Below are 57501 nucleotides of genomic sequence, written 5' to 3'. Positions count from 1 at the left end.
ACGGTCTCCGATCCCTGAGATCCGCGCTACCCCGCCTGGGCACGGCCGGTTCTCGGTCGGCGTTGCTGCACACCAGCGACGAGCCGGAGGCCCGCGCCGAGCGCACTGCAGGCGGCGAAAGAGGCTCCCGCTTCGACCTCCTGCCGGTCGATCCCGCGGGGGGTAGTCGGGGGCGATATTCCGTCAACCATCTGCGCGGCTTTTTCGTTCTGCGGTGGATGGGCACCGTCGGCGCGCTCCTCATCGCCTTCGGCGGCCTGGGCGCGGGTGCGGTGCCCGTGGTGGGCAACCCCTACGACAACGTCCCCTTCGGCTCCTTGATGTCCCGCATGCTCCAGACCGCCTCCGCCCTGGTCTTTCTGGGAGTGGCCCTCTTGGTGCTCGCCTGGGTGCTGATGGCGCCTTACGTGGGCGCGCCCCTGCGCCGGGCACAGCGGCAACACCCGGCCGTGGCCCCGCACCTTATCTGGCGCACCTTCGCCGGCTGGGTCATCCCGCTTATCCTGACCGCTCCCCTGTTCACCCAGGACATCTATTCCTACTTGGCGAACGGCTCCATCGTCGTCGCCGGCCTGGACCCCTATTCCGCAGGCCCGGTCCAGCTGCTGGGCCCGGAAAACGAGCTCGCCCGGTCGGTGCCGTTCATCTGGGCCAACTCGCCCTCCCCGTACGGGCCGGTCGCCCTGGGGCTGGCGGGCGCGGTCAGCTGGCTGACCCAGGACTCCATCCTCCTGGGCGTTATCGCCCACCGCCTGCTGTCCATCCTCGGCGTGGGCGCGGCCGGCTGGGCGCTGACCCGGCTGGCGCTGCGCTGCCGGGTCAAGGTGGCCACGGCCCTGTGGTTGGGGATCCTCAACCCGCTGACGGTGCTCCACCTCATCGGCGGCATCCACAACGAGTCGATCATGCTGGGGCTCATCCTTCTCGGCGTCGAATTCGGCCTGCGCGCCGCCGACCGAGTGGCGGATCTCCCGGCTGGCGCGCGGCTTAATAGCCCCGCCGGGCGCGCGATCGCCGGCTACCTGGCCGTGTCCGTCGCGCTCATCTCCTGCGCCGGCATGGTCAAGGTCACCGGCTTTATCGCCCTGGGGTTCGTGGGCATGACCCTGGCGCGCACGCTGGTCCGCCACCGGGGTGCCAGCCCGCTGCGGGCCATCGCCTGCTCGGCCGCGCTCCACCTGGCCCTGCTCATTGCGACCATCGCCGTGGTCACTGTGCTCACAGGCATCGGCCTGGGCTGGATCACCGGCCAGGGCGGCGCGGCCACCATCCGGTCCTGGATGTCGGCGACCACCTCCGTGGGCGTGGGCGCTGGCTTTATCGGCATGCAGCTGGGGCTCGGCGATCACACCGACGCCATCCTCTCGGTCACCCGCACCCTGGGCGTCCTGGTCGCCGGGGTGTTCATGGTGCGCATGCTTTTCGCCACCTTCCGCGGCTCCATCCACCCCGTCGGCGGGCTCGGGGTCTCCACGCTGGTGCTGGTCGTCTTCTTCCCGGTGGTCCACCCCTGGTACATCCTGTGGGCGGTCTTTCCCCTGGCTGCGTGGGCCAACCGCTTGGTCTTCCGCGCCGCGGTGGTCGGCTACTCGGCCATCGTCAGCTTCTTCGTCCTGCCCCGCGGCCTGGGCCTGCCGCCGATGACCATCCTGCTCATCTACCTCGCCGCGGCGGTAATGTTCGTCATAGTCGGCGGAATCTGGTGGGTGCTATTACGCCGATCGCGGGTTGATCTCCTAAGGTAGAGCGGTGTGACTAAAACTTTCGATGGATCTTTAGCTTTAGAGCTCCGCGGGGTGCACAAGACCTACAGCGGCAAGCCCGCCGTCAACGGGCTCGACCTGCGGGTTCCCCGCGGGCAGATGCTCTGCCTGCTCGGCCCCAACGGCGCCGGCAAGACCACCACCATTGAAATGTGCGAGGGCTTCATCGCCCCGACCTCCGGGTCCATCCGGGTCCTCGGCCTGGATCCCACGTCCCAGGCTGACCAGGTGCGCGCCCGGATCGGCATCATGCTCCAGGGAGGCGGCTCCTATTCCGGCATCCGCGTGCGCGAGATGCTGCACCTGGCCGCCAGCTACAACCAGAACCCCCACGACCCGGACTGGCTGATGGAGCTGCTCGGCCTCGAGGGCGTGGCCCGCAACACCTACCGGCGACTCTCCGGCGGCCAGAAACAACGCCTCTCCCTGGCGCTGGCGATTATCTCCCGGCCCGAGCTGGTCTTCCTCGACGAGCCGACCGCCGGCATGGACGCGCAATCCCGGCTGGCGGTCTGGCGGCTCATCGATGCCCTCAAGCGCGACGGCACCACCATCGTGCTGACCACCCACCTCATGGACGAGGCCGAAGCCCTGGCGGACTATATCGCGATTATCGACCGCGGCGAGCTGATAGCGGAGGGCACGCCTAGCGAGTTGATGACGCGCACCGCTAACCCGCAGGTAACGGTGTCCACGGACGAGGCCATCGACCTGGATCGCTTTGCCCGCGACTGCGGCATCGGGCTCGATCTGGTCCGCCCCCTGCACTACCGCGTCCACGCCGCCGGCACGCCGGAGCTGCTCGCCCGGCTGACCCAGGCGCTGGCCAACCAGGGGGTCCTCGCCCACCGCATCGACACCGCCCACCGCAACCTCGAGGATGTCTTCCTCGATCTCACCGGCCGCGAACTACGCAGTTAAGGGGAAAAGCCATGGATACACCCACCACACCTGCTGATTCCGCCCGGGCTGTCGGGCGCGCTGCGGACTTCCCGCCGGGCACCTTCCGCCCGGCACCGCAGCGGGCATCGGCAGCCAAACTAGCCTGGGCCCAGGGTCTCATCGAATCCAAGCTCATGCTCCGCCACGGCGAGCAGCTGCTGCTCAGCATCATCATCCCGGCGCTGCTGCTCTTCGGCGCGGCCCGGATGCCGTTGCTGGCGGACGAGATTCACCTCGACCAGATCTTCCCGATGGTGCTGGCCGTAGCCGCCACCAGCGCGGGCTTTACTGGCCAGGCCATCTCCCTGGCCTTCGACCGCCGCTACGGCGCCCTCAAGCGCACCGGCGCCTCCGGCGTGCCCGCCTGGACTATCGTGACCGGCAAGATCATGGCGGTGCTCTCCATGGTCACCGTCCAGGTGATCGTCCTGGGAGTCATCGCCGTGGCCCTGGGCTTTAGGGCCAGCTGGGTGGGCGTGCTGCTCGCCCTGATCATCCTGCTGTTCGGCGTGGCGACCTTCACCGCACTCGGCCTCATCCTGGGCGGGACGCTGTCGTCCGAGATCGTCCTGGCGCTGGCCAACCTCATCTGGTTCCTGCTGCTGGGCGTCGTCGGCTGGGCGATGTACAGCCAGGGGCTCGGCTCGAACGGGCTCCTCAACGTGGTGCCCACGGTGGCACTGGCGGGCGGACTGGCCGACGCGTTCGCCGGTCACCTACCCTGGGTGCAGATGCTGGTCTTGGCCGTCTGGGCAGGCGCGGCGTCGTTGGCGGCGGCCAAATGGTTCCGATTCGAGGGCTAAGTGTGAGTTATTTCTAAAAACCCAGCTTGACCCCTACTTTTCTTTTTAGTTCGACCCCCAAACGGAGTACCCTAATGACCGTGAGTGACAACGTGACAACCTCTGCTTCCCCCGCCTCGGGCGATACCCGCCCCGGGTTCTTTTCCCGCCTGGGCAATTTCGTCCGGAACGGCGTGCCCAGCCTGCGCCAGCAGCGCATCATCGCGTTCATCCTGCTGCTGTGCCAGGGCGGCATCACGGTCTCCGGTTCCATCGTCCGCGTGACCGGCTCCGGGCTGGGCTGCGTGACGTGGCCCAATTGCCACCCCGGTTCGCTGGTGCCGCTGGAGGGCACGGCCCCGCTGATCCACCAGTTCATCGAGTTCGGTAACCGCCTGCTGACCTTCGTGGTGCTGGCCGCCGCCCTAGCCGCGGCCTTCGCCATGCACCGCGCGCGCCGCCGCAAGGAGCTCAAGGTCTACGCCTGGATTTCGGTCGCCGGCATCTTCGTCCAGGCGCTTATCGGCGCCCTGTCGGTCTTCCTGAAGCTGAAGTGGTGGGCGGTGGCCATGCACTTCCTGCCGTCGATGGTCCTGGTCTGGATCGCCGCGCTGCTGTATACCCGCCTGCGCCAGCCGGATGACGGCACCCCGACCCAGGCCTTCCCGCGTACCATCCGCAACCTGGCCGCCGTCGCCGCGGCCGCCCTGGCCGTCGTGCTGATTACCGGCACCTTCGTCACCGGCTCGGGCCGGCACGCGGGCGACGCCGAGGAAGGCATGCTGGGCCGCCTCCACCTAGACACCGAGTCCATGGCCGTGGTCCACGCGATGTGCATGTACGTCTACCTAGCCCTGACCCTGGTCGTCATCATCCTGCTCTACCGCAACCGGGTCGCGGCCCGCCCGCGCAACATCGGCTGGTACCTGGTGGTCGCTATTTTGATTCAGTGGGCCATCGGTGTCATCCAGTTCCGCCTGGGCATCCCCCGCTGGACCATCCCGGTGCACATCGGGATGTCCTCCCTCGTCACCGCCCTGACCGCGGCTCTGTATGCCTACGGCTTCGTCCGCACCGGCGGCACCGAGGGCCTCAAAACGGGCTCGATCGAGGGTGATAAGCACTACGCGGATCGCCAAGCTGCCCTCGCCGCGCGCTAAAAACAGTTAACGTGGGTGTATGCATGCTATTCAAGTAAAGCGCACCGGCGGCCCGGAAGTACTGGAGTACGTGTCCGTGGATGCCCCCGTCCCCAGCGACAACGAGGTTCTCGTGGATGTCGAGCGGGCGGGGGTTAACTATATCGACACCTACTACCGCGAGGGCATCTACAACGCCAACGTCCCGTTCATCCTCGGCCTGGAAGGCGTCGGCCGCGTCAGCCACGATCCGCGCGCCGAGATCGCCGAGGGCACCCTGGTGGCCTGGCACCACGCCTTCGGCTCCTACGCCGAGCAGGTCTGCGTGGACCGCAACCGCATGGCCCAGGTACCGGACGATTTCCCGCTGAATATCGCCGCCTCCATGATGCTGCAGGGCATGACGGCGCACTACCTCACCCACGGCGTCTACCAGCTGGAGGAAGGCTCCACCTGCCTGATTACCGCCGGCGCCGGCGGCGTGGGCCTGCTGGCCACCCAGATGGCCAAGTACCTAGGCGCCACGGTCTACTCCGTGGTCTCCTCCGACGAGAAGGAGCAGCTGGCCTACGAGGCGGGCGCGGACCAGGTCTTCCGCTACTCCGACGTGCTGGCCGAGCAGGTCCGCCGTTTCAACGGCGGCCAGGGCGTCGACGTGGTCTACGACGGCGTCGGCCAGGCCACCTTCCAGGAGTCCCTCGAGGTCGTCCGCCCGCGCGGCACCGTCTGCCTGTTCGGCGCGGCCTCCGGCCCGGTCGACCCCATCGATCCCCAGGTGCTCAACACCCACGGCGCGATCTTCCTGACCCGCCCGTCGCTGGCCGCCTACACGGCTACCGATGCCGAGTTCCAGAAGCGCTCCCAGGCCGTCGTCGAGATGATTCGCAGCGGCCACCTCACCCTGCGCGTGAGCAACGAGTACCCGCTCGAGCAGGCCGAGCAGGCCCACCGCGATCTGCAGGCCCGCAAGACCACCGGCTCCATCGTCTTGAACCCCCGCGCCTAGCACCCTAAGCGCCTAAAACCCAGCCCGCCTACCGCCCCGTGGAGTTATCCACGGGAGGTGAGGCGGGCTGGGTTTTCTTATGCGTTAAGCCGGTTCGGCGGGCCTATTAGAAGCCGAGAGCCTCGCCGACGGTCTGCCAGCCCAGGATGGCGTCGATAGACAGGCCGATAAAGAGCACGGACAGGTAGTTGTTCGAGTAGATGAACAAGCGCATGGGCTTGACCGTCTGGCCGCCCTTGACGCCCTGGTGCAGGCGGATGGCCATCCACAGGAAAGCCGCACCGGAGAGCACTGCGACCACCAGGTAGATCCAGGAGGTGGCCGGGACGATGAGCCAGGACACGATGACGGTGCCGATGGTGTACCAGACGATCTGGCGGGTCACCTCCTGATCGGAGGCCACCACGGGCAGCATCGGGACGCCGGCGCGGCGGTAGTCTTCCTTGTACTTCATGGCCAGCGCCCAGGTGTGCGGCGGGGTCCAGAAGAAGATGATGAGGAAGAGCACGATGGCCTGCCACCACTGGCCCGGCTCGCCGGCCGGGGCGTTGTCCTTGATGACCGCCCAGCCGACCATCGCCGGCATGCAGCCGGCCAGCCCGCCCCAAACGATGTTCTGGGCGTTGCGCATCTTCAAAAACTTCGTGTAGACGAAGACGTAGAACAAGTTCGTCAGGATGACGAAGAAGGCGGCCAGCCAGGAGTTGGCCATGACCCCGAGCCAGAAGATGGACAGCGCCAGCATGATCCAGGCGAAGATGGCGGCGTTGCGCTTGCTGATCTTGGCGCGGACCAGCGGGCGGGCGCGGGTGCGCTGCATCTTCTGGTCGAGGTCGTAGTCGACCACGTTGTTGAACGTGTGGGCGGCCGCCGCGCCCATCCAGCCGCCGAAGAGGGTGGAGAGGATGAGCCAGATATTGTCGCTGACGGCCTCGAGACCGCGCTGCGCCTGGAGCATCGCCGGAATTGCTGCGACGAGGAGGAGCTCAATGATCCTCGGTTTAGTCAGCGCAATATAGGCCTTGATGGTCTCCAAGGAATCATCCTCCAGCGTCCTGGGCACGAGCGGGTTGGTGGTCAAAAGGCGGCCGCTAAAGGCCGCAGTTAAGTGGTCGCCCCTTCGCGGGCGATAGTTCCGCGCACGCCGTGATTCGTTACCAACTTCACAACGCCGGCGGGTGGGAAGGCTCCTACGGGGCTTTAGTCGGACTAGGCGCGCCGCGAAAAAGTGCGCGCTGGTCCAGCCCCAGCCTTTCCTATCCCTGCCAGCCTACAACGTTTGGCTGATAAACCTTAAATTCTCTCCGCTGCCGTGTCGAGACACCTCGACACCGGCCCAGTACGGCCCGGCTGGCGCCTGAGTTGGCGACGGCCGGTCGCTGCTCGGCCCCAGCTCAGAACGAATGCGGGCCGAGCGAGTTGGGCGCCCCACCGCCGGGCCGGCTGGTGTGTCCGCCGGACAATTCTCCCCCGGCTTCGGTAGTTGCGCCCGGAGGTGCTCCCTTGGGGCCGCAAAGTTCACTAGACTGAGGGAGGAATTTTTCTATGTCGAAAACACCGAGCTAGTAAGGACCATTTACCGTGTCGGAAATTACCTTGTCGCCTGAGCTGCAGGCCATGACCGAGCGCCGCTACCCCGAGGATTGGACCGACCGGGACACCCGGGCAGTCGATACCATCCGCGTGCTGGCCGCCGACGCCGTGCAGAACTGTGGTTCTGGGCACCCGGGTACCGCGATGTCGCTCGCGCCGCTGGCCTACACGCTGTACCAGCGGATCCTCAACCACGATCCGCAGGATAAGGACTGGGCCGGCCGCGACCGCTTCGTTTTGTCCGTGGGCCACTCTTCGCTTACCCAGTACATCCAGCTCTTCCTGGGCGGTTTCGGCCTGGAGATGGACGATCTGAAGGCCCTGCGCACCTGGGGCTCGCGCACCCCGGGCCACCCGGAGGTCCACCACACCGACGGTGTGGAAATCACCACCGGCCCGCTGGGCCAGGGTCTGGCGTCCTCGGTGGGCATGGCCATGGCCGCTCGCAAGGAGCGCGGTCTGTTCGACCCGGAGGCACCGGCTGGCGAGTCCCCCTTCGATCACTTCGTCTACGTCATCGCTTCCGACGGCGACCTGCAGGAGGGCGTGACCTCCGAGGCCTCTTCCCTGGCGGGCACGCAGCAGCTGGGCAACCTGATCGTCTTCTGGGACGACAACCGCATCTCCATCGAGGACGACACCAACATCGCCTTCAACGAGGACGTCGTCGCCCGCTACGAGGCTTACGGCTGGCACGTCCAGACCGTCGAGTCCGGCGAGGACGTCGTGGCCATCGAGAAGGCGGCGCGCGAAGCCCAGAAGGTCACCGACAAGCCCTCCTTCATCCGCATCAAGACCGTCATCGGCTACCCGGCGCCGAACAAGATGAACACCGGTGGCGCCCACGGCGCCGCCCTGGGCGACGAGGAAGTCGCCGCCACCAAGGAGATCCTGGGCTTCGACCCGCAGGAGACCTTCCACATCGACGCCGACGTGCTCGAGCACACCCGCGGGCTGGTCGAGCGCGGCGCGCAGGCCCACGCGGACTGGCAGCAGCGCTTCGACGCCTGGGCGGAAAAGAACCCGGAGGCCAAGCAGCTCTTCGACCGGATGCAGGCCCGCCAGCTGCCGGAGGACTTCGCGGCCGAACTGCCGACCTGGTCCACCGAGGACAAGCCGCTGGCTACCCGCAAGGCCTCGGAGGCGACCATCCAGGCGCTGGCCGCTGCCCTGCCGGAGATGTGGGGCGGCTCGGCCGACCTGGCCGGTTCCAACAACACCGTGATTAAGGGCGCGGATTCCTTCGGCCCGACCACCATCACCACCGACGCTTGGTCCGCCCAGCCCTACGGCCGCAACCTTCACTTCGGCATCCGCGAGCACGCGATGTCGGCGATCATGAACGGCATCGCCCTGCACGGCAACACGCGCGTCTACGGCGGCACCTTCCTGATCTTCTCCGAGTACCAGTTCCCGGCCATCCGCCTGGGCGCCCTGATGTCCACGGATACCTACTACGTCTGGACCCACGACTCCATCGGCCTGGGCGAGGATGGCCCGACCCACCAGCCGGTCGAGACCCTGGCCGCCCTGCGCGCGGTGCCGAACCTGGCGGTGATCCGCCCGGCGGACGCCAACGAGACCGCCCAGGCCTGGACCGCCGCCCTGGAGCGCCCGGCCGCCCCGAAGGGCCTGTCGCTGACCCGCCAGAACCTGCCCATCCTGGACGGCACCGCGGAAAAGGCCGCCGAGGGCGTGCGCCGCGGCGCCTACACCCTGGTCGAGGCCACCGGCGGCGAGCCTGAGGTCATCCTGATTGCCACCGGCTCCGAGGTCCAGTACGCCGTCGAGGCCGCCAAGGTGCTCGAGGAGCAGTCCGTGCCCACCCGCGTGGTCTCCGCCCCGTGCCTCGAGTGGTTCGAGGAGCAGGACGCCGAGTACCGCGAGCAGGTGCTGCCGGCCAAGGTCCGGGCCCGCGTGTCCGTCGAGGCCGCGGTGGCCCAGCCGTGGCACAAGTACACCGGCACCTTCGGCCGCAACATCTCCCTCGAGCACTACGGCGCCTCCGCCCCGGCGGAGGAGCTCTTCAAGAAGTTCGGCTTCACCGCCCAGGCCGTCGTCGAGGCTGCCCAGGAGTCCCTGGCCGCCGCCCGCGCGTAGTTTTTTCACCCGCCCGACCGAGCTACCTAACCCGAGATTTTCCTTAAGGAGAACGCACATGAACAACGTTGACAAGCTCGCCCAGATGGGCACCTCGACGTGGCTGGATGATCTGTCCCGCCAGCGTCTGCAGTCCGGCAACCTCCGCGAACTCATCGACACCAAGAGCGTGGTCGGGGTGACCACCAACCCGACCATCTTCGCCAAGGCCATGTCCCAGGGCACGGCCTACGATGCCGACATCGCTAAGCTCAAGGAGCAGGGCGCGGCCGTGGACGAGGCCGTCTACAGCCTGGCCATCGACGACGTGCGCGCCGCCTGCGACGAGCTGCACGACGTCTTCGTCGACAGCAACGGCGAGGACGGCCGCGTGTCCATCGAGGTCGACCCGCGCATCTCCGACGACGCCGAGGCCACCTTGAACCAGGCCCGCGACCTGTGGAAGAAAGTCGATCGCCCCAACGCGATGATTAAGATCCCGGCGACCGACGGCTCGCTGCAGGCCATCGAGGACGCGCTGGCGGAAGGCATTTGCGTCAACGTGACCCTGATCTTCTCCCTGAAGCGCTACGTCAAGGTCGTTGACCGCTACAAGGAGGGCATCCGCCGCGCGGAGGCCGCCGGCTTGGACGTGACCAAGATCTTCTCGGTCGCCTCCATCTTCATCTCCCGCATCGACACCGAGGTCGACAAGCGCCTGGAGGAAATCGGCACACCTGAGGCGCTCAAGCTGCGCGGCCAGGTCGGCCTGGCCGAAGCCAATCTCTGCTACGGCTTCTTCGAGTCCGCCTTCCTCCACCCGGAGCGGCTGCTCGCCCCGGATCCGCTGCCGGCCGGCGCGAACTTCCAGCGCCCGCTGTGGGCTTCTACCGGCGTGAAGAACCCAGAGTACCCCGCCACCCTGTACGTAACCGAGCTGGCCGGCCCGGAGACCGTCAACACCATGCCGGAGGCCACCCTGGACGCGTTCCTGGACGCGGACGTGCGCCTGGGCGATGCCCTGACCGGCATGCTGGAGACCGCCAACAGCACCTGCGGGCGCGCGGCCCAGCTGGTTTCCCTCGAGGAGGTCTACGAGCAACTCGAGCAGGAGGGCGTCGACAAGTTCGTGGCCTCCTGGAACGAGCTGCTCGAGACCATGTCCGCGAAGCTCTAGGGCCGCTCCTCCGTCCGCCTGAAGGTGGGCGTTGTGTCCCTCCCTCAGGCCGCGATTCGCAGCGCACCGCCGAAGTAAACCGGCGGTGCGCTCCTCGCTACAATGGGTAACCGCAACCTTAAAATAAATATTGTCTTCTTAATCTCCGGCGAAAGGATTTCCCGTGTCAGACCCCAGTTCCTGGGACAACCCGTTAAGGGATGAAAGAGACAAACGCCTACCCCGCATTGCTAGCCCCTCCGGCATGGTTATCTTCGGCGTTACCGGCGATCTGGCACGGAAAAAGCTCCTGCCGGCCATCTACGACTTGGCCAACCGCGGCCTCCTGCCGGCCGGCTTCACCCTGGTCGGCTACGGCCGCCGCGACTGGGACAAGCAGGCGTTCGCCGACTACGTCCTCAAGGCCGTCCAGGCCGGGGCCCGCACCGAGTTCCGCGAGCACGTCTGGCAGTACCTGGCTCAGGGCGTCGAGTTCGTCACGGGCGGTTTCGACGACGCCGGCTTTGACAAGCTCTCGGCCCGCCTGAGCGAGCTGGATACCGCCCGCGGTACCGGTGGAAACTGGGCCTATTACCTGTCCGTCCCGCCGGAGTTTTTCTCTAGCATCTGCCACCAGCTCGAGCGCGTCGGCATGGCTAACAGCTCCGACAACACGTGGCGCCGCGTCATCATCGAAAAGCCCTTCGGCCACGACCAGAAGTCGGCCCGGGAGCTCAACGAGGTCGTCAACGCGGTCTTCCCGGAGCAGTCGGTCTTCCGCATCGACCACTACCTGGGCAAGGAGACGGTGCAGAACATCATGGCGCTGCGCTTTGCCAACCAGATCTTCGAGCCGATGTGGAACGCCCACTACATCGACCACGTGCAGATCACCATGGCCGAGGACATCGGCTTGGGCGGGCGCGCCGGCTACTACGACGGCATCGGCGCAGCCCGCGACGTCATCCAGAACCACCTGCTGCAGCTGCTGGCGCTGGTGGCCATGGAGGAGCCTTCCTCCTTCGAGCCGGAGGCCCTGCAGGCCGAAAAGACGAAGGTGCTGCGCGCCACGACGCCGGTGCACCCGCTGAACAAGACCACCGCCCGCGGCCAGTACACCGCCGGCTGGCAGGGCTCGGAATACGTCAAGGGCCTGCGCGAGGAGGACGGCTTCGATCCGGAGTCGACGACGGAGACCTACGCGGCCTGCACGCTGGAGGTCAACTCCCGCCGCTGGGGCGGCGTGCCGTTCTACCTGCGCACCGGCAAGCGCCTGGGGCGCCGCGTGACCGAGATTGCCTTGGTCTTCAAGCACGCCCCGCACCAGCCCTTCCAAAACGGCCAGGCCGACGCTCTGGGCCAGAACGCCGTGGTTATCCGCGTCCAGCCGGACGAGGGCGTGACCATGCGTTTCGGTTCCAAGGTGCCGGGCTCGACCATGGAGGTCCGCGACGTGAACATGGACTTCGCCTACGCCGAGGCCTTCACCGAGGAATCCCCGGAGGCCTACGAGCGGCTCATCCTCGACGCCCTGCTGGACGAGTCCTCGCTCTTCCCCACCAACGAGGAAGTCGAGCTGTCCTGGGCGATCCTGGACCCGATCCTCGATTACTGGGCCGAGGCCGGCCAGCCGGACGAATACCCGGCCGGGACCTGGGGCCCGGAGTCCGCCGACAAGATGCTGCGCCGCCGGGGCCACTCCTGGCGCCGCCCTTAAGAGCTCGAGCGAAAAGAGAGATTTGCCATGATTATCCCCTTGCCAGATACCACCACGCGCGACATCTCCAAGAAGCTGGTCGAGGCCCAAGAGCACTACACGCTGACCACCGGCCGCGTGCTGACCCTGATTGTCTCCGCGTACCAGGGCGATGACATCAACGTCATCCTCGACTCCATCCGGGATGCCTCCCACGAGCACCCGGCCCGCGTGCTGGTCGTCATCTCCGAGGACCCGGAAGCCGACACCAGCCTGGACGCGGAGCTGCGCGTCGGCGGCGAGGCCGGTGCCTCCGAGATCGTGATTATGCGCCTGCACGGCGAGCTCGCCCACCAGGCCGAGGCCGTCGTCACCCCGCTGCTGCTGCCCGACACGCCGATTGTGGCGTGGTGGCCTACCCGTTACCCGGATTCGCCGGCGGAAGCCCCCATCGGCAGCCTGGCCCAGCGCCGCATCACCGATATCGCCCATTCCGAGGGCCCGACCCCGCAAATGCTCCAGCAGCTCTCCGACGACTACCAGCCGGGTGATTCCGACATGTCCTGGGCGATGATCACCCTGTGGCGCGGCATCGTCGCCTCCGCCCTGGACCGCCTGCCGCACGAACCGGTCGGATCGGTGACCATCTCCGGTCCCAAGTCGCACCCGGCCGTGGACCTGGCCGCCGGCTGGCTGGCCGATCGCCTGGGCGTGGCGGTGCGCCGCGCCGCGGACGACCCGAGCCTGCACCACCACTTCCCTATCTCCAAGCTCATCTTCCACCGCGATTCCGGCGACATCAGCCTCACGGTCGTCGACCACGGCAGCGTCGAGCTGGCCGTGCCGAACTCGCCCACCTCGCTGGTGGCGCTCAGCGTGCGCTCCCAGGCCGAGGTGCTCGCCGAGGAACTGCGCCACTTGGACACCGATCAGATTTTCGCCAACGCTCTGCGCGCCCTGCCGCGCGTAAGCTACGTCTAATCAGAAAGGCACTCCCACATGGTCGATATTCGCCGCGTCAAGGACAAGGCCGCCCTCACCGAGCAGGCCGCACTCGACTTCATCGATCTGATCGCCGCCTGCCAGGCACCCGGCGGCGGCCGCCACGGCGACGGGGTCGCCCGGGTGGTGCTCACCGGCGGCAGCGCGGGCATCGGCATGCTCGAGCAGCTGCGCCGTTTTGCCGACGCCGCCCAGGCCCAGGGTGAGGATTTCCCGGCCCTGCAGGTGGATTGGTCCCGCGTGCACGTCTTCTTCGGCGACGAGCGCAACGTGGCCGTGGACGATCCCGAGTCCAACGAGGGGCAGGCGCGCGCTGCCCTGCTCGACCACGTCGGCATCCCGGATTCACACGTCCACGGCTACGGCCTGGGCGCGGCGGACCTCGAGCAGGCCGCCGCGGACTACGCCGCGGTGCTGGACGAGTTCGCCCCGCGCGGTTTCGATCTGCACCTTCTGGGGATGGGCGGCGAGGGCCATATCAACTCGCTGTTTCCCCACACCCCGGCGGTCCGCGAGGAAGAACGCCTCGTGGTGGCGGTGACGGATTCCCCCAAGCCGCCGGCCGAGCGCGCCAGCCTGACCCTGCCGGCGGTCCGCCGCGCCGAGCAGGTCTGGCTGCTAGTTAGCGGCGAGGAAAAGGCCGAGGCCGCCCAGCACGTCATCGACGGCGCAGACGCCCTCGACTGGCCGGCCGCGGGCGCCCAGGGCGCGGCGGCTACCCGCCTCTACCTGGCCAACGACGCCGCCCGAGGCTAGTCCCGGGCCGCCCCACCCACGCGGCACCGAGAGGACACAATAGACACTAAAATACGCAAACACCGCCTAGCTGGTTTGACCAGCTAGGCGGTGTTGGTTTTCGGCGGTTAGCTAACGCGGCGGCACACGCCGCGTTGGACGGTTTAGCTGAAAGCGGTGATCAGGTTCAGGCCGATCACGCAGCCGAGCCAGATGATGACCATCACGATGGTCACGCGGTCCAGGTTCTTTTCCACGACGGTCGAACCGGACAGGTTGGACTGCACCCCGCCGCCGAACAGGCTCGACAGGCCGCCGCCCTTGCCCTTGTGGAGCAGGACGAACACAGACATCAAGACTGCTGCGATAACCAGAATGATCTGCAATGTCAGGGTCATTAAAATTCCTTGCTTCTCGATAAGGCCGAAAGGTCCGCGCGCCGGTCAGCGGGAGCACGCAACGCGCGCGCCACGCTCCAGCGCTTGAAGTACTCCGGCTAGTCTACACCACCTGCCATTACGGCAGTAGTAGCGCCCCGCCAAAACCCCGGCACCAGAGATCCTCGGTGCCGGGGCGGACGCGGCTGCTACTGGACGGCGTTGGCGGCGTTGGCCACCAGCTTGGCGAAGTCCTCGCCCACCAGGGAGGCGCCGCCGACCAAGCCGCCGTCCACGTCCGGCTGGCTGACCAGCTCGGCCGCGGAATCGACCTTCATGCTGCCGCCGTAGAGGATGCGCATCTGCTGCGCGGTCTCCTGACCGGCCAGCTCGCCGAGGACGCCGCGGATGGCGGCGCAGACTTCCTGCGCGTCGGCGGCGGAGGCGACCTTACCGGTGCCGATAGCCCAGACCGGCTCGTAGGCCACGACAACCTTTGCCAGCTGCTCCTTGTCCAGGCCGGCCAGCGAGTTGCGCGTCTGGTTGACCACGTAGTCCACGTGGGTACCGGCCTCGCGCACGTCCAGCGGCTCGCCCACGCAGACGATCGGGCTAATGCCCTGGCTCAGGGCCGCCGCGGACTTCTGCGCCACCGTCTCGTCCGTCTCGTAGTGGTACTGCCGCCGCTCCGAGTGGCCGACGATGGCCCAGCTGGCGCCCAGCTTGGCCAGCATGTGGGCGGAGACCTCACCGGTGAAAGCGCCGGATTCATGGCGGGAGACATCCTGCGCGCCGTAGGTGATCTTCAGGTTATCCCCGTCGACCAGGGTCTGGATGGTGCGCAGATCCGTGAACGGCACGAGGAAGGCCACGTCCGCCTTCTCGTAGTATTCCTTCGGCAGGGAGAAGGCGAATTTCTGCACCGAACCGATGGCCTCGATGTGGTCGAGGTTCATCTTCCAGTTGCCCGCAATGAGCGGTTTACGTGCCATGACGTGGTGGTCCTTTCTTAGGGTGTAAACGTAGGCTGTCCGCGCAGTTACGCGGTGCGTGCGAGAGCTAGGCTTCGAGGACGGAAACGCCCGGCAGCTCCTTGCCTTCCAGGAACTCCAGGGAGGCGCCGCCGCCGGTGGAGATGTGGCTGAAGCCGTCCTCGTCCAGGCCCAGCGCCCGCACGGAGGCGGCGGAGTCGCCGCCGCCGACCACGGTGAAGGAGCCGTTGGCCTTGGTGGCGTCGATGATGGCCTGGGCCACGCCGGCGGTGCCGCGGGAAAAAGCCTCCATCTCGAAAACGCCCATCGGGCCGTTCCAGAACACGGTCTTGGACTCGGCCAGCACGGAGGCGAACTCCTGGACGGTCTTCGGGCCGATGTCCAGGGACATCCAGCCCTCCGGGATCTCGGAGACCGAGGTGGTCTCGTGCTCGGCGTCGGCAGCGAACTCGGTGGCGGAGACCAGGTCGACCGGCAGGACGATCTTGTCGCCGAAGCGCTCGAGCAGGTCGCGGCAGTTATCGATCTGGTCCTCCTGCAGCAGGGACTTCTGGACGTTGTAGCCCTTGGCCGCCAGCAGGGTGTAGCACATACCGCCGCCGATGATGATCTTGTCGGCCTTGCCGGCCAGCGCTTCGATGACGCCGAGCTTGTCGGAGACCTTCGCGCCGCCCAAGACGACGACGTAGGGGTGCTCCGGCTCCTTCGCCACGGTGGAGAGCACATCCAGCTCCTTCTGGACCAGCTTGCCGGCGTAGGCCGGCAGCTTCTTGGCGACATCGTAGACCGACGCCTGGGCGCGGTGGACCACGCCGAAGCCGTCGGAGACGAAAGCGCCGTTGTCGGCGGCCAGGGCGGCCAGCTCGCCGGCGAAGGCCTCGCGCTCGGCCTCGTCCTTGGAGGTCTCGCGCGGGTCGAAGCGGACGTTTTCCAGCAGGACGACGTCGCCGTCGTTCAGGCCGTTGGCGCGCTCGTGCGCGTCCTCGCCGCAGACATCGCCGGCCAGGGCGACGTACTGGCCCAGGGCCTCGGACAGGGCTTCCGCGACCGGAGCCAGGGAGTACTTCGGGTTAACCTCGCCCTTCGGGCGGCCCAGGTGGGCGGTCAGGATGACCTTGGCGCCGCCGTCGACCAGCGCGCGGATGGTCGACAGCGAAGCGGTAATACGGCCCGGGTCCGTGATATTGCCCTCGTCATCCAGGGGGACGTTGAAGTCGGAGCGCACGAGCACGTGGCGGGACTCCACGCCCTCGGACAGCAGTTCGTCTAGCGTCTTGAAAGCCATAGTTTTTCTACTCCTTTGGCGAAAGTTGATGCACCTAAAACAATACCGACCCAACGCGGGCGGCGCCGTGAGTTGGGCTGGGCCTGCGCTGGGTCGGTGTCACAGAAACTAGTTCTTAGAGAAACTGTTTCTTAGAGGTTGGCTGCCACCTGGTCGGTCAGGCGCAGCAGCTGGGCGGTGTAGCCCCACTCGTTGTCGTACCAGCCGAGAACCTTAACCAGGTTGCCGTTGGAGACCTTGGTCATACCGGAGTCGAAGATGCAGCCGTGGCCGTCGGTGACGATGTCAGTGGAGACCAGCGGATCCTCGGTGTAGCCCAGGACGTCAGCGAACTCGCCGGTGGAGGCTGCCTTGATGGCGGCGTTGACTTCCTCGACGGTGACGTCGCGGGAGGCGGTGAAGGTCAGGTCGGTAGCGGAGCCGGTGATGATCGGCACGCGCATGGCGTAGCCGTCCAGCTTGCCCTCCAGGTTCGGCAGGACCTTAGCCACGGCCTTGGCAGCGCCGGTGGAGGTCGGAACCATGTTGACGGCAGCGGCGCGAGCGCGGCGCAGGTCCTTGTGCGGAGCGTCCTGCAGGCGCTGGTCACCGGTGTAGGCGTGGATGGTGGTCATCAGGCCGTTTTCGATACCGAACTTCTCGTCCAGCACCTTGGCCATCGGAGCCAGGCAGTTGGTGGTGCAGGACGCAGCGGAGATGATGTGGTGGTTAGCCGGGTCGTACTCCTCGGAGTTGACGCCGTAGACGAAGGTGGCGTCGACCTCCTTGCCCGGGGCGGAGATGATGACCTTCTTGGCGCCGGACTCAATGTGAGCGCGGGCGCTCTCGCCGGTGCGGAACTTGCCGGTGGATTCGATGACGATGTCCACGCCGTGCTCGCCCCAGTTGAGATCCTTCGGATCCTTCTCCTCGGTGACGACCACGCGCTTGCCATCGACGGTGATGGACTCGTCGTCGTAGGTGATTTCGCCCGGGAAGCGTCCCAGGACGGAGTCGTACTTCAGCAGGTTTGCCAGGGTCTGGTTGTCGGTCAGGTCGTTGACCGCGACGATCTCCAAGTCGTGCTCGCCTTCGACGACTGCGCGGAAGAAGTTGCGGCCAATGCGCCCGAAGCCGTTGATGCCTACGCGGATAGTCACTTGATGTTCTCCTAGAAAATTGGATGTACGTAAGGTTTTACGTCTGGTGGAACTCACCGAGGGCTACGTGAGGTAGTTTGGCTTTTCCTCGACAACTTCCAACAAGTCCGATACTACCGACGCTCGCGCTAGCGCGCACGGGTTACGGAAAGCAAATCAACAAAACCAGACATATTCCCACATTCAGTGACTAATATTCCTGGACACGGCCACAAAATAGCGCCCATAACCGCAGGTAGACGCGCGGTGCCCGATTGGGCCTGCATACCCGCGAAGGAAAGATAGCGGACGTGATTCTGGGCACAGGACCACGGGCGGGGCGGGTTAGACCACTCCCCTGGTCGCTCTGCGGCGGGCTAGTTCTCGCCGTCGTCCTGGTGCTCGCCGTGCCCGGCGCCGTCCGCGTCGAAGAGGTCCTCGGTGACCGCTTCGCTCGTCGACGGGATGCCCAGCTCCTCGGCCCGCTTGTCCGCCATGGACAGCAGGCGGCGGATACGGCCGGCCACCGCGTCCTTAGTCATCGGCGGATCGGCCAGGCGGCCGAGCTCCTCCAGCGAGGCTTCGCGGTGCTGCACGCGCAGCTGGCCGGCATCCGCCAGGTGCTCCGGCACGTCGTCGCCCAGGATCTCCATGGCGCGTTCCACGCGGGCGGCCGCCGTAACTGCCGCGCGGGCCGAGCGGCGCAGGTTGGCGTCGTCGAAGTTCTGCAGGCGCTCCCCGCTCATGCGCACCTCGTTGCGGAGGCGCTTCTTCTCCCACTTCAGGCGGGTGACCTGGGCGCCCATGCGGGTCAGCAGCGCGCCGATGGCGTCGCCGTCGCGCACGACCACGCGGTCGGCGCCGCGGGTCTCCTTGGTCTTGACGGACAGCCCCAGGCGCCGGGCGCAGCCCACCAGGGCCAGGGCGGCCTCCTGGCACGGGCAAAGGACCTCGAGCGAGGAGGACCGCCCCGGCTCGGTGAGGGAGCCGGCGGCGAGGAAGGCCCCGCGCCACGCGGCCTCGTTGTCGGCGATGGAGCCGGAAATCACCTGCGGCGGCAGGCCCACTACCGGGTGCCCGGAGCGGGTGATAAGCCCCAAGCGGCGGACCAGGTCGGGGGTGCCGTCGGTGATGCGGATGTGGATGCGGGCCCGCTTGTGGGCCTGGGCGGCGGTCGGGCCCACCACGTGGCTTCCCACCTTGATCCCGTAAAGCTCGTCTAGGGCCGCGATGACCCGGTCGGCCGTGTCCTGGTCGGGCAGCTGCACCTCGTACATCATGGAGCTGCCTGAGACGGTCAGCTCGCCGGCGAAACGCAAGATGGCCGCCAGCTCTGCTGCCCGCGCGCTAGTGCGGGTGGCGTGCACCGCCGTTAACTCTTTTTTCACCGCGTCGGTAAGAGTCATCTTTTATGCCTTCCTGCCCTTTCTATCCTGCGGTGCCAGCTTCCGGCCCGCAGCACCACACCGGTTGTCGTCAGGTAATCGAAATAGAGATGAAAAAATATTAAAACAGACTGCCTATTCTAGCGCCCGGCCTCGAGGAAAGCGGAATGCATCCGGGAAAGCGCAGCGGACAGCTTATCCGGATCGTGGACGCTGGTGGGCTGCCCATTATCGTCCAGCCGGCAGAGATCCGCATATTCGACCGTGGCGCCTAGGGCGCGGGCCGCGCGCTGCAGGTACTCCCGCTCGCTGGGCGCGGTGAGGATCTTCTCCTCCACCAAGATCTTGTCGATCCGCAGGCCCGGGGCGTGCTGAGCCAGGACGTGGAGGTGGCGCTCCGCGGAAAAGCCTTGGGTCTCCCCCGGCTCCGCGGACAGGTTGAGCACCACCACGCGCAGGGCATCGGCGGCGCTGATGGCCTCCATCAGGCGCGGGATGACCACGTGCGGCAGCACGGAGGAAAACCACGAGCCCGGCCCCAGCGTGATGAGGTCGGCCTGGCCGATGGCTTCCAACACCAAGTCGTTGACCTTTGCGTCCTCGGGGATGATCCGCACGCGGCGGACCTGGCCCGGCGTCGAGGCGACGGCCACCTGGCCGCGGACCGAGCGCACCACGCGCGGGTCCTCGTCGAGGCCCGCGACCTCGGCCTCGATTTCCAGCGGCTCGTTGACCACCGGCAGGACCCGGCCGTGCGACTCGGTCAGCTCCGCGACCTTGTCGAGGGCGGCCTGGCTATCGCCCAAAATCTCCGTCAGCCCCGCGATGAGCAGGTTGCCTAGCGCATGTCCGGCCAGCGCCCCGTGCCCGCCGAAACGGTGTTGGAGCGTGGTCGCCCAGAAGCGGCCCTCGTCCTCGCCGTCGGACAGCGCCGCCAGCGCCATGCGCAGATCCCCCGGCGGGATGATCGCCAGCTCGCGGCGCAGGCGCCCGGAGGAGCCGCCGTCGTCGGCCACGGTCACGATTGCGGTCACCTTCGTGGCGCCGGTCTCCTGCGCCGCGAGCAAAGTTTGGTACAAGCCATGCCCGCCGCCCAGGCAGGCTACGTGGAAGGGATTAGACATTGGAAAAGATCCCTGCCGCCTTTCTATGGTCTCATCGCCGGTGGCCGCTGCCCCGGGCCTAAAATCTTCAAGGCCCAGGACACGGGACTTAGCAGCGGGTTGGGCACAGATCGTGCCCGTGCCCGCCCCATCCGGCCCGTCGGCCACCGACTCTGCGGGCGTTTTCGCCCCGGTTCATTGTGGGTGTATTCAGTTCCTTTAAGTTTTCGCTATCCGCGGCGGGCTGTATTTTCTAGTCCCGCTCGATATCTCTGTGCAGGACGCTCACGTCGACCTTGCCCTTCTCGCCGAGCCGGTGGGCGATCTCCTCGGCCACGGCCACGGAGCGGTGGTGCCCGCCGGTGCAGCCGACGCCGACCGTGATGAAGTTCTTGCCCTCGTGGTGGTAACCCGCCAACATGGAATCCAGCATCGCCATGAATCGATCGATGAACTCTTCCGCGCTCGGTTGGGAAAGCACGTAATCAGCCACCGGCGCGTCCGTGCCGCGGTAGGGCCGCAGCTCGTGAACCCAGTACGGGTTCGGGAGGAAGCGCACGTCGACGACCAGGTCCGCGTCGCGCGGCGAGCCGTGCTTGAAGCCGAAAGACTCGACGGTGACGTGCTGCTTCTGGCTGCCCAGCGGCCCGAAGGAGGCCTCGATGGCGCGGCGCAGATCGTGGACCGACAGGTTCGTGGTGTCCAGGATGATATCCGCGCGGGCGCGCACGCTCGCGATGGCGTCGCGCTCCCGCCGGATGCCAATCTTCAGCGTGTCCTCGCCCTGCAGCGGGTGGGTGCGCCGCACGGAGTCGAAACGCCGGATCAGCACGTCGTCCCGGGCATCCATGAACAACACGGTGGGCTGCATGTCCCGCTCGCGCAGCTGGTCGAAGGTCTCCAGCAAGGAACCGGGGAACATCCGGCTGCGCACGTCGGTGACGACGGCGACCTTGTCGACGGGCGAGTCGTCCTGGGCGCACAGCTCCAGCAGCTCCACGATGAGCACCGGGGGCAGGTTGTGCGCGACGAAATAGCCCTTGTCTTCTAAGACCTTGGCCGCCGAGCTGAGCCCGCCGCCGGACATGCCGGTCAGCAGGATGGGAGGGGTGACAAATTGTGCCATGGGGCCATTCTATCTGGTTCGCGGCCGATCCCGGCCCGCCAGGATTCTTAGCGGGCCTGCAGGCCGTCGAAGACGGTCTGGGCCAGCTTCGGGCCGAAGCCCTTGACCTCGGCGATTTCCTCGACGGAGGCCTGCTTGAGCTTCTTGACGGAACCGAAATGCTTGACCAGGTCCTTGCGCCGTTGCGGCCCGAGCCCGGGGATGGAGTCCAGCACCGACGAGCGCATCCGCGCCGAGCGCTGCTGGCGGTGGTAGGTAATCGCAAAGCGGTGGGCCTCGTCGCGGATCTGCTGCAGCAGGTAGAGCGCCTGCGAGTTACGCGGCAGGATCACCGGCTCGTCGTCGCCCGGCACCCAGATTTCCTCCAGGCGCTTCGCCAGCCCCACCAGCACGACGTCGTTAATGCCCAGCTCGTCGAAGACCTCCTGAGCCGCGGCCACCTGCGGCGCGCCGCCGTCGACGATGAACAGCTGCGGCGGGTAGGCGAAACGCCGCCCGGCCTCCGCGGATTCCTCCACGACCTGCTCGTCGGAGAAGGTCTGCTCCTCCGATTCCTCATCCGGGTTGGCCAGCTTATCCACGTGGTGGCGCTTGAAGCGGCGGCGGGTGACCTCCGCAATCGAGCCGACGTCGTCGGAGCGGCCGTCGCCGGCCGCTTCCTTGATGCGGTAACGCCGGTAGTCCGACTTCCGCGGCAGGCCGTCCTCGAAGACCACGAGGGAGGCCACCACGTCGGTGCCCTGGATGTGGGAGATATCCGTGCACTCGATGCGCAGGGGCGCCTGCTCCATGCCCAGGGCTTCCTGGATGTCCTGCAGCGCGGCCGAACGGGCGGTCAGATCGCCCACGCGCTTGAGCTTGTGCTGGCGCAGGGCGTCCTTGGCATTGCGCGCGACCGTTGCCATCAGGGCGCGCTTGTCCCCGCGTTGCGGCACGCGCAGATCCACCCGGGCCCCACGCAGCTCCTCCAGCAGTTGCTTGACCTCCGCGTCCTCGGCCGGCGGACGTTGGACCAGGATCTCCGGCGGGACCACCTTGACCGTGCGGGACTTCGCGTGGGATTCCTGGTCGACGCCGCGCCGCGGCACCCCCAGGTCGATGGCCGCGTCCTCGGCGGCCTCCTGCTTCTCGCGCTCCACGGCGTCGGAATAGAACTGGATGAGGAAGTTCTGGATGAGCGCCGGCAGCGCCGGATCCTCTTGCCCCTCGGCGACCGTCTCGGTGCTGGCCTGGTCGCCGACCTTCTCCACGACCCAGCCGCGCTGGCCGCGGATGCGCCCGTCGCGCACGTGGAAGATCTGCACCGCGGCCTCGAGCTCGTCGGTGTGGAAGGCGATGAGATCGGCGTCCGTGCCGTCGCCGAAGACGACGGCCTGCTGCTCCATGATCTTGTTGATGGCGCCCAGGTCGTCCCGCAGGCGCGCGGCCCGCTCGAATTCCAGGTTGGCCGAGGCCTCTTCCATCTCCTGGGTGAGCTGGCGGGTCACCGGGGCGGTATTGCCGTTCATGAAGGAGACCAGGCGTTTGACGGTGGCGCGGTGCTCGTCCTCGCTGACGCGGCCGATGCACGGGGCATCGCACTTGCCGATATAGCCCAGCAGGCAGGGCCGGCCGAGCGCCTCGTGGCGGTTGAACACGCCCTTGGTGCAGGTGCGCATGGGGAACACGCGGGTGAGCAAGTCCAGGGTCTCGCGCACGGCCCACGCGTGCGAGTAGGGGCCGAAATAGCGCACGCCCTTGCGCCGCGGACCGCGGTAGAAAAACGCGCGGGGGAAGCGCTCGCCCACCGAAACCGCGAGCATCGGGTAGGTCTTGTCGTCGCGGTACATGACGTTGAACCGCGGGTCGAAGCGCTTAATCCAGGTGTATTCGAGCTGGAGGGCCTCCACCTCGCTGGCCACCACGGTCCATTCCACCGACGCCGCGGTCAGCACCATCTGGCGGGTGCGCGGGTGCAGCTGGGTGATGTCCTGGAAGTAGTTGGACAGGCGGGCGCGCAGGTTTTTTGCCTTGCCGACGTAGACGACGCGGCGGTTTTCGTCTCGGAACTTATAGACCCCCGGTTCCGTGGGGATGGTTCCGGGGGCCGGCCGATAGGTAGTTGGATCAGCCACGGCGGCGCCTAATCCTGCGGCATGTAGCGGGCTTCCAGGGCGCGGAACTTGTTGACGGAGTCCATGATGGTGGACTTGTCACCGGCCTGCAGGGCCCACATCGGTACGTATTCGAATTCCGGCAGCTCGAGGCGCGCCATGCGCGCGCCCTCGGGGAAGGACAGGCCGTAGATGACCGCCCACGGGTAGAAGCGGGTGCCCACGATGTTGCGGATCTCTACCCCGTCCTCGTTGGCCCGCACGCGCGGGCGGGTCAGGATGAGCCAGAACAGGATGGACAGCAGCACGCCCACACCAGGGAAGGCGAACTTGTCAATGGTGGTCACGGTCGCGCCCGTGAACTCGATGTCCAGGGTTAGGCCCATGAAGATGTGGACCGCCATGACCACGATGACGACGATGACCGCCAGCTTGCGCAGGTACGGGGACTTGACCTCGAGATCCCACGGCTTGTTGCTGGTCTGGGCGAAGGGATCGATGCGGGTATAGGCCAGCAACTCCTCTTCGGACAGTTGTGGCTTCGCCGGCTTGCCAGTGCTGTCAGTCATCAGTGCTCCACTCCTTTTTCTGCGCCCTCATAGTCTACGTCCGCACTACCGGATTGGTTAATCGCCCGCAGCTTCACAACGGTGTCGAGCGCCGCCACCATGGCCTCGGAACCCTTGTTCTCAGCGGAGCCGGCAAAACCCGCCCGATCGACGGCCTGGTCGTGGTCGTTGACGGTGAGGATGCCGTTGGCCACCGGGGTGGACTCATCCAGCGCGATCCGGGTTAGCCCCTGGGTCACGGAGTCGCAGACATAGTCAAAGTGCGGGGTGCCGCCGCGGATGACGCAGCCGAGCGCCACCACGGCGTCGAAGCGCCGCGCCGCGGCCTGGACAGCCACGGGGATCTCCAGGGCCCCGACGACGCGGAAGCCCTCGGCATGGGCGCCGTTGCGCTCGGCGGCCGCCAGCGCCTCGGCGTGGAGCTGGTCGCAGATATCCGCGTTCCAGGTGGCCGTGATAACGGCGACGGAAATCCCGCGCGCATCGACCGAGTCGATCGCCGACAAGCCTTCCTTACTCATTTCGGTACCTCTTTCCGGTCGGTGGTGTTTCCTGTCGGTGGTGCTGTCTTAGCGGTGGTGCTGTCTTAGCGGTGGTGCTGCGCCGTGCGCGGCAGCTGGTACTGCCTAGGAGGTGACGCCGTGCTCGGCGTCCCAGGCGGCGACCTGCGGCAGGTGGTGCCCCATCCGGTCGCGCTTGGTGCGCAGGTATTTGATGTTGTCCGCGTTCGGCGTGACCTCCAGCGGCTGGTGCTCGCTCACGTCGACGCCGAAGCCGGCCAGGCCCTGGCCCTTGTGCGGGTTGTTGGTCAGCAGGCGGGCCGAGACGATGCCCAGATCCCGCAGGATCTGCCCCGCCACGGAGTACTCGCGGGCGTCTTCCGGCAGGCCCTGTTCCAGGTTCGCGTCCACGGTATCCAAGCCCTGGTCCTGGAGCTGGTAGGCCTGCAGCTTGTGGAGCAAACCAATGCCGCGGCCCTCGTGGCCGCGCAGGTAGATGACCACGCCGCTGCCGGCGCCCTGGATGATCTCCAGGGAGCGGTGCAGCTGCTGGCCGCAGTCGCAGCGCCGGGAGGAGAAGACGTCCCCGGTCAGGCACTCCGAGTGGACGCGCACGGTGACGTTTTCCGCACCGCGCAGCTGCTCTGGGTCGCCGGCGATAAGAGCCACGTGCTCCTGGCCATCCACCGCGTGGCGGTAGCCGATGGCGGTAAAGCGGCCGTAGTCGGTGGGCAGCTGGGTCTCCACGACGCGCTCGACCTGGGACTCGTGGCGGCGGCGCCACTGGATGAGCTGCTCGATGGAGATCATCGCCAGGCCGTGCGCGTCGGCGAAGCGGCGCAGCTCCGGCGAGCGCGCCATGTCCGTCGGATCCTCCTCGGAGACGATCTCGCACAGCACGCCGGCCGGGCGCAGGCCCGCCAGGCGGGCCAGGTCGACCGAGGCCTCCGTGTGGCCCTCGCGCTCCAGCACCCCGCCCGGGCGGGCGGCCAGCGGTACCACGTGGCCGGGGCGGGTGAAGTCCTGCGTGGTGGATTCCGGATCCGCCAGGCGGCGGATGGTCTCGGCGCGGGAGGTGGCGGAAATGCCCGTGGTGCCGGTGGCGGCGTCGACGGTCACGGTGTAGGCGGTGCCGCGCACGTCCTCGTTGCGGGCGACCATGGGCGGCAGGTTCAGCCGGGCGCAGTCGGCCGGCAGCAGCGGGGCGCAGATATAGCCGGAGGAATAGCGCACCATGAAAGCGACCAGCTCCGGGGTGGCCAGCTCGGCGGCGAAGATCAGATCGCCCTCGTTTTCTCGGTCCTCGTTATCGACCACGACGACGGGCTTGCCGGCCGCGATCTCCGCGATGGCGGTCTCCACCGAATCCAGCCGCACGCTACCCGCGGCGGTCTGCTGCTCCTCAACGCTCATAGTGCTCAACCTTAGTCGGGTCGACAGCGCCGCCGGCCTTCGGGTAGGCCAGCATATTTTCCACGTATTTCGCCAGGATATCGACCTCCAGGTTCACTACGTCGCCGGGCGCTAGGTCGCCGTGGGTGGTATCCCGCAGGGTCACCGGGATGAGCGACACCTCGAACCAGTCCTCCCCGCGGGCGCTGACGGTCAGCGAGGTTCCGTTGATGGCGATGGAGCCCTTCTCCACCACGTAGCGCGCCAGCTGCTCCGGCAGTTCGAAGCGCAATACCTCCCAGTGTTCCGAGGGCGTGCGCTCGATAAGCCGGCTCGTGCCGTCGACGTGGCCTTGGACGATATGGCCGCCTAGCCGCGCCGAGGCCGCCAAGGCCCGCTCCAGGTTCACCCGGTCGCCAACGCCGAGCTGGCCCAGCGCGCTGCGGTTCAGGGATTCCTGCATCACGTCCGCGGCAAACCCGGTCCGCTCCGCGTTGAGCTCCGCCACGGTCAGGCACACGCCGTTGACGGCGATCGAATCCCCCAGGCCCGCGTCCTGGACCACGTGCGGGGCGCGAACCCACAGCCGGATGGAATCCCCCAGCTGCTCGAGGGACTCCACTGCCCCAGTCTCTTCAATCAAGCCGGTAAACACTTCTGGTGCGTATCTCCTTCGCGGTTGACCGCCGCCGTATTCGGCGGCGCTCACTGCGTCTGCGTCTTCGTTCGTTCTAAAAGGTATTCAGTTGTGCTAGAGCTTCATGCTCTCCAACGCCGCGTCGCTGGTGACGTATTCCACCAGGACGTCTTCGCCCAGCTGGCGGGTACCCAGGTGGTGGAAGCGCGGGGCGTCCGCCAGGGTGTCGGCCAGCGGGTGGGCCAGGATGCCGAGCCCCTCGCCCAGCAGCACCGGCGAGATATAGGCGTTGATGGCGTCCACGTAGCCGCCGTAGAACAGGGCGCTGGCCAGCCCGGCCCCGCCCTCGACGAGCACGTCGCGCACCCCGTCGTCGTACATCTCCTCCATGGCTTCTTCGAGATCGCCGTACTGGGTATAACCCAGCTCCCGGAGGTTGGTCGACGCCGGGCCCGCGGCGCGCAGATCGCGCTTGCCGATGACCACGCGCCGCGGCTGGTGCTCATAGAGGCTGCCGTCGGCCCGCCGCGCGGTCAGCGAGGGGTTATCCGCGAGAGCCGTGCCGGTGCCGACCACGATCGCGTCGCGGTGGGCGCGGTCGCGGTGGGCGTACTCGCGGGCGGCGGTGCCGGTGATCCACTGGCTGGTCCCGTCGGCCGCGGCGGTGTACCCGTCCAGGGTCTGGGCGAATTTCACGGTCACGTGCGGACGCTTCAGGCGCACCGCGGTCAGCCACGGGATGACAGCGTCCCGGGTGCGCAGGGCGGGCGGCACGTCCCGCTTTTCGACCTCGATGCCATGCTGGCGCAGGGCCTCGGCGCCGCCGGCCGCGCCGGTGGGATCCGCGTGCAGGTAGATAACGCGCGCCACCTGGGCATCGATAAGCGCCTTCGCGCACGGGCCGGTGCGCCCAGTGTGGTTGCACGGCTCCAGGGTCACGACCACGGTGCTGCCGGCCGCGGCCTCGCCCGCCGCGCGCAAGGCCACGACCTCCGCGTGGTCACTGCCGGCCGGCTGCGTGGCTCCCTCGCCGACGATTTCGCCGTTCGCGCCGAGCACGACCGCGCCCACCGGCGGGTTCGGGCTGGTCGTCCCCCGCACGCCGGCGCCTAATTCGATTGCTCGTTCCATGGCGCGCTCGATGCCCGCTGCGAGTCCTTCTGGCATGCGATTCCTTTCCAAAGATTCTGGCTTCCTCGGCCCAGCCCGGCGGCTGTGCGCGCGGTAGGTGGCGGTTGTTAAGAGGCGGTGGCTTGGGTGGCGGCCGAGCGCAGTTCGTCGACGGCCCGGCCCGGGTCGGCGTGCTTGAAGACGGCGGAGCCGGCCACGAAGGCATCCACCCCGGCGGCCGCGGCCTGTGTGATGGTCGTGGCGTCGATGCCACCGTCGATCTCGATGAGGGTCTTCAGGCCGCGCTCGTCGATCGCCGCGCGCAGGGCCCGGGCCTTGTCCAACATCTCCGGCATAAACTTCTGGCCGCCGAAGCCGGGCTCTACGCTCATGACCAGGACCAGGTCGATCTCTTCCAGAATCTCCAGCCAGGGCTCCACCGGTGTCTTCGGCTTGATGGAAATGCCGGCCATAACCCCCTGGCTGCGCAGGTCGCGGGCCAGCTCGACCACGGCGGCCTCGCTCTCCATGGCCTCGACGTGGAAGATCACGCAGTCGGCGCCGGCCTCGATGTAAGTCTGCGCCCACTTCTCGGGGTGCTCGATCATCAGGTGCACGTCCAAGTGCTGGTCGGTCAGGCCGTTAACCGTGGAGGTAATCCCCGGGCCAAAGGACAGGTTGGGAACGAAGTGGCCGTCCATGATGTCGACGTGGATCCAGTCCGCGTTGGAGATGGCGGAGATCTGGTGGCCGAGCCGGGAGAAATCTGCGGCCAGGATGGACGGCGAAATGATCGGTGCTGACATGTCTACTATCCTACGTATCCTTCCGGCGCAGGGCCGCGAAGAACATCGCGTCCGTGCCGTGCCGGTGCGGCCACATCTGGACGGACTTCTCCTCGCCCACGTCGGTCATTGCCTCCGGCAGCAGCGCGTGCGCGTCCTCCTCCACGGCGCCCAGCTGCGCGACGGCCTTGTCCACGATGGAGCGGGTCTCGCGCAGATCCGGCGAGCACGTCGAGTAGATGAGGATGCCGCCCGGGCGGAGCAGCTCCAGCCCGGAGCGCAGCAGCTCGAACTGCAGGCGGCTGAGCTCAGCCAGGTCGGCCTCCTCCTTGCGCCAGCGGGCCTCCGGGCGACGGCGCAGGGCGCCCAGCCCGGAGCAGGGCGCGTCGACGAGCACGCGGTCGTAGCCCGGCTCGAGACCCGGATCGCGGCCGTCCGCCACGTGGACCCGCACCGGCAGGTCCCCGGCGGTGCGGTCGATGAGCTTGGCGCGGTGCTCGCTGACCTCGACGGCGTCCACCTTGGCGCCCTCGATGCGCGCGAGCGCGCCCATCAGCGCCGCCTTGCCGCCCGGGCCGGCGCACAGGTCCAGCCAGCGGCCGTGGTCCTCGCCGCTGACCTCGGCTTCGACGACGGCCCGGGCGATGAGCTGGGAGCCCTCGTCCTGGACGGCGGCCATGCGCTCCTTGACCGGCTCCAGGTCCGCCGGGTCGCCGTGCTCCAAGTAGACCGCACAGGGCGAGTAGCGCCCCTGCTCGCAGCCGGTCATCAGCGCGAGTTCCTCGGCGGTGATCTCGCCGGGGCGCGCCACCAGGTGCACCATGGGCCGCTCGGAGTCCGCGGCCAGCGCGGCGGGCAGTTCCTCGCGGCCGACCACGCGGGCGAAGGAACGGGCGATCCACTCCGGGTGGGCGTGCTCGAAGGCCAGGCGGGCGACCTCATCGTCCGGGGCCAGCAGGTTGATCCAGTCCTCGCGGCTGCGGCGGGTAACCGATCGCATGATGCCGTTGGCAAAGCCCTTGGCCTTGGTCTCCCCGGCCGCCTCGACCAGACGCACGGTGGTATCCACGGCGGCGTGATCCTCGACCCGGGTGTAGAGCACCTGGTAGACGCCCATCCGCAGGGCGTCCAGCACGGCCGGCGCAATGGCCGACAGCTCGCGGCTCGAGCACCGCGCGATGACCGCGTCCACCACGCCCTCGGCGCGCAGGGTGCCGTAGGCGATCTCGGTGGCGAAGGCCGCGTCGCGGCCGCGGAGGTTGTGCTCCCGCAGCGCCCGCGGCAGGATGAGGTTGGCGAAAGCGCCCTCCTGGTGCACGCGCTGCAGGCTCTCCAGCGCCACCGCGCGCGGCAAGTCCAGGCCGGCCTGCTTCGCCGCCTGTGCCAGGGAGGCCGCCTGCGCGCGCTCGTTCAGGCGCTGCCCGGTGCTGTTGGAGCGCCCGGGACGACGGGACGAACCGGCGTTGGCGCCCCCGCGCCCCTGCCGGTGGCCGCGGTTGTCTCGGTTATCGCGGAAGTTCTTCCCGCCGCGGGAATTGCGCCCGCCGCCGCGACCGTTACGCCCGCGGCCGTTGCCGTCACGACTCTGGCCGGCTCCCTGGGCGGGCTTGTCCTTCGGCTTGTCTCCCGACTTGGAGCGGGAACGGAAACCACCGCTCATTCGAAGACCACCTTTCCATCGTTCTGGTTCAGGCCCCGGGCCCAGGCCGCGGCCTCCATCATCTTCTTGCCCGGCGGCTGGATGTTACCCAGCTGCACCACGCCGTTGCCGGTGCCGACGAAGACAGCGTCCTTGGCCACGTGCAGCTCGCCCGGCTGCAGCTGTTCCAGCTGTTCACTGTCCGGGCGGGCCTCACCGTCTAGGCGGACAGGCGTCAACGGGCCCAGCTTGACGCGCTTGTCGCCCCACAGCGTCCACGCGCCCGGGGCCGGGGTGTGGGCGCGCACGGTGCGGTCGATGGCAAAGGCCGGGTCCTGCCAGCGGATGCGGGCATCGTCCTTGGAGATCTTGGCGGCGTAGGTCGCCTCCCCCTCCTGGGCGCGCGGCGCGGCCTTACCGCTTTCCAACAGGTCCATCGTGGCCACCAGCAGGTCGCCGCCGGTATAAGCCAGCCGGGTCAGCAAATCGTCGGCGGTGTCGGTGGGCTGGATCTCCTCCGTGACGGTGCCGAGGATCTCGCCGGTATCCAGGCCCTCGTCGATCCGGAAGGTGGTCGCCCCCGTGATGTCGTCGCCGGCGGCGATGGCGGCCTGGACGGGTGCCGCACCCCGCCAGGCGGGTAGGAGGGAAAAGTGCAGGTTGACCCAGCCGTGCGGGGCCACGCCCAGCAGGTCCGGGGTGATCAGGTTGCCGTAGGCCACGACCGGGATGGCCGCGGGCGCCAGCTCGATGAGCCGGCGGCGCAGCTCCTGGCCGTCCTCGGTGCCCGGCTTCAGGGTCGTGGGCGTGAGCACCTCAATGCCGTGGCTTTCCGCGCAGGCTTTGACCGGGCTGGGGTGCAGGCTCCGCCCGCGCCCGCGGCGCGCGTCCGGCCGCGTGATGACGGCTACGACCTCGTGCTCCGATGCAATGAGCTTTTCTAAGGCAACCACTGCCGGCTCCGGTGTCCCGGCAAAAACAATTCGCATGACGGTTAGGCCCTCGTCCTTCCCAATTGACCTCTCGCTCCCCGCTTCCCGCGGGCTGACCGGGCGCCCCGGCTAACCTTCGCGTTTGGCGTTGTCTCCCTCATGATACGGACTGGTACCTCCTAACGGTTAAACCAGTCCGCGGAGCGGATGGTAGCCATTGCTTCCCGGCGATCCTCGGTGCTCAGGTGCGCCAGGAACAGCACCCCATCCAGGTGATCCGACTCGTGTTGAATGCAGCGCGCCAGGAGCCCGCCGGCGAGCAGGCACACCGGCCGGCCCCACTCGTCGAAGCCGCGGACCACGATCCGCTCGTGCCGCGGCACGGTGCCGGGCACCCCGGGGATCGACAGGCAGCCTTCCCCCCCGGCCACCAGGGGTGCGGCCTCCCCGTCGGCGCCGCGGCCCACCGGGGTCCAGGAGGGATTGACCAGTACGCCGCGCCGGCGCGCGCCGCCGTCCGGGCAGTCGTAGACGAAGACCCGCTGGGTCACGCCCACCTGGTTGGCGGCCAGCCCGACCCCGCCGGCGTCGTCCATGGTCTCGAGCATGTCCCGGGCCAGGGTGCGCAGCCCCGGGCCGAAGGAGGTCACCGCGTCCGCTGCGGTGTTGAGCACGGGATCGCCGAACAGGCGAATCGGTCGCAATGTCATGGTCGCTGTTCCTTTCTGGCGGCTGGCGCGCCGCCTTAGCCGATATGGATCGGATCTACCTGAATGCGCAGGGGCGCGTCGTCCTTGCGGGAAGTGCGCGCCGCGTTCGCCTGCCGCAGGGCGCGGCCGAGCTCGGAGCGCGGACCCAGCGGGGTGCGCACGAGGACCCGCTGGGGCGGGCCGAGGCGCTGCTCGTCGTAGTCGCCGGGCAGCTTCAGCCCCGGCGGCAGCGGCACCGGGCCGAGGATCTCCGCGTTGGCGGGCAGCTCCGCTAGCTCCAGGAAGCCGTCCAAGGCCGCGTCCGGGCCGTCGACGGCGGCCATGTGCACCGCCGGCGGGAAGCGCACCTCGCGCCGGCTGGACAGCTCCGCGTGCGCGGCCGCCGCGAAGTCCCATTCGGCCAAATACCGCACCAGCGGCAGGTCCGGGTCGGCGGCGACGATGACCTCGCCGCCCTGGCGCGCCGGGGCGGCCAGGCGGGCGGCCCGGGCCCATTTGGCCAAGGTATCCTCGCCGGCACGCAAGTCCTGGCGGTTGAGCAGCGCGCCCGTGTCCATCAAGATGACCGCCCCATAGGCGCCGCCACGCACGGGTGGCTCCGCCCCGGGGGTCGCGACCACCAGCTGCGCGGCGTCTTCGATGTCCTCGATGACGCGGTTGCCGCCGGAGACCTTGACGCGTACCGAGGGGAAGGCGCGGCCGAACTCCTCGGCGGTGCGCTCCTGCCCCAGCACGATGGCGCGCAGCCGCGGCGAGCCGCACTCGCTGCAGCGGTGATGGGCGGCTATCCGCCCGCACCACCGGCACGTCGGGGCGGAGGCCTGCCCCGCGGCGCCGGGACCTTCCTCCGGCGGCAGGCCGATGGGCCCGTTGCAGTGGCGGCAGCGGGCCGGCGCGCGGCAATTCCCGCAGGCCAGGATGGGCATGTACCCGGCCCGCGGGGACTGCACCAGGACGGGCTCGCCGCGGTCCAGCGCGCGGGCCATCGCCTGGAAGGCCGGCCCCTGCAGCCGGGTGGTCCCGCCCTCGGTATTGCGGGATAGGTCGATGCCGTAGGTGCCGACGGGCAGCACCGCGGGCATCCGGGCGCGCAGGGTGGCCGGGGCCGGTACGAGATCGTGCATCCAACCGGACTCTACCAGCAGCTGGGCCTCCGCGGTGCGGGAGAAGCCGGAGATGATCAGCGAGGCGGACTCCTGGGCGGCGCGCGTGCTCAAAACCTCGCGGGCGTGGACGTAGGGCTTGACGTTGTCGACCAGGTTGTCGTTGCCGTCGTCGACCACCACAGCCAACCGCAGTCCCTTGACCGGGGCGAAGGCGGCCGAACGGGTGCCCAGCACGATCCGGGCCTGCCCCTTTACCGCGGAGAGAAAACGCCGGTAGCGCGCCTGCGGGCCCAGGCTGTTGGACAGCACGGTGATCTGCTTGGCCGAGACGTAGTCGCGCAGGCTTTCTTCCAGCTCGTCGAGCTGGCGCTGGGTAGGCACGACCAGCAGCACCGCGCCGCCGTCGATGGCGACCTTGGCGCTCAAGGCCGCCAGCGGGCGGTGCCAATCGTTACCAGGGGCCATCTGCCAGGCCGCGCGGGCGGGGTTGCCGCTTAAGACGTAGTCGACGAAGGACTGCCCGTGGACGTAGCCGGCCCAATCGGACAGGTCCGGTTCCGTGGTGGAACCGAGCTCCTCCCAGGGCGTGGAGAAGTCCGCCTCTTCGGCCTTGGCGTGCCGCGGCGGCAGGGCCGAGCGGATGATGTCAGAGCGCACCCCGCCGTAGCGGTCCGCGAGGGATTCGACCAGCGCGGCCAGCTGCGGCGGGTAGACCACGAAGTCCGAAATGACCCGCTCGATAAAGCGCAGCTCGCCGCTAAATTCCGGGCTCGGCTCGCGGCTGAGCACGAGGGCGTCGCACAGGCGGCCGGCGAAGCGGATGCGCACGCGCACCCCGGGCTGGGCGGCCTCCGAGTCGGCCTCGCTGACGCAATAGTCGAAGCCGCGGTCCAGGTGGGAGATGCCCAATAAAGGCAACACCCGCGCCACCGGTTTGGTGGCAGCGGGTGTCTTGGGAGGCATAGGCCCCGATTCTACAGCCCGGCGGCGGCGCGCAAGGCGGCGGCCCGCTCGGTCGACTCCCAGGGCAGGTCAACATCCGTGCGCCCGAAGTGACCGTAGGCGGCCGTCTGGCGGTAGATGGGACGCAGCAGGTCCAGGTCACGGATGATGGCGGCCGGACGCAGGTCGAAGACCTCGTTGACGGCGGCCTGGATGGCGGCGTCGGTCAGCTCGCCGTGGGCGGTGCCGAAGGTCTCCACGTACAGGCCCACGGGCTTGGCGCGGCCGATGGCGTAGGCCACCTGCACCTCGGCCTTGTCAGCCAGACCGGCCGCGACGATATTCTTGGCCACCCAGCGCATGGCGTAAGCCGCCGAGCGGTCGACCTTCGACGGGTCCTTGCCGGAGAAGGCGCCGCCGCCGTGGCGGGCCATGCCGCCGTAGGTGTCGACGATGATCTTGCGGCCGGTCAGGCCGGCATCCCCCATCGGTCCGCCCAGGATAAACGAGCCAGACGGGTTGACCAGCAGCGTGGTGCGCTCCGAGTCGTAGAAATGGGCCAGGCCGGCGTCCTTGATGACCCACTCGACCACGTGGGTACGCAGCTGCTCGGCCAGCTGCTCCTGGGTGATTTCCTCATCGTGCTGGGTGGAAATGACGATGGTGTCCAGGTACTTCGGGTTGCCGGCGTCGTCGTAAGCGAAGGTGACCTGGGTCTTGCCGTCCGGGCGCAGGTGGTCGACGATGCCCTCCTTGCGGACCTGGGTCAGGCGGCGGGCCAAGCGGTGGGCCAGGGCGATGGGCAGCGGCATGTACTCGTCGGTCTCGTTGGTGGCGTAGCCGAACATCAGGCCCTGGTCGCCGGCGCCGGCCTGGTCGTCGGCCTCGAATTCGTCGCCGGAGCGGACCTCGGTGGACGAGTCAACGCCGGCGCCGATTTCGGCGGACTGCTCGCCGATGGCGACGTTGACGCCGCAGGTATTCCCGTCAAAGCCAACGTCGGAGGAGGTAAAACCGATTTCAGTGAGGGTGGAGCGCACCAGCTGCGGGATTTCCACGTAAGTGGAGGTGCGCACCTCCCCGACCACGTGGACCTGGCCGGTGGTGACCAGGGTTTCGACGGCTACGCGCGCATGCGGATCCCCGTCCAGCATGGCGTCCAAGATGGCGTCGGAAATGGCATCGCAGATCTTGTCTGGGTGACCTTCGGTTACAGACTCGCTGGTAAATAGGCGGGTCGCCGGGGTGGCGTTTTCTGACACGTATTTATCCTTTTCTACGAACTACATTCTCCAGCTCGACTGACGCATCAAGCTTTAACAATCCCCCACCATAGACCAAGCAGTCTATAAGGGCAACCTAGTCTGTCTACGGGTTACTAAGCTCACGCCTCATTCGCGGTGGTCCTAACCCGGTCGACCGCGGCCAGGATCTGCGCCGCGACGACCTGTTTTGTCCCGCGCTCGACTACCTCGGGCGGGGCGCCGGGGGTTAACAACCAGCCCTGGTTGTCTAGCTGACCAAAAACCTTGCCGCGCCCGACTTCGTTGGCCATGAGGACGTCGCAGCCCTTGCGCTCCAACTTGGCCTGCGCCAGCTCCACGGCGGTGTGGTTTTCGTCGCCGGTCTCTGCCGCGAAGCCGACCAGCACCTGGTGGGCCGGTAACTTGCCGGCGGCGCGCTTTTCCACCAATGTCTTTAGGATATCCGGGTTTTCTACCAGTTCGAGGCGGGACAGGTTCGCGTCGTCCGCGCCCTTTTTCATCTTGGAGCCGGCCACGGTGGCCGGGCGGTAATCGGCCACGGCCGCGGACATGATGACCACGTCGGCGTCCGCGGATTCGGCCTCCATGGCTTCCAGCATGTCCCGCGTCGAGGTCACCCGCACCACGCGGGCGCCGGCCGGGACCGGCAAGTCCTCTACGTTGCCGGCCACGAGGATGACCTCGGCGCCGCGCTGGCTGGCCAGCTCGGCCAGGGCGAAGCCTTGGCGGCCGGAGGAACGGTTGCCCAGGTAGCGCACCGGGTCGAGGTCTTCCTGTGTGCCGCCGGCGGAGATAACCACCTTCATCCCCTGCCAGTCGGCCTGCGGCGGCCAGCCGGCCAGGGTCGTGCGGGCCAGCTCGGCGATTTGCGCGGGCTCCAGCAGGCGGCCGGCACCCGAGTCGGCGCCGGTCAGCCGGCCGTGCGCCGGGTAGAGCACCGTCATGCCGCGGCGGCGCAGGGAGGCCACGTTGTCCTGGGTGGCCGGGTTGTTCCACATCTCCGTGTGCATGGCGGGAGCCACGATCACCGGGCAGGTCGCTACCAAAACGGACGCGGTGAGCAGATCGTCGGCGCGCCCGGCGGCCAGCCGCGCGATCAGATCCGCGGTGGCCGGGGCGATAACGATGGCGTCGGCTTGCTGGCCAAGTGCGACGTGCTGCACCTCGTCGACAGCCGTAAAGACCGAGGTGTCCACCGGGTGGCCAGACAGGGCCTCGAAAGTCGCGGCACCCACGAATTTCAGCGCGTTCGGGGTCGGGATGACCCGCACGTCCGCGCCGTTTTCCTTCAGGTCGCGCACGAGGTGGCAGGCCTTGTAGGCGGCGATGCCCCCGGCCACGCCCACCAGGATGCGGGGAGTTTCTTCCGCCGGCTGGCGCGCTGCTTGCTGCTCTTGTCGGTTCTGCTCAGTCACAGCACCTCATTATACGCACCCGGCCCGCTCCCCCGGCGTTGTCTCGTGCACTGGGCACACAAAAACCTCCCGGCGGGGCGGGATGCCCAGTCCGGGAGGTGTGCTGCGCGGAACGCGAGTGGCTTAGTTGCCTTCCTCGTGGTCCAGCAGGCCCGCGTCGATCTCACGCAGGGCGATGGACAGCGGCTTTTCGCCGGCTTCCGGGGTGACCAGCGGGCCGACGAACTCGAACACGCTATCACCGTGGTTCTGGTAGTAGCTGTTGATCTGGCGAGCACGCTTGGCGGCGAAAATCACCAGGGCGTACTTGGAAGATACCTTGTCCAGCAGCTCATCGATCGGCGGAGCGGTGATGCCCTCGGGGGCGTCGAAGACCGGCTCGGCCTTTACTGCCTCAGCGGTGTCATTGGTGGTCACGTTAGTCACATGCACCTTTTCGTTGAATTGCGGATACTTGAATACTGACTCTAACCTTGCAGGATAGCACTGATGGCGGCGACCGCCTCTTCCAAGTCCTCGTTGACCACCACGTGGTCGAACTCGTCTTGGGCTGCTAGCTCCTGCCGCGCGGTTTCCAGCCTACGCTCGATAACGTCCTGCGGTTCCGTACCCCGGCCGGTCAGGCGGTCTACCAGGGTATCCCACGACGGGGGCGCCAGGAAGACCAGCTGTGCCTCGGGCAGCGCCTGTTTGACGGCGCGGGCACCGGCCAGATCAACTTCGACCAAGACCGGCCGGCCTTCGGCCATCGCGTCCTTGACGGGCTGCGCTGGCGTACCCGACCGCTGGAGCCCGCCGTGGATCTCTGCCCACTCGAGCATCTCGCCGGAGTCGATACGTTCTTGGAACTGCTCCGGGGTGACGAAGAAATAGTCAACCCCGTCTTGCTCACCAGGACGGGGTTGGCGCGTCGTCATGGACACGCTGAAGTACAGCCCGTCCACTCCGGTGCGTAGGCGCGAAACCACCGTGGATTTACCCACTGCGGACGGCCCAGCCAGTACCACTAGCCGCCCGCGTTTGGTTGCACCAGACATGACGGACTTAGGAGGAGTAGCCGAAGCGCTCCAGCAGGGCGCGACGCTGGCGCTCACCCAGGCCGCGCAGGCGGCGGGTCTGAGCAATCTCCAGGTCTTCCATGATTTCCTTAGCCTTGACCTTGCCCACCTTCGGCAGTGCTTCCAGGAGAGCGGAGACCTTGGTCTTGCCAATGATCTCGTCGCTTTCTGCCTTGTCCAGAACTTCCTTCAGGTTGGTAGCGCCGCGCTTCAGATCAGCCTTCAGCTCAGCGCGAGCCTTGCGGGCCTCAGCAGCCTTAGCGAGGGCTTCCTTACGCTGCTCATCGGTCAACTTTGGAAGGGCCACAGGGTTTCCTCCGATTCGTTAGATTGATTTTGACGTCCAGTACATGAATACCAGATTCCGAAGCTAGTACCAGCGCATTACACGCAGGCACCCGCTCCGACTTCTGGCAATCCTAGCACTGCTAGTAAAACGATGACGTTACCGGGCTTGGTGTCGCGCACCGTTTCAGCACGTCATCGAGGTGCGGTTACTAAAATACCAGGTTAGGCCCGGGGCCGATAATCGGCCCGAGGCGCGTGCTAATCCCGGAAGTCCGCGGCTACCGTTTCCACGGCTTTGCGCAGGTCATCCACCTTCGGCCCGCGCTCCAGGATGGCGCGCGAGACGTTGGCGAAGCCCAGTTCGCTGCGCCCGGCCACGATCGCGTGGACCTCATCGGGGCCGGCGCCCTGGGCGCCCACGCCCGGCAGCAAGACCGGCCCATTGAGCTGGTCCAACTCCGGCGGGCTGTCCAGGGTCGCCCCGACCACCACGCCGATATCCCCGACCTGGCCGGGGCGGGTGGCCGCGTTGCGCTCGGCGCAGAGATCCACCACCGACTGGGCTACGGTGCGGTCGCTTTCCGGCTCCCGGAACCCCTGCAGGCGGCGGGCCTCCGGGTTGGAGGTAGCCGCCAGCACGAAGATGCCGCGGCCGGTGGCCTGGGCCGCCGCAAAAGCCGGCTCCAGGGCGCCCACGCCCAGGTAGGGGCTCAGCGTGACCGCGTCGGCCCGCAGGGGCGCCTCCTCGCCCATCCAGGCCTCGGCGTAGCCGGCCATGGTGGAGCCGATGTCGCCGCGCTTGGCGTCCGCCACGCTCAGGCAGCCGGCCTCCCGCAGGTTGGCCAGGCTCTCTTCCAGGGCCGCTAGGCCCGCGGAGCCGAAGCGCTCGTAGAAAGCCACCTGGGGCTTGACCAGTGCGGCCACCGGCGCGAAGGCCTCCACGCAGCGGCGGCTGAACTCCCGCACGCCCGCGGCGTTTACGCCCAGCCCCCACTGCTCGAGCAGGTACGGGTGCGGGTCGATGCCGACGCACAGCCGGCCGCGCTCCTGGCCGGCGGCGACCAGCCGCTCGCCGAAGCCCGGCGTGGTGCTCCCGGGCTGCTGCTGGCTAGTTGTTGACTGGGGCATGCTTGAGCTCCTGCAGGGCGCGTACCTCGAAGTTGCCCTGTCGCTGCGCCTCGAGCGCCTGGACGCCGGCGGTCACGCCCTGGACGGTGTTAATCAGCGGCACGTCCACCTCGACGGCGGCGGCGCGGATCTCGTAGCCGTCGTGGCGGGAGCCGGAGGAACCGGCCGGGGTGTTGATGATGAGGTCGACCTCGCCGTCCAGGATACGGTCGACGATGGACTTGCCCTCTGCCCCGCCGCGGATGTCCGAGGACTTGAGCACGGACTCGCACTCGATGCCGTTGCGGCGCAGGATGGAGGCGGTCCCGGCGGTGGCCAGGATCTTGTACCCCATCGTCGACAGGCGGTGGATCGGGAAGATGAGCGTGCGCTTGTCGCGGTTGGCCACGGAGACGAAGACCGAGCCTTCCTTCGGCAGCTTGGCGAAGCCGGCGGTCTCCGCCTTGAAGTAGGCGGCGCCGAAGTTGTCGGCCAGGCCCATGACCTCGCCGGTGGACTTCATCTCCGGAGAGAGCAGGGTGTCCAGCATGGAACCGTCCGGGCGGCGGAAACGGTTGAAAGGCAAGACTGCTTCCTTGACCGCGAGCGGGTGCTCCATCGGCAGCGCGCCGCCGTCGTAGCTTTCCGGCAGCATGCCCTCGGCGCGCAGTTCGGCGATGGTCGCGCCCATCATGATGCGGGCGGCAGCCTTCGCCAGCTGCACGCCGGTCGCCTTGGAGACAAACGGGACCGTGCGGGAGGCGCGCGGGTTGGCCTCGATGATGTAGAGCACGTTGTCCTTGAGCGCGTACTGGACGTTCATCAGGCCCTTGACCCCGATGCCCTCGGCGAGCTTGCGGGTCGATTCGCGGACCTTCTCGATGTCCTGCGGCCCCAGGGTCATCGGCGGCAGCGAGCAGGAGGAGTCGCCGGAGTGGATGCCGGCTTCCTCGATGTGCTCCATGACGCCGCCCAGGTAGACCTCCTCGCCGTCGCACAGGGCGTCGACGTCAATCTCGATGGCCGAGTCCAGGAAGCGGTCCACCAGCACCGGGTGGTCCTCGCTGAGCTCGGTGGCGCGCTCGATGTAGGACTCCAGGGAGGGCTCGTCGTAGACGATCTCCATGCCGCGCCCACCCAGCACGTAGGACGGGCGCACCAGTACCGGGTAGCCGATGTTGGCGGCGACCTCGCGGGCCTCCGCAAAGCTGGTGGCGGTGCCGAACTCCGGGGCCGGCAGCTCGGCGGCGGCCAGCACCTTGCCGAATTCGCCGCGGTCCTCGGCCAGGTTGATGGCCTCCGGGGTAGTACCCACGACCGGCACCCCGGCCTCGGCCAGACGCTCGGCCAGGCCCAGCGGGGTCTGGCCGCCGAGCTGGACGATGACGCCGGCGACGGTGCCGGAGACGGACTCGGCGTGGTAGATCTCCATGACGTCCTCGAACGTCAGCGGCTCGAAGTAGAGGCGGTCGGCGGTGTCGTAGTCCGTGGAGACGGTTTCCGGGTTGCAGTTGACCATGACGGTCTCGTAGCCCTGGCGCGACAGCTCCACCGCGGCGTGCACGCAGGAGTAGTCGAACTCGATGCCCTGGCCAATGCGGTTCGGGCCGGAGCCCAGGATGATGACCTTCTCGCGCTCGCGCTGCTCGGCGACCTCGGACTCGGCGTCCGGGTCCAGCTCGTAGGCCGAGTAGTGGTACGGGGTCTGGGCCTCGAACTCGCCGGCGCAGGTATCCACGGTCTTGTAGACCGGGCGAATGCCCAGCGACCAGCGCAGGGAGCGCACGCCGTCCTCGCCGGCGAACTCGGTGCGCAGCGCGGCGATCTGGGCATCGGACAGGCCCAGGTACTTGGCCTCGTGCAGCAGGTCGGCGTCCAGGACCGGGGCCTCCAGCAGCTTAGTGCGGAAGCTGACCAGGGCTTGCAGCTCGGCCAGGAACCACGGGTCGATGCCGGAGGCCTCGTGGACCTCGTCGACGGTAGCGCCCAGGCGCAGGGCCAGCTCGGCGTCGTACATGCGACCCTCGGTCGGGGTGCGCAGGTCCTCCAGGACGGCGTCCTTGTCCGTGGCGCGCTCGCCGGCGAAGAACTCGTCGTCGGTGGTCCAGAAGCCCGCGGGCTTGTTCTCCAGCGAGCGCATGACCTTGTTCAGGCCGGCGATGTAGTTGCGGCCGATACCCATGGCCTCGCCCACCGACTTCATGGTGGTGGTCAGGGTGTCGTCGGCGCCCGGGAACTTCTCGAAGGCAAAGCGCGGGGCCTTGACGATGACGTAGTCCAGGGTTGGCTCGAAGGCCGCCGGGGTCACGCCGGTGATGTCGTTGGTGACCTCGTCCAGGGTGTAGCCGATGGCCAGCTTCGCGGCCAACTTCGCGATCGGGAAACCGGTGGCCTTCGACGCCAGCGCGGAGGAACGGGACACGCGCGGGTTCATCTCGATGACGATGATGCGGCCGTCCTCCGGGTTCACGGCGAACTGGATGTTGCAGCCGCCGGTGTCCACGCCCACGGCGCGGATGATGGAGATACCCAGGTCGCGCATCTTCTGGTACTCGCGGTCGGTCAGGGTCAGCGCCGGGGCCACGGTGACCGAATCGCCGGTGTGCACGCCCAGGGCGTCGACGTTTTCAATGGAGGCGATGACCACGACGTTGTCGTCGCCGTCGCGCATGAGCTCGAGCTCGAATTCCTTCCAGCCGAGGATGGACTCCTCGATGAGCACGTTGGCCTCCGGGGAGGCGGCCAGGCCGCCGCCGGCGATGCGATCCAGGTCCTCGTAGCTAAAGGCCAGGCCGGAGCCGAGGCCGCCCATGGTAAACGAGGGGCGGACGACGACCGGCAGGCCCAGCTTCTCGACGGTGGCGTGGACCTCGTCCATGTTGTAGCAGACCGCCGAGCGGGCGGACTCGCCGCCGACGGAGGCCACGATGTCCTTGAACTTCTGGCGGTCCTCGCCTCGCTCGATGGCGTCGATGTCGGCGCCGATGAGCTCGATGTCGTATTTGTCCAGGATGCCCAGGCGATCCAGCTGGATGGCGGCGTTCAGGGCGGTCTGGCCGCCCAGGGTGGCCAGCACGGCGTCGATGCGGTGGCCCTCCTCGATCTCCTTGACGAAGATCTTCTCGATGAACTCCGGCTCGATGGGCTCGACGTAGGTGTGGTCGGCGAATTCCGGGTCCGTCATGATGGTGGCCGGGTTGGAGTTGACCAGGGTTACCCGCAGGCCTTCCTCCTTGAGCACGCGGCAGGCCTGGGTGCCGGAGTAGTCGAACTCGCAGGCTTGGCCGATGACGATGGGTCCGGAGCCAATGACCAGGACGTGGTTAATATCGTTGCGCTTTGGCATGGTCTCTTTGCTATCCTTCCTGGTCTTTACTTGTTTTCTGCACGCTGGCTGAGCAGCTCGATGAACTGGTCAAACAGCGGGTTGGCGTCGTGGGGGCCGGCGGCGGATTCCGGGTGGTACTGCACGGAATAAGCCTTGCCGCTCTTGAGCGCCACGCCCTCGACGGTGCCGTCGTTGAGGCAGGTGTGGGTGATGATGGCCGGCCCGAAGTCCGACTCGAACTCCCCGCCCGGCTTTCCGGTCGGGTTTTCCAGCGCGAAGCCGTGGTTCTGGGAGGTGATGTCGATCTTGCCCGTCAGGTGGTTTTGCACCGGGACGTTGATGCCACGGTGGCCGAACTTCATCTTGTAGGTGCCCAGGCCCAGCGCGCGGCCGAGCAGCTGATTGCCGAAGCAGATGCCGAAGAACGGGTAACCGGCGGACAGGATGTCGCGGACGATGCCGACCATCTCGTCGGCCGTGGCCGGGTCGCCCGGCCCGTTGGAGATGAATACCCCGTCCGGGTGGTACTGCTCAATCTCCTTGAGCGGGGTGCCCGAGGGCACGACGACGGTCTCGATGCCGCGGCGGGCGAAGTGGCGCGGGGTGGCGGACTTAATACCCATGTCGTAGGCGACGACGGTGTAACGCTTCTGACCTTCCGCTTCGACGGTGTACGGCGCTTCGGTGGTCACCTCGCCGGACAGGTCGGCGCCTTCCATGGCGTCTTGGCCCTTGACCTCGGCGAGCAGCTCCTCGACGTCGCGCTCGGCGGCCTCGCCGCTGAAGATGCCGGCGGCGATGGAGCCGTAGTTGCGCAGGTGGCGGACCAGGGAGCGGGTGTCCACGCCGCGGATGCCGATGATGTTCTGGGCTTCCATCTCCTCGGGCAGGCTGCGCTCGGCGCGCCAGTTGGACACGCGGTGGGCCAGGTCGCGGATGACCAGGCCGGCCACCCAGATGCGGTTGCCGCGGGACTCGTTGTCCTCGTCGTTCCAGCCGGTGTTGCCGATCTGCGGGGCGGTCGTCACCACGATCTGGCGGTGGTAGGACGGGTCCGTCATGGTCTCCTGGTAGCCGGTCATGCCGGTGGTAAACACGGCCTCGCCGAGGGTGGTTCCGGTGGCGCCGAAGCCGAAGCCGCGGAACGTACGGCCGTCGGCCAAGACCAGGATGGCCGGCGTAGAGGTGTGGGCGGAGTCAGTCATGAATGTGCCTTTCGCTGACTAGGAAATCTTGAAAAGTATTATATGCGGTCTGATGTATTTCTTCCACGACTGACTTTAGTCGTCAGCCCCGCGGGAGTACGTCACCGCGCCACGCAGGATGGTGTGGGTAACCTGCGCGTTGAATTCCTCCCCCTCATAGGGGTTATTCCGCGCCTTGGAGGCCAGCCGCGTCGAGTCCGAGGTCCACGGGCTGTTCGGGTCCACGAGCGCCAGGTTGGCGGGCTCGCCCACCGCGATCGGGCGCCCCTGGCCCGGCAGGCGGGTGATCTCCGCCGGGCGCTCGGACATCACGCGGGCGACGAAACGCCAGTCGGCCAGGCCGGAAGCGACGAAGATCTTGGCGATGATCGCCAGCGAGGACTCCAGGCCGAGCATGCCCGGCTTGGCGTTTTCGAACTCCACGCACTTGTCCTCGGCGCCGTGCGGCGCGTGGTCGGTGGCCACGCAGTCGATGACCCCGTCCAGCAGCGCCTGGCGCAGCGCCTGCGTGTCGTGCTCCTCGCGCAGCGGCGGGTTGACGCGGAAAACACCGTCGTAGGTGTGCAGCTTGTCGTCGGTCAGCAGCAGGTGGTGCGGGGTCACCTCAGCGGTCAGGGGGATGTCCTGGGACTTCGCCCACTTGAGCAGCTCCACCGTGCCGGTGGTCGAGGCGTGGCAGATGTGCACGCGGTTGCCGTAGTCGCGGGCCAGCAGGGCGTCGCGGGCCACGATGGATTCCTCGGCGACCCGCGGCCAGCCGGTCAGCCCCAGCTTCGCGGCGGTCTCGCCTTCGTGCGCCACTGCCCCGTCGGTCAGCCGCGGCTCCTCGGCGTGCTGGGCCAGCAGGACGTCCAAGCCCTTGGCGTATTCCAGGGCGCGGCGCATCAGCTGCGGGTCGGCCACGCACTTGCCGTCGTCGGAGAACATCCGCACCTTGGCGTCGCTGCGGGCCATCATGCCGAACTCGGTCAGCGTCTTGCCCTCGAGCCCCTTGGTGATAGAGCCCACCGGGTGCACGTCGCAGGTGCCAATGCGCTGGGCCTTGGCCCAGATGGACTCGGCGATGACCGGCTGGTCCGTGACCGGGTTGGTATTGGCCATGGTGAACACGGCGGTGAACCCGCCCTTGGCCGCAGCCTGGGAACCGGTCTCGATGGTCTCGGTGTCCTCGCGGCCCGGCTCGCGCAGGTGGACGTGCATGTCCACCAGGCCCGGCAGCAGGACGTTGCCCGCGCCGTCGATGACCTCGGCCTGCTGGGTTTCGTCGCCGGCCAGCTTCTCGGTCAGGCCCGCGCCGATCTCGGCGATGACGCCGTCGCGGACCAGGACGTCGACCGGGTCGCCCTCGCCGTAGGGGCGGACGTTGGTGATAAGCAACGGGCGCTGCGGCGCCGGGTGGGTGGCGCCGGTAGCCGGGAATTGAGAAGTGTTGGTCATGAGTATTTTCTCCTATTCCGCCGAGCTTTCGCCGCCGGCGAGCAAAGTGAACAAGACTGCCATGCGCAGGTGCACGCCGTTGTTGACCTGCTGCAGGACGGCGGTGTTGTCGTAGTCAGCCACCTGGTAGTTGATTTCCATGCCGCGGAGCATCGGGCCCGGGTGCATGATGATGGCGTCCTTTTTCATCTGGGCCGCGCGCTGCGGCGACAGGCCGTAGAGGTTGGCGTATTCGCGGTGCGACGGGAAGAAACCGCCGTGCATGCGCTCGGCCTGCACGCGCAGCATCATGACCACGTCGGCATCGGCCAGCTCCGCGTCGAAGTCGTAGGCCACGCGCACCGGCCAGTTCTCCACGCCGTTCGGCAGCAGGGTGGCCGGGGCGACCAGGGTGACCTCCGCGCCGAGCTTGGTGAGCAGGTCCACGTTGGAGCGCACCACGCGCGAGTGCAGGCAGTCGCCCACAATCTTCACGCGCAGGCCGGAGAAGTTCCCGCCGGTAATGCCCAGGCGCTGGCGCATGGTCACCGCATCCAGCAAGGCCTGGGTCGGGTGCTGGTGCGCGCCGTCGCCGGCGTTGATGACCGACGGGCCGTTACCGTCCGGGGCCACCCACTGGGCCAGCTGCTGCGGCGCGCCCGAGGACGGGTGGCGGATGATGATGGCGTCCGCGCCGATGGCGGCCAGGGTCAGGCCGGTATCGCGCAGGGACTCGCCCTTTTTCACCGAGGACGTCGAGGCCGACAGGTTAATGACGTCGGCCGACATCCACTTGCCGGCGGTCTCGAACGACGAGCGGGTACGCGTGGAGTTCTCGTAGAACAGGGTGTAGATGGTCCGTCCGCGCAAGGTCGGCAGCTTCTTGACCTCGCGGCCGTCGAGGACCTCTTTGAAACGGTCTGCCTCGTCCAGAAGCGCCACCAGGTCGGTCGCACTGACGTCAGCAATATCGAGTAGGTGCTTCATGACTAATCCTCCCGGTTAACGCGGGTCAGCACGACCGCGTCGCGGTCATCAAGGTCGCGGCTGTAGACGGCAATGTCCTCGTCGCGCGAAGTGGGGATGTTCTTGCCCACGTAGTCGGCGCGGATCGGGACCTCACGGTGCCCGCGATCGACCAGGCACGCCAGCTGGATAATGCGGGGGCGCCCCACATCGGACAGGGCGTCCAGGGCGGCGCGGATGGTGCGGCCGGAAAACAGGACGTCGTCGACCAGGATGACAGTCGTGCCGTCGATGCCGCCGCCGGGGATCCGGGTCGGCTGCAGGGCGCGGTGCGGTTTGGAACGCAGGTCGTCGCGGTAGAGGGTGATATCCAGGGAGCCGCACGGCACGGTCACCCCGGCGAATTCTTCGATCTTTTCTGCCAGCCGGTGGGCCAAAGGCACACCACCGGAAGGGATGCCCAGCAAAACGACTGGGTTCGCGTCGGCCTCATCAAGGGCCGTCTTTTCAATGATTTGGTGCGCGATGCGTGCGACAGTGCGCGCGACGTCGTCTGAGCTCAGCAGCTCAGTGGACTCCGCGGAGGTGTCGGAACCACTCATCGTGACCTCCTTCCCCGCCTCACGGTGCGGTCTTTAAAGGATGTCGAATAAGGGTCAGATGAAATTATTCACGTAGCCGGGTACGAGGCGTCGCCTTCCCCGCTCGTGCTAAGGCGAATTTTAGCAGCCTCGGTACCCCGATCGCACCCCTGCGCGTAGCTGAAACACATCCTCCCCCGAACTCGGGGGCGGGCCGAGCGCGCGGCCGGCCAAAAACTGGGACAATAGTTGGTTACACTCCACCGAATACCCGGACTTTTTAAAGGAGTTCTTCAACACCGTGACATTCCAGGCACAACACGTCATCCCCGCCGACCGCGAGCAGGTATGGGATTGGCACACCCGTCCCGGCGCCGTGAGCCGCCTGACCCCGCCCTTCCTCCCCATGGCCCCGCGGGAGCAGGCCCGCAGCCTGGCGGACGGCACCACCGTGTTTTCCCTGCCCGCCGGGCTCAAGTGGGTGGCCCGCCACGACTTGTCCCGGTACCGCCGCGGGGTGTCCTTCAGCGACGTGTGCGTCTCCGCCCCACTCAAGCGGCTGGCCTCGTGGCGCCACGACCACCACTTCGCCGATCACGCCGACGGCACGCTGATTACAGACACGGTGGACACCCGCATCCCCGATAGCGCGCTGGAGGCCTCTTTCGCCTACCGGCAGCACAAGCTAATCGGGGACTTCAACTTCATCAACCAGCTGCGGGATCAGGGCATCGACGTCCTGGCAACCGAGACCCGCCCGCTAACCGTGGCAATTACCGGCTCCCGCGGCTCCGTCGGGCGCGCACTGACTGCCCAGCTGACCACGCTGGGCCACCGCGTTATCCAGCTGGTCCGCTCGGAGGCCAAGGAGGGCCAGCGCACCTGGAACCCGAACTCGCCGTCGCGCAACCTGCTCGACGACGTCGACGTGCTGGTCCACCTGGCCGGCGAGCCCATCTTCGGCCGCTTCAACGACAAGCACAAGCAGGAAATCCGCGACTCCCGCGTGGGGCCCACTCGCAAGCTGGCCCAGCTGGTGGCCGCTAGCCCGGATACCCACACCTTCGTCTGCGCCTCAGCCATCGGCTACTACGGCAACGACCGCGGCGACGAGGTGCTCACCGAGGACTCCGCTAGCGGCGACGGTTTCCTGGCCGAGGTGGTCCGCGACTGGGAGGCCGCCACCGCCGAGGCTCGTGAGGCCGGCAAGCGCGTGGTCAACATCCGCACGGGTATCGCCCTGACCGGGGCCAGCGGCCTGCTACCGCTGCTGCGCGCACTCTTTTCCACCGGCCTGGGCGGCTCCTTCGGCGACGGGGACTTCTGGTTTTCCTGGGTCGCCTTTGACGACCTGTGCGATATCTATACCCGCGCCATCTTCGACACGGCCTTGTCCGGGCCCGTCAACGCGGCCTCGACTGCCCCGGTGCTCAACCGGGAGATGACCCAGGCCCTGGCCGAACAGCTCAAGCGCCCGGCCGTCATCCCCATCCCCGCCCTCGGCCCGGCCCTGCTGCTGGGCAAGGAGGGCGCCCAGGAACTAGCGCTGGCCGACCAGCGCGTGGCCCCGGCCAAACTGCAACAGCACGGCCACGTCATGCGCTTTGGCACTATCCAGGACACCTTCGCCCACGAGCTGGGCAACCAGCGCCTCTGGCAGCCCGCAGACGCGAACTAGCCGCCCGCGCCCCACGCCGGATTGCTCTCCGTTATGCTGGATGGACGGGTTACCCGCCGAATACCTCGGCGTCCCGCCGGCTTAGCCGGCACGGACTGGCCGGGGCCTCGGCAGGTAACGAATGATATTCGACCCCCTTTAAGCTACAAGTTTGGATTTTGTCCCAGTGACTGATGAACAACCCCAATTGCACCCGGACACCCCAGTGGAGCCGGTGACCCTCGCCCGCGTCGCGGAGATCTTCGACGCCGAAAAGCTGCAGTACCGGATGGAAAACCAGCCGGTTAGCGACGAGGAGACCATCGACATCCTGCGGACCGGTTTTTCCAACGCCGCCATCGCCATGCAGGTGCGGGAAAACACCCTCATCCTGGATTCGGTGTGGCGCGGCGACGTGCCAGCCTCCGAGGGCCCGAAGGTCCTGGCCCAGCTCAACCAGTGGAACACCGAGCACTTCGCCCCGACCCTACGTTTCTTTGAGACCGGCGAGGGCAGCCTGGCCGTCTCCGCCGTGCGCGAGCTCAACATCAGCCAGGGCCTGTCCCGCAACCAGGTCGGCGCCTTCGTGATGTCCACCTTGGACGCCGTCGTGCAGTCGTTTAACTGGCTGGAACAGCAGTACCCGGAACTCGTGACTTGGGAGGAGCACAATGACTAACCAGAATCCCACCGACACCGCCCTGCCGGAGGTCACCCTGGACCGCGTCATCGACGCGATGCGCACCTTCGAGATCGAGCTGGAAAAGATCGAGGGCCGCAACGACGCCGCCACGGCCAACCTCAACGGCCTGCCGTGCATGTTCGCAGTGCTGGACTCCGTGGTCATCGTCCGCTGCGACGTGGCTACCGACGCTTCCTTCTCGCAGGCTGATGCCGGGCTCTTCCTGGCGGCCAACCAGATCAACTCGGTCTCCTTCGGCGCCCGAGTGGCCATCGCCGAGCACGAGGACATGCTCATCGTGCGTTCCGAGCGCGACCTGCCGGTGGCCGCCGGCGCGACCGACGGCCAGCTGACCGCCGCGCTCCAGGCCGCCGTCGACGGCGTCATCGGCTCGCAGAACGCCATGGTCTCCGCCGCCGAGGAAATGGCCAAGATGGGCTCCGAGACCGCCCAGGAAGCCGGCGGCGAAAACTAAAAAGCCCAGACAGCACAAAAGCTGGCTGCCCTCCTTCACCAACCTCGCGCATTAGCGCGGGTGGATGGGAAAGGCAGCCAGCTTTTTAGTTTTCGCGGCCAGCAGCCGGAGGCCGGCTCAGCGGCTACTCGGCCGGCGAGTCCTTCTCCCCTTCCGGGGAATCCGCAGACTCAGCCTCTTCGGCTTCGGGCTCGGGTGCGGCCGGCGCGGCGGCCGGGGTCTCGGCAGCGGCCGGCTCCGTTGCTTCGGTGACGTCGTCGGTGCTCGTTGGGTCTTCGTCGGCATCGGCGGCATCTAGGTCCTGCTCGGCGGCCATCGGGCTGCCGGTGCGGCGGGACTGCGCGATGTCGTCGAGGACGGCGTTGATGTACGGTGCGGCCTTGATGTGCGAGTATTCGCTGGCCAGCTCCACGCCCTCGGTCACCGCGGTAGCCAGCGGCACCTCCGGGTTGAACAGCAGCTCCCAGGTGGACACGCGCAGGATGGCGCGCTCGACGGGAGGCAGCCGGTCCAGGCGCCAATCGTCGGAGAGGTAGCGGGCGATCGCGTCATCGATATCGTCCAGCTCTTCGGCCACGCCTTGGACGATCTCGGCGGTGTAGTCCGCGATCGGCGCAACGCCGTGCTCGCCTTCCAGGGCTAGGCCCTTTCGCTCTTCCACGATGGCCACCGGATCGATGTCGCGGTTTTCTGCCTCGTAGAGGATGTCGGCGGCACGCCGCCGTGCCCGGTACCGCGCGCCGTGGCGACGGTTACGGGACACACGCTCGGGAGACGAGCTGTGCTGCTCGTTATTTTCTTCCGTCACTGGGTCCTTCTTTGAATCTTGCTGCACGCTAGTTGCTGACGCGGGACAGGTACTCGCCCGTCCGGGTATCAACCTTGAGCACGTTGCCGGTCTCGATGAACAGCGGGACCTGGATCTCCGCGCCGGTCTCCAGGGTGGCCGGCTTGGTGCCGCCGTTGGAGCGGTCGCCCTGCAGGCCCGGATCGGTGTGCTCGACCTTCAGGTCAACGTTGATCGGCAGCTCGGCGAACAGCGGCTCGCCCTCGTGGAAGGAGACCTGCACGCGCATGTTCTCCAGCAGGAACTTGGCGGCGTCGCCGAACTTGTCCGGGCTCAGCTCGACCTGCTCGAAGTTCTTGTCGTCCATGACGACGTAGTTGCTGCCGTCGTGGTACAGGTAGGTCATGTCGCGGCGGTCCACCGTCGCGGTCTCGACCTTGGCGCCGGCGTTCCACGTCTTATCCGTGACCTTGCCCGAGACAACGTCCTTGAGCTTGGTGCGCACGAAAGCGGGGCCCTTGCCCGGCTTGACGTGCTGGAACTCAATAATCTGCTGGAGCTTATTGTCAATCTTTAGAACAAGACCGTTCTTGAATGCGGTGGTATCAGCCACGAATCAATCTCCCGAAGTCTGTTGGATTAAAAGTTACGTCTTGCCAGTTTACTATCCCTGCCGGAATGCGTGTAAAACCGGCGCCCACTTTTTAAATGCGGAAGGACCAGCGGCGGCTAGAAGGAACGCAGTTCCTTCGGCGAGCGGGTGATGATCGTCGGCGCGCCGTCCGTGATAATCAGCGTGTCCTCGATCCGCACGCCGCCCTTGCCGGGCACGTAGATGCCGGGCTCGATGGTCAGCGTCATGCCCGCGGCCAGGGTGCCCTTGGCATTGCGGGCGGCCGCGGGTGCCTCGTGGACCAGCAGGCCCACGCCGTGGCCGGTGGAGTGGACGAAGTACTCGCCGTAGCCGGCCTCCTCGATGACGTCGCGGCAGGCCTTGTCCACGTCCGCGAGTGCGGTGCCCGGGGTCGCCGCCGCCACGCCGGCTTCCTGAGAGCGCTTGACCACGTCGTAGATTTCCCGGGCGAAGTCGTTAGGCTGGCCGATGACGACGGTGCGCGTCATATCGGAGTTGAAGCCGCGCAGGTGGGCGCCGAAGTCGATGGTGACCAGGTCGCCGTCTTCGAGCACGCGGTCGTCGGCGCCGTGGTGCGGCAGCGCGGAGTTCGGGCCGGAGGCCACGATGGTGTCGAAGCTGGTGCGCTCCGCGCCGGCCGCGCGCATCCGGTACTCCAGGTCGGCCGCGATCTGGCGCTCGGTGCGGCCCGCGCGCACCTCGCCGGCGGCCAGCATCTCCTCGAAGGCATCGGTGGCCAGCTGCGCCAGGGAGTCCAGGCGTTCCAGCTCGAGCGGATCCTTGTAGAGGCGGATCTCCTCAATCACGCCGGAGATCGGCACCAGGGTCACGTCCTCCGGGCAGGCCTTCTCGAGTGCCGCGTGCTGGTTGACCGAGACCGTGTCGGCCTCGAAACAGACCCGCAGCGGCCCCTGGCCTTCCAAGGTCTTGAGCAGGGCCGTGCCGACGCCGCGCTCGATGATCGGCTCGATGTCCGGCACTTCCTGCTTGATCTGGGTGGTGTACCGCCCGTCGGTGGCAATCGCGGCGGAGAGATCCTTCTTCAGCAGCAGCGCGCCGTTCGAGCCGGAGAAATTCGACAGGTAGCGCACGTGAATCAGGTCCGTGACCAAAATCGCGTCGATGCGCTGCCCGGCTAGCTTCGCCGCCAGCTTGCGGCGCCGGTCGCTGAAACGAGTATCTGCCAAGGCCATGGTTAATCCTTTCCGCTCGGACAATGCACTAAAGGCAGGCCTTAGAAAGGCCCACCGCGTAGGACACCCATTCTAGCCTGTGTCCCCGGACACGGTAACCGTTTTCACACCGGCTGGGCCGCGGCGGGGGCTTAGACCTCGGCGGTCAGGTATTCCAGCGCCGCGAGGTAGCCGACCGGGCCCAGGCCGGCGATGACGCCGCGGGCGATGCCGGACAGATAGGAATGATGCCGGAATTCTTCTCGGGCGTGCACGTTGGACAGGTGGACCTCGACGAAGCCCGCCCCGTCGGCGATTTCCGCGAGGGCATCGCGGATGGCCACGGAGGTGTGGGTAAAGGCCCCGGGGTTGATGATCACACCGGCCCCGGCGTCGGCGGCGGCATGAACGCGCTCGATGATGTCGCCCTCGTGGTTCGACTGGAAGAAGTCCAGCTCGATCTCCGCGCCGGCCGCGCGCAGCTTCTCCCCGCGCTGGCCGATCATCTCCTCGATATCGGCCAGGGTGGTCGTGCCGTAGACGTCCGGCTGGCGCTTGCCGAGCCGGTTCAGGTTGGGCCCGTTAATGATGACTACCTGCATTAGTTGCTCACCTTCTCAAAAGCTTGGCGCAGCTCCTCGTCGCTCGGCCCCTCGATGCGGGTGGTAGCCCCCACCGCAGTCAAGGCCACGAAGCGGATTTTCCCGTCGCGGTTCTTCTTATCGTGGCGCATGGCCGCGTGCAGCTCCGGCCACTGGCCGTCGCGGTAGGCCACCGGCAGGCCGACGGACTCGAGGATGGTTCGGTGCAGGTCGACCACCTCGGCGTCGATGAGCCCGCGGGCCTCGGCCAGGTGCGCGACGAACATCATGCCCACGGCCACCGCGTTACCGTGCCGCCAGGAGTAATCCTCCGCGCGCTCGATGGCATGCCCGAAGGTGTGCCCGTAGTTCAGAGTCTCCCGCAGGCCGGACTCCTTGAGGTCCTCGCCCACCACGCGGGCCTTGACCGCTACCGAACGGGCGATGAGCTCCGGCAGGGCACCGTCCGGGTCCAGGCAGGCGGCCGGATCGCGGCGGTAGAGCTCGATGATCTCCGGGTCGTGGATGAAGCCGGTCTTGATGATTTCCGCCGAGCCGGCCACCATCTCTTCTGCCGGAAGGCTGCGCAGCACCTCGATGTCCGCGAAGACGGCTAGGGGCTCGTGGAAGGAGCCGACCAGGTTCTTGCCGGCCGCGGTGTTGATGCCGGTCTTGCCGCCGACGGCGGCGTCCACCATGGCCAGCAGCGTCGTCGGCACCTGCACCACGCGGATGCCGCGCATCCAGGTCGCCGCGACGAAGCCCGCCAAATCCGTGGTCGCGCCGCCGCCGAAACCGACGATGAGGTCCTGCCGGCCGAAGCTGGCCGCCCCGAGCTTGTCCCAGAGCTCGCTGACCACGCTGAGCTGCTTGGCGCGCTCGGCGTCCGGCAGCAGCCACACGTGGCAGCGCACCCCGGCGGCCTCCGCGGCATCGGCCAGCCGGCGGGCGGAAGCGCTTAAGACCTCCGGGCAGAGGATGGCTACCTGCGCTGCCCCGGAGTCGCGGATGGTCTCCACGATGGCCGGGGCTAGGCCGTGACCAATGTGGACGTGATAGGGGGCCGGACCGTTGACCGGGATGACGGACATGGGCTTCTCCTCGACAAGAAGTAGGTTGTGGTGTGCTGGTGCGCGCCCGGGCCGAGCTCCGACCCGGGCGGGTGTGTCTAGAGGGTCTCCAAGAACCCGAGGATATCCCCGACGACCTGCTGCGGGCTGCGCCCGTCGGTGCGGGCGCGGTAGTCGGCGACCTCGCGGTAGAAATCGGCGCGCTGGTCCAGTAGCTCCTGGTAGCGCGCCAGCGGATCCGCGGACTGCAGGACCGGGCGGGAGTTGTTGCTGGAGGTGCGGCGCACCCCTTCTTCGGCGCTGACTTCCACCCAGATGACGGTGTGGCGCTCCAGAAGGTCCCGGGTCGCCGGGCTGACTACGGCTCCCCCGCCGAGACTGACCACGCCGCCGGCCGACAGGGCCTCTGCCACGTGCTCTTCTTCCTCGCGGCGGAAGGCTTCCTCGCCCAGCTCGGCGAAAACCTCGCCGCAGGGCTTGCCGTGGGCGACCTCGATCAGCTGATCCGAGTCCACCAGCCCCACGTTCAGGGCCCGAGCGAGCCGGCGCCCGATGGTGGATTTACCGGCGCCGGGCGGCCCCACCAGCACCGCCAGCGGTCGCGGAGCTCCCGTCGCTAGAGGAGGTACGGTCATCGTAGTCCTGGCCTTTCCACTGTTCTTAGTCGTTATGATTCAGGCTTATCCTGCGGGAAGCTCAAGCGCTCGGCAACATAGTCCTGGTACGCGGCGATGTTGCGCTTGGTCTCCGCCAGGCTGTCGCCGCCGAACTTCTCCAGCACGGCGCGGGCGACGACGAGTGCCACCATGGCCTCGGCCACCACGCCGGCGGCGGGCACGGCGCACACGTCGGAGCGCTGGTGGATGGCGGTCGCGGCGGAGCCGTCGGCCATGTCCACGGTCTTCAGCGCGCGCGGCACGGTAGAAATCGGCTTCATGGCCGCCCGCACCCGCAGCTGCTGCCCGTTGGTCATGCCGCCTTCGAGGCCGCCCGCGCGGTTGCTGAGCCGGTCGACACCGTCGTCGGTGCGCACCATCTCGTCGTGCGCGGCGGACCCGCGGCGGCGGGCCTCGGCGAAGCCGTCGCCGATCTCCACGCCCTTGATGGCCTGGATGCCCATCAGCGCAGCCGCCAGCTGGGCGTCGAGGCGGTCCTCGCCGCTGATGTGCGAGCCCAGGCCGATGGGCAGGCCGTCGACGACGACCTCCACGACGCCACCCAGGGTGTCGCCCTGCTTCTTGGCGGTTTCGATCTCGGTGACCATGCTCTCTTCGGCGGCCTTGTCGAAGGAACGCACCGGGGAGGCATCGATGGCGCTAAGATCCGCGGGCGCTGGGGCCGGGCCTTCGTAGGGCTCGGAGGCCCCGATGGAGATGACGTGGGAGATGACTTCCACGCCGAGGGTCTCCCGCAGGAAGTTGCGGGCGAAGGTGGCCGCGGCCACGCGGGCGGCGGTCTCCCGGGCCGAGGAACGCTCCAGGATGGGGCGCGCCTCGGCGTGGTCGTATTTGACCATGCCGGCGAAGTCCGCGTGCCCCGGGCGCGGGCGGGTCAGCGCCGCCCCACGGCCCGACTGCATGGCTTCCGCGACCTGCGCGTCGTCCATATCCAGCGGATCCGGGCTCATCACGGTGGTCCACTTCGGCCACTCGGTGTTGCCGATCATCACGGCGATGGGGCTGCCCAGCGTCTTGCCGTGGCGGACGCCGGCGAGCAGGGTCAGCTCATCGGCCTCGAACTTCATTCGGGCGCCGCGGCCGTAGCCGAGCCTCCTCCGCGATAATTGCTGCGCAATTTCGTCCTTAGTAATCGGAACCCCGGCCGGCAGGTGCTCAAGCAGCGCGATGAGCGCCTGCCCGTGGGATTCTCCCGCAGTTGTCCAACGAAGCATGGCTGTCATTATTTCACGCCGGCCCTGTGAAGTGGTGCATCCGTCTACATAATGGGGGTAGCGGCCCACCTCCCCACCGCTACCGCGGCGGCTGCGAAGAGCATGGCCGGACCATGGGGAATGCCGCCGCGGGCCGCGCCCGGCCGCCGGCTGGTCGCGCTGCATAATAATCCGGCCGCCAGGGTCACCAGCCCGGCGATGACCATCGCGGCGAGCACCCCGGCGGCCCCGGCCAGCGCCGCGCAGGCGACCCCGAGCGGGAGCGCGAGCTTGATATCCCCGCCGCCTAAGCCCCCGGCCGGGCCCGGCAGCAACGCCTGGGCCAGGTAGATGCCCGGCCAGACCAGCCCCACGGCCCAGGCGGGGTTAATAAACAGAGCGAGCACCGCCAGCACCCCGGCGGGCAGGGTCAGCCAGTTGGGCAGGCGCCGGGCGCGCAGATCCCACCAGCACAGCGCCGCGGCCCAGGCGGCCAGCGCCGCAAGGCCTGCGATCTGTGCGGCACTGACCAGTAGTGGGTCACCCAATCCGGGCCCGTTAGGCGCAGCGTGCACCATGAACTATTCCCCCGCTCCCCCAAAGCTTTAGCTCTTGGTACCTAGCTTAGGGGATCTGGCGCGAGGCTGCCCGGGGAGGGCGCCTTGCGGCTAGCTGCGTTTGGCGCGGTTGATGACCGAGCTTTGGCGGGCGGCCAGCGCGTTGTTGAGCGCGGAGATCATCTCTTCCTGCGGCGCGGGCCGGCCGGTGAACTGCTCGAACTGGCTAAAGGCCTGGTGCGCCAGCATGATATGCCCGTTGACCGTCGCGTAGCCGTTCGCGGCCGCAGCCACGGTCAGCGGGGTCGGCCAGGGCTCGTAGATAACGTCGAGTACCGGCGCGTGCGCCAGATCCAGCAGGTCGTCCTCCAGCGCCGCCGACGGGACCGTGGAGACGATGACCCCGGTGTTCAGGGACAGCTGCTCCAGGTCGGTGTGGAAATCCGTGGTACGCAGCTCGAGGCCGAGCTCACGGGCCAGCGGATCGAGCTCGGCCCGACGGTCGGAGCGGTTGAGCACGGTGACGGTTTCCACCCCGCGTTGGGCCAGCGCCCACAGCGCCGGGCGCGCGGTGCCGCCGGCGCCGATCAGCACGGCCTCGCCGACCTGCTGGTCCCCCAGCAGGCGCTGCAGCGCGCCCACAACGCCCTCGGTGTCGGTGTTGTCGGCCCGCCAACGCCCGCCGTCGAGCCGCACCAGCGTATTCGCCGAGCCGAGCAGCCGCGCCCGATCGGTGACCTCGTCGGCGACCTCCACCGCGGCGAACTTGCCGGGCATGGTCACGGAGAAGCCGCGCACGTCAGCCGCGGCCTCGCGCACCAGTCCGGGCAGCTGCTCGGCGGTGCACTCCTGCCGGCCGTACTCCCAGTCCTCCAGGCCGAGGGCCGCGTAGCCGGCGTTGTGCAGCACCGGGGAGAGCGAATGGTCGATGGGCGAACCCAATACCGCCGCGCGTGGCATGTCCGAGGCCTCCTAGCTTTCTAGCTTTATAGCGTTCTAGTTTTCGGCGTTGTCCGCATCCGCCGGGTTGGTGCCTTGGCGCTGGTGGTCCAGGATGCCGGAGTCGAGGGCCTCGCGGACCTTTTCCTGGTGCTCGTCGAAGTTGTTGGTGAACACGGTCGTGCCCTGATCATCGACGGTAACGAAGAAGAGCCACTCGCCCTCGGCCGGGTGCTCCATCGCCTGGATGGCCTCCTCCGACGGCGACGCGATCGGCGTATCCGGCAGGCCTTCCTTGGCGTAGGTGTTCCACGGCGTCTTGCGCTCGCGGTCCTCGTCGGTGGTGGCCAGCTCCACGTCCTCCAGCCCGTAGTTGACGGTGGAGTCGAACTCCAAGCGCATGGGCTCGTCCAGGCGGTTCAGGATGACGCGAGCGACCTTGTCGAACTCACCGGCCGGCGCCTCGCGCTCAACCAGGGAGGCAGAGGTCAGCAGCTCGTAGGGGCTCACGCCGATGGCCTGGGCCCGGCCCACAATGTCGGTCTCGTTGTACTGCTCCGCCGAGCGCGAGACCAGGTCGGTCAGGATCTCCTCGGCGCTCATGTTCGGGTCCAGAATGTAGCGGCCGGGCGCGATGAGGCCTTCCAGGCGCTTGGGATCGTCGCCGCGGGCCTTAACCGGCCCGACGGCCCATTCCGGCGCGCCCAGCTGCTCCGGGTCCACGGTCGAGGCGACGCGCTCGAGCTCGTCCTTG

52 protein-coding genes and 1 pseudogene (2 of these 53 cut by a window edge) are annotated in these 57501 nt (G+C 67.7%); 13 read left to right on the top strand and 40 right to left on the bottom strand.

All coding sequences use genetic code 11. The annotated features are described in order from the left end of the window. The 5 genes from mptB to VVR85_RS02090 all read left to right on the top strand — a co-directional run. Positions 1 to 1745 carry the 3' portion of a polyprenol phosphomannose-dependent alpha 1,6 mannosyltransferase MptB gene (gene mptB, locus VVR85_RS02110; RefSeq protein WP_368519301.1) on the top strand. Its footprint begins 19 nt before the window's first position, so 1745 of the gene's 1764 nt are visible here — the last part of the coding sequence; its start codon lies off the left edge, out of view; its stop codon occupies positions 1743 to 1745. 6 nt (positions 1746 to 1751) lie between these two features. Further along, positions 1752 to 2684 (top strand): ABC transporter ATP-binding protein, encoded by a 933-nt coding sequence (locus VVR85_RS02105; protein WP_409338156.1) that lies wholly within the window; start codon positions 1752 to 1754, stop codon positions 2682 to 2684. Between the two features lie 11 nt (positions 2685 to 2695). Next, a complete protein-coding gene (locus VVR85_RS02100) occupies positions 2696 to 3508 on the top strand; it encodes an ABC transporter permease (protein WP_368519299.1) in 813 nt (270 codons plus the stop codon). A 74-nt stretch (positions 3509 to 3582) separates the two neighbouring features. Continuing rightward, positions 3583 to 4647 (top strand): COX15/CtaA family protein, encoded by a 1065-nt coding sequence (locus VVR85_RS02095; protein WP_409338157.1) that lies wholly within the window; start codon positions 3583 to 3585, stop codon positions 4645 to 4647. 19 nt (positions 4648 to 4666) lie between these two features. Continuing rightward, positions 4667 to 5632: a quinone oxidoreductase gene (locus VVR85_RS02090; protein WP_368519298.1), complete on the top strand. Its 966-nt coding sequence runs from the start codon at positions 4667 to 4669 to the stop codon at positions 5630 to 5632. A gap of 106 nt (positions 5633 to 5738) precedes the next feature. Here VVR85_RS02090 and VVR85_RS02085 read toward each other — a convergent pair whose 3' ends face one another. Continuing rightward, complete coding sequence (locus VVR85_RS02085) at positions 5739 to 6668, bottom strand: heme o synthase (protein ID WP_368519428.1); 930 nt, start codon at positions 6666 to 6668, stop codon at positions 5739 to 5741. A gap of 581 nt (positions 6669 to 7249) precedes the next feature. Between VVR85_RS02085 and tkt the strand changes: the two genes are divergently transcribed. From tkt to pgl, 5 genes are all read left to right on the top strand, one after another. Then, a complete protein-coding gene (gene tkt / locus VVR85_RS02080) occupies positions 7250 to 9325 on the top strand; it encodes a transketolase (RefSeq protein WP_368519427.1) in 2076 nt (691 codons plus the stop codon). A 58-nt stretch (positions 9326 to 9383) separates the two neighbouring features. Beyond that, on the top strand, positions 9384 to 10481 hold the full coding sequence (gene tal, locus VVR85_RS02075) for a transaldolase (RefSeq protein ID WP_368519297.1): 1098 nt from the start codon (positions 9384 to 9386) through the stop codon (positions 10479 to 10481). Between the two features lie 163 nt (positions 10482 to 10644). Further along, positions 10645 to 12177 (top strand): glucose-6-phosphate dehydrogenase, encoded by a 1533-nt coding sequence (gene zwf / locus VVR85_RS02070; protein WP_368519296.1) that lies wholly within the window; start codon positions 10645 to 10647, stop codon positions 12175 to 12177. Between the two features lie 27 nt (positions 12178 to 12204). After that, entirely contained in the window at positions 12205 to 13137 is a 933-nt protein-coding gene (locus tag VVR85_RS02065; protein WP_368519295.1) for a glucose-6-phosphate dehydrogenase assembly protein OpcA, read from the top strand. 18 nt (positions 13138 to 13155) lie between these two features. Beyond that, the gene (pgl, locus tag VVR85_RS02060; RefSeq protein WP_368519294.1) at positions 13156 to 13914 is read left to right on the top strand and encodes a 6-phosphogluconolactonase; all 759 of its coding nucleotides are present in this window, start codon (positions 13156 to 13158) and stop codon (positions 13912 to 13914) included. Between the two features lie 143 nt (positions 13915 to 14057). On the opposite strand, the gene secG is transcribed toward pgl, so the two are convergent. From secG to pyrR, 29 genes are all read right to left on the bottom strand, one after another. Then, positions 14058 to 14291, bottom strand: a complete 234-nt coding sequence (secG, locus tag VVR85_RS02055) for a preprotein translocase subunit SecG (protein ID WP_368519293.1) — start codon at positions 14289 to 14291, stop codon at positions 14058 to 14060. Between the two features lie 188 nt (positions 14292 to 14479). Next, on the bottom strand, positions 14480 to 15262 hold the full coding sequence (tpiA, locus tag VVR85_RS02050) for a triose-phosphate isomerase (RefSeq protein WP_368519292.1): 783 nt from the start codon (positions 15260 to 15262) through the stop codon (positions 14480 to 14482). 67 nt (positions 15263 to 15329) lie between these two features. Next, positions 15330 to 16547, bottom strand: a complete 1218-nt coding sequence (locus VVR85_RS02045; protein ID WP_368519291.1) for a phosphoglycerate kinase — start codon at positions 16545 to 16547, stop codon at positions 15330 to 15332. 131 nt (positions 16548 to 16678) lie between these two features. Beyond that, complete coding sequence (gene gap / locus VVR85_RS02040) at positions 16679 to 17686, bottom strand: type I glyceraldehyde-3-phosphate dehydrogenase (RefSeq protein WP_368519290.1); 1008 nt, start codon at positions 17684 to 17686, stop codon at positions 16679 to 16681. A gap of 356 nt (positions 17687 to 18042) precedes the next feature. Continuing rightward, a complete protein-coding gene (gene whiA, locus VVR85_RS02035; protein WP_368519289.1) occupies positions 18043 to 19071 on the bottom strand; it encodes a DNA-binding protein WhiA in 1029 nt (342 codons plus the stop codon). 119 nt (positions 19072 to 19190) lie between these two features. Then, positions 19191 to 20174: a uridine diphosphate-N-acetylglucosamine-binding protein YvcK gene (yvcK, locus tag VVR85_RS02030; protein ID WP_368519288.1), complete on the bottom strand. Its 984-nt coding sequence runs from the start codon at positions 20172 to 20174 to the stop codon at positions 19191 to 19193. A 232-nt stretch (positions 20175 to 20406) separates the two neighbouring features. Further along, positions 20407 to 21279 carry an RNase adapter RapZ gene (rapZ, locus tag VVR85_RS02025; RefSeq protein ID WP_368519287.1) on the bottom strand — a complete coding sequence of 291 codons (873 nt, stop codon included), beginning with the start codon at positions 21277 to 21279 and terminating at the stop codon, positions 20407 to 20409. 47 nt (positions 21280 to 21326) lie between these two features. Continuing rightward, positions 21327 to 23393, bottom strand: coding sequence for an excinuclease ABC subunit UvrC (gene uvrC / locus VVR85_RS02020; RefSeq protein ID WP_368519286.1), 2067 nt, complete (start codon positions 23391 to 23393; stop codon positions 21327 to 21329). 8 nt (positions 23394 to 23401) lie between these two features. After that, a complete protein-coding gene (locus VVR85_RS02015; RefSeq protein ID WP_368519285.1) occupies positions 23402 to 23941 on the bottom strand; it encodes a PH domain-containing protein in 540 nt (179 codons plus the stop codon). Further along, the gene (gene ribH / locus VVR85_RS02010; protein WP_368519284.1) at positions 23941 to 24462 is read right to left on the bottom strand and encodes a 6,7-dimethyl-8-ribityllumazine synthase; all 522 of its coding nucleotides are present in this window, start codon (positions 24460 to 24462) and stop codon (positions 23941 to 23943) included. Before ribH ends, VVR85_RS02015 begins: the two co-directional genes overlap by 1 nt. 105 nt (positions 24463 to 24567) lie before the next feature. Next, positions 24568 to 25854, bottom strand: a complete 1287-nt coding sequence (locus VVR85_RS02005; RefSeq protein WP_368519283.1) for a bifunctional 3,4-dihydroxy-2-butanone-4-phosphate synthase/GTP cyclohydrolase II — start codon at positions 25852 to 25854, stop codon at positions 24568 to 24570. Beyond that, on the bottom strand, positions 25844 to 26488 hold the full coding sequence (locus VVR85_RS02000; protein WP_368519282.1) for a riboflavin synthase: 645 nt from the start codon (positions 26486 to 26488) through the stop codon (positions 25844 to 25846). Before VVR85_RS02000 ends, VVR85_RS02005 begins: the two co-directional genes overlap by 11 nt. A 96-nt stretch (positions 26489 to 26584) precedes the next feature. Continuing rightward, positions 26585 to 27637 (bottom strand): bifunctional diaminohydroxyphosphoribosylaminopyrimidine deaminase/5-amino-6-(5-phosphoribosylamino)uracil reductase RibD, encoded by a 1053-nt coding sequence (gene ribD, locus VVR85_RS01995; protein WP_368519281.1) that lies wholly within the window; start codon positions 27635 to 27637, stop codon positions 26585 to 26587. 71 nt (positions 27638 to 27708) lie between these two features. Next, positions 27709 to 28386: a ribulose-phosphate 3-epimerase gene (gene rpe, locus VVR85_RS01990; RefSeq protein WP_368519280.1), complete on the bottom strand. Its 678-nt coding sequence runs from the start codon at positions 28384 to 28386 to the stop codon at positions 27709 to 27711. Between the two features lie 10 nt (positions 28387 to 28396). Then, positions 28397 to 30025 (bottom strand): RsmB/NOP family class I SAM-dependent RNA methyltransferase, encoded by a 1629-nt coding sequence (locus VVR85_RS01985; RefSeq protein ID WP_368519279.1) that lies wholly within the window; start codon positions 30023 to 30025, stop codon positions 28397 to 28399. Then, the gene (fmt, locus tag VVR85_RS01980; RefSeq protein WP_368519278.1) at positions 30022 to 30993 is read right to left on the bottom strand and encodes a methionyl-tRNA formyltransferase; all 972 of its coding nucleotides are present in this window, start codon (positions 30991 to 30993) and stop codon (positions 30022 to 30024) included. Before fmt ends, VVR85_RS01985 begins: the two co-directional genes overlap by 4 nt. Before the next feature lie 122 nt (positions 30994 to 31115). Further along, positions 31116 to 31646 (bottom strand): peptide deformylase, encoded by a 531-nt coding sequence (gene def, locus VVR85_RS01975; protein WP_368519277.1) that lies wholly within the window; start codon positions 31644 to 31646, stop codon positions 31116 to 31118. Between the two features lie 35 nt (positions 31647 to 31681). Next, a complete protein-coding gene (locus VVR85_RS01970) occupies positions 31682 to 33715 on the bottom strand; it encodes a primosomal protein N' (RefSeq protein ID WP_368519276.1) in 2034 nt (677 codons plus the stop codon). Positions 33716 to 33726: 11 nt separating this feature from the next. Further along, positions 33727 to 34956 carry a methionine adenosyltransferase gene (metK, locus tag VVR85_RS01965; protein ID WP_368519275.1) on the bottom strand — a complete coding sequence of 410 codons (1230 nt, stop codon included), beginning with the start codon at positions 34954 to 34956 and terminating at the stop codon, positions 33727 to 33729. Positions 34957 to 35078: 122 nt separating this feature from the next. Beyond that, a complete protein-coding gene (gene coaBC, locus VVR85_RS01960; protein WP_368519274.1) occupies positions 35079 to 36374 on the bottom strand; it encodes a bifunctional phosphopantothenoylcysteine decarboxylase/phosphopantothenate--cysteine ligase CoaBC in 1296 nt (431 codons plus the stop codon). 123 nt (positions 36375 to 36497) lie between these two features. Next, on the bottom strand, positions 36498 to 36800 hold the full coding sequence (gene rpoZ / locus VVR85_RS01955; protein ID WP_070768356.1) for a DNA-directed RNA polymerase subunit omega: 303 nt from the start codon (positions 36798 to 36800) through the stop codon (positions 36498 to 36500). Between the two features lie 41 nt (positions 36801 to 36841). After that, the gene (gmk, locus tag VVR85_RS01950) at positions 36842 to 37411 is read right to left on the bottom strand and encodes a guanylate kinase (RefSeq protein ID WP_368519273.1); all 570 of its coding nucleotides are present in this window, start codon (positions 37409 to 37411) and stop codon (positions 36842 to 36844) included. Positions 37412 to 37418: 7 nt separating this feature from the next. Further along, complete coding sequence (gene mihF / locus VVR85_RS01945) at positions 37419 to 37739, bottom strand: integration host factor, actinobacterial type (RefSeq protein WP_070768354.1); 321 nt, start codon at positions 37737 to 37739, stop codon at positions 37419 to 37421. A 239-nt stretch (positions 37740 to 37978) separates the two neighbouring features. After that, on the bottom strand, positions 37979 to 38848 hold the full coding sequence (gene pyrF, locus VVR85_RS01940; RefSeq protein ID WP_368519272.1) for an orotidine-5'-phosphate decarboxylase: 870 nt from the start codon (positions 38846 to 38848) through the stop codon (positions 37979 to 37981). Then, positions 38829 to 42173, bottom strand: coding sequence for a carbamoyl-phosphate synthase large subunit (gene carB / locus VVR85_RS01935; protein WP_368519271.1), 3345 nt, complete (start codon positions 42171 to 42173; stop codon positions 38829 to 38831). Before carB ends, pyrF begins: the two co-directional genes overlap by 20 nt. A 26-nt stretch (positions 42174 to 42199) precedes the next feature. After that, positions 42200 to 43360: a glutamine-hydrolyzing carbamoyl-phosphate synthase small subunit gene (gene carA, locus VVR85_RS01930; RefSeq protein WP_368519270.1), complete on the bottom strand. Its 1161-nt coding sequence runs from the start codon at positions 43358 to 43360 to the stop codon at positions 42200 to 42202. Positions 43361 to 43435: 75 nt separating this feature from the next. Further along, positions 43436 to 44797 (bottom strand): dihydroorotase, encoded by a 1362-nt coding sequence (locus tag VVR85_RS01925; RefSeq protein WP_368519269.1) that lies wholly within the window; start codon positions 44795 to 44797, stop codon positions 43436 to 43438. Positions 44798 to 44809: 12 nt separating this feature from the next. Then, complete coding sequence (locus VVR85_RS01920; RefSeq protein ID WP_368519268.1) at positions 44810 to 45763, bottom strand: aspartate carbamoyltransferase catalytic subunit; 954 nt, start codon at positions 45761 to 45763, stop codon at positions 44810 to 44812. Positions 45764 to 45765: 2 nt separating this feature from the next. Next, the gene (pyrR, locus tag VVR85_RS01915) at positions 45766 to 46344 is read right to left on the bottom strand and encodes a bifunctional pyr operon transcriptional regulator/uracil phosphoribosyltransferase PyrR (RefSeq protein WP_368519267.1); all 579 of its coding nucleotides are present in this window, start codon (positions 46342 to 46344) and stop codon (positions 45766 to 45768) included. A 280-nt stretch (positions 46345 to 46624) separates the two neighbouring features. Between pyrR and VVR85_RS01910 the strand changes: the two genes are divergently transcribed. From VVR85_RS01910 to VVR85_RS01900, 3 genes are all read left to right on the top strand, one after another. Beyond that, positions 46625 to 48001 carry a TIGR01777 family oxidoreductase gene (locus tag VVR85_RS01910; protein ID WP_368519266.1) on the top strand — a complete coding sequence of 459 codons (1377 nt, stop codon included), beginning with the start codon at positions 46625 to 46627 and terminating at the stop codon, positions 47999 to 48001. Between the two features lie 166 nt (positions 48002 to 48167). Beyond that, on the top strand, positions 48168 to 48659 hold the full coding sequence (locus tag VVR85_RS01905; RefSeq protein ID WP_368519265.1) for a YbjN domain-containing protein: 492 nt from the start codon (positions 48168 to 48170) through the stop codon (positions 48657 to 48659). Further along, on the top strand, positions 48652 to 49137 hold the full coding sequence (locus VVR85_RS01900) for a YbjN domain-containing protein (protein WP_368519264.1): 486 nt from the start codon (positions 48652 to 48654) through the stop codon (positions 49135 to 49137). Before VVR85_RS01905 ends, VVR85_RS01900 begins: the two co-directional genes overlap by 8 nt. Positions 49138 to 49396: 259 nt before the next feature. Here the strand turns inward: VVR85_RS01900 and nusB are convergent. The 10 genes and pseudogenes from nusB to mltG all read right to left on the bottom strand — a co-directional run. After that, positions 49397 to 49900 (bottom strand): annotated as a pseudogene (nusB, locus tag VVR85_RS01895) (transcription antitermination factor NusB); the annotation flags it as partial. 73 nt (positions 49901 to 49973) lie between these two features. Beyond that, positions 49974 to 50537, bottom strand: coding sequence for an elongation factor P (gene efp, locus VVR85_RS01890; RefSeq protein WP_368519263.1), 564 nt, complete (start codon positions 50535 to 50537; stop codon positions 49974 to 49976). Between the two features lie 116 nt (positions 50538 to 50653). Next, the gene (locus VVR85_RS01885) at positions 50654 to 51751 is read right to left on the bottom strand and encodes a M24 family metallopeptidase (protein ID WP_368519262.1); all 1098 of its coding nucleotides are present in this window, start codon (positions 51749 to 51751) and stop codon (positions 50654 to 50656) included. A 131-nt stretch (positions 51752 to 51882) separates the two neighbouring features. Further along, positions 51883 to 52332 (bottom strand): type II 3-dehydroquinate dehydratase, encoded by a 450-nt coding sequence (gene aroQ / locus VVR85_RS01880; RefSeq protein WP_368519261.1) that lies wholly within the window; start codon positions 52330 to 52332, stop codon positions 51883 to 51885. Then, positions 52332 to 53402: a 3-dehydroquinate synthase gene (gene aroB, locus VVR85_RS01875; RefSeq protein WP_368519260.1), complete on the bottom strand. Its 1071-nt coding sequence runs from the start codon at positions 53400 to 53402 to the stop codon at positions 52332 to 52334. The genes aroQ and aroB overlap by 1 nt, the downstream gene beginning before the upstream one ends. A 77-nt stretch (positions 53403 to 53479) precedes the next feature. Further along, the gene (locus VVR85_RS01870) at positions 53480 to 54016 is read right to left on the bottom strand and encodes a shikimate kinase (protein ID WP_368519259.1); all 537 of its coding nucleotides are present in this window, start codon (positions 54014 to 54016) and stop codon (positions 53480 to 53482) included. Positions 54017 to 54048: 32 nt separating this feature from the next. Beyond that, a complete protein-coding gene (gene aroC / locus VVR85_RS01865) occupies positions 54049 to 55272 on the bottom strand; it encodes a chorismate synthase (RefSeq protein ID WP_368519258.1) in 1224 nt (407 codons plus the stop codon). Positions 55273 to 55316: 44 nt separating this feature from the next. Further along, positions 55317 to 55799, bottom strand: coding sequence for a prepilin peptidase (locus tag VVR85_RS01860; protein ID WP_368519257.1), 483 nt, complete (start codon positions 55797 to 55799; stop codon positions 55317 to 55319). A gap of 120 nt (positions 55800 to 55919) precedes the next feature. Then, positions 55920 to 56768, bottom strand: a complete 849-nt coding sequence (locus VVR85_RS01855) for a shikimate dehydrogenase (protein ID WP_368519256.1) — start codon at positions 56766 to 56768, stop codon at positions 55920 to 55922. A gap of 36 nt (positions 56769 to 56804) precedes the next feature. Then, positions 56805 to 57501: the 3' portion of an endolytic transglycosylase MltG gene (gene mltG / locus VVR85_RS01850; RefSeq protein ID WP_368519425.1), read on the bottom strand. The gene runs 494 nt beyond the window's last position; 697 of the gene's 1191 nt are visible here — the last part of the coding sequence; the start codon falls outside the window, past its right edge; its stop codon occupies positions 56805 to 56807.

Origin of the sequence: Corynebacterium sp. LK2590 (assembly GCF_040946105.1) — a bacterium.
Classification (GTDB): domain Bacteria; phylum Actinomycetota; class Actinomycetes; order Mycobacteriales; family Mycobacteriaceae; genus Corynebacterium.
Note: the sequence above shows the minus strand (reverse complement) of the source record. Positions and strands in the feature narration are given on the sequence as shown.

Excerpts from the sequence above, each read along its gene's own strand:
- VVR85_RS02095 (WP_409338157.1), top strand. The coding sequence starts at position 3,583 with ATGACCGTGAGTGACAACGTGACAACCTCTGCTTCCCCCGCCTCGGGC.
- aroC (WP_368519258.1), bottom strand. The coding sequence starts at position 55,272 with ATGCTTCGTTGGACAACTGCGGGAGAATCCCACGGGCAGGCGCTCATC.
- VVR85_RS01920 (WP_368519268.1), bottom strand. The coding sequence starts at position 45,763 with ATGAAGCACCTACTCGATATTGCTGACGTCAGTGCGACCGACCTGGTG.
- aroB (WP_368519260.1), bottom strand. The coding sequence starts at position 53,402 with ATGTCCGTCATCCCGGTCAACGGTCCGGCCCCCTATCACGTCCACATT.
- carA (WP_368519270.1), bottom strand. The coding sequence starts at position 43,360 with ATGACTGACTCCGCCCACACCTCTACGCCGGCCATCCTGGTCTTGGCC.
- tal (WP_368519297.1), top strand. The coding sequence starts at position 9,384 with ATGAACAACGTTGACAAGCTCGCCCAGATGGGCACCTCGACGTGGCTG.
- pyrR (WP_368519267.1), bottom strand. The coding sequence starts at position 46,344 with ATGAGTGGTTCCGACACCTCCGCGGAGTCCACTGAGCTGCTGAGCTCA.
- VVR85_RS02065 (WP_368519295.1), top strand. The coding sequence starts at position 12,205 with ATGATTATCCCCTTGCCAGATACCACCACGCGCGACATCTCCAAGAAG.
- rpe (WP_368519280.1), bottom strand. The coding sequence starts at position 28,386 with ATGTCAGCACCGATCATTTCGCCGTCCATCCTGGCCGCAGATTTCTCC.
- gmk (WP_368519273.1), bottom strand. The coding sequence starts at position 37,411 with ATGTCTGGTGCAACCAAACGCGGGCGGCTAGTGGTACTGGCTGGGCCG.
- carB (WP_368519271.1), bottom strand. The coding sequence starts at position 42,173 with ATGCCAAAGCGCAACGATATTAACCACGTCCTGGTCATTGGCTCCGGA.
- VVR85_RS01925 (WP_368519269.1), bottom strand. The coding sequence starts at position 44,797 with ATGACCAACACTTCTCAATTCCCGGCTACCGGCGCCACCCACCCGGCG.
- pyrF (WP_368519272.1), bottom strand. The coding sequence starts at position 38,848 with ATGCCCCAGTCAACAACTAGCCAGCAGCAGCCCGGGAGCACCACGCCG.
- VVR85_RS02015 (WP_368519285.1), bottom strand. The coding sequence starts at position 23,941 with ATGACTGACAGCACTGGCAAGCCGGCGAAGCCACAACTGTCCGAAGAG.
- yvcK (WP_368519288.1), bottom strand. The coding sequence starts at position 20,174 with ATGTCTAATCCCTTCCACGTAGCCTGCCTGGGCGGCGGGCATGGCTTG.
- whiA (WP_368519289.1), bottom strand. The coding sequence starts at position 19,071 with ATGACTCTTACCGACGCGGTGAAAAAAGAGTTAACGGCGGTGCACGCC.
- ribD (WP_368519281.1), bottom strand. The coding sequence starts at position 27,637 with ATGCCAGAAGGACTCGCAGCGGGCATCGAGCGCGCCATGGAACGAGCA.
- VVR85_RS01870 (WP_368519259.1), bottom strand. The coding sequence starts at position 54,016 with ATGACCGTACCTCCTCTAGCGACGGGAGCTCCGCGACCGCTGGCGGTG.
- VVR85_RS01885 (WP_368519262.1), bottom strand. The coding sequence starts at position 51,751 with ATGGCCTTGGCAGATACTCGTTTCAGCGACCGGCGCCGCAAGCTGGCG.
- VVR85_RS02100 (WP_368519299.1), top strand. The coding sequence starts at position 2,696 with ATGGATACACCCACCACACCTGCTGATTCCGCCCGGGCTGTCGGGCGC.
- VVR85_RS01970 (WP_368519276.1), bottom strand. The coding sequence starts at position 33,715 with ATGCCTCCCAAGACACCCGCTGCCACCAAACCGGTGGCGCGGGTGTTG.
- VVR85_RS02005 (WP_368519283.1), bottom strand. The coding sequence starts at position 25,854 with ATGAGCGTTGAGGAGCAGCAGACCGCCGCGGGTAGCGTGCGGCTGGAT.
- aroQ (WP_368519261.1), bottom strand. The coding sequence starts at position 52,332 with ATGCAGGTAGTCATCATTAACGGGCCCAACCTGAACCGGCTCGGCAAG.
- tpiA (WP_368519292.1), bottom strand. The coding sequence starts at position 15,262 with ATGGCACGTAAACCGCTCATTGCGGGCAACTGGAAGATGAACCTCGAC.
- VVR85_RS01985 (WP_368519279.1), bottom strand. The coding sequence starts at position 30,025 with ATGAGCGGTGGTTTCCGTTCCCGCTCCAAGTCGGGAGACAAGCCGAAG.
- VVR85_RS01900 (WP_368519264.1), top strand. The coding sequence starts at position 48,652 with ATGACTAACCAGAATCCCACCGACACCGCCCTGCCGGAGGTCACCCTG.
- rapZ (WP_368519287.1), bottom strand. The coding sequence starts at position 21,279 with ATGGCACAATTTGTCACCCCTCCCATCCTGCTGACCGGCATGTCCGGC.
- VVR85_RS01855 (WP_368519256.1), bottom strand. The coding sequence starts at position 56,768 with ATGCCACGCGCGGCGGTATTGGGTTCGCCCATCGACCATTCGCTCTCC.
- ribH (WP_368519284.1), bottom strand. The coding sequence starts at position 24,462 with ATGAGTAAGGAAGGCTTGTCGGCGATCGACTCGGTCGATGCGCGCGGG.
- VVR85_RS02045 (WP_368519291.1), bottom strand. The coding sequence starts at position 16,547 with ATGGCTTTCAAGACGCTAGACGAACTGCTGTCCGAGGGCGTGGAGTCC.
- VVR85_RS02090 (WP_368519298.1), top strand. The coding sequence starts at position 4,667 with ATGCATGCTATTCAAGTAAAGCGCACCGGCGGCCCGGAAGTACTGGAG.
- def (WP_368519277.1), bottom strand. The coding sequence starts at position 31,646 with ATGACATTGCGACCGATTCGCCTGTTCGGCGATCCCGTGCTCAACACC.
- fmt (WP_368519278.1), bottom strand. The coding sequence starts at position 30,993 with ATGCGAATTGTTTTTGCCGGGACACCGGAGCCGGCAGTGGTTGCCTTA.
- tkt (WP_368519427.1), top strand. The coding sequence starts at position 7,250 with ATGACCGAGCGCCGCTACCCCGAGGATTGGACCGACCGGGACACCCGG.
- pgl (WP_368519294.1), top strand. The coding sequence starts at position 13,156 with ATGGTCGATATTCGCCGCGTCAAGGACAAGGCCGCCCTCACCGAGCAG.
- secG (WP_368519293.1), bottom strand. The coding sequence starts at position 14,291 with ATGACCCTGACATTGCAGATCATTCTGGTTATCGCAGCAGTCTTGATG.